Annotated in this window: 78 protein-coding genes, 2 pseudogenes and 1 other annotated feature (1 of these 81 cut by a window edge); of the genes and pseudogenes, 69 read left to right on the top strand and 11 right to left on the bottom strand. The window is 30.9% G+C overall.

From position 1 onward, the window contains the following. The 31 genes and pseudogenes from hisD to ACJDU8_RS12970 form a co-directional block, all read left to right on the top strand. Positions 1–256 carry the 3' portion of a histidinol dehydrogenase gene (hisD, locus tag ACJDU8_RS13120; RefSeq protein ID WP_406792600.1) on the top strand. It extends 1,052 nt beyond the left edge of the window, so the window shows 256 of its 1,308 coding nt (coding positions 1,053–1,308); its start codon lies off the left edge, out of view; the stop codon is at positions 254–256. Between the two features lie 17 nt (positions 257–273). Next, positions 274–1,329: a histidinol-phosphate transaminase gene (gene hisC, locus ACJDU8_RS13115; RefSeq protein ID WP_406792599.1), complete on the top strand. Its 1,056-nt coding sequence runs from the start codon at positions 274–276 to the stop codon at positions 1,327–1,329. Positions 1,330–1,352: 23 nt separating this feature from the next. Next, a complete protein-coding gene (gene hisB, locus ACJDU8_RS13110) occupies positions 1,353–1,937 on the top strand; it encodes an imidazoleglycerol-phosphate dehydratase HisB (protein WP_406792598.1) in 585 nt (194 codons plus the stop codon). Between the two features lie 19 nt (positions 1,938–1,956). Further along, a complete protein-coding gene (gene hisH / locus ACJDU8_RS13105; RefSeq protein ID WP_406792597.1) occupies positions 1,957–2,565 on the top strand; it encodes an imidazole glycerol phosphate synthase subunit HisH in 609 nt (202 codons plus the stop codon). A 27-nt stretch (positions 2,566–2,592) separates the two neighbouring features. Further along, positions 2,593–3,309, top strand: coding sequence for a 1-(5-phosphoribosyl)-5-[(5-phosphoribosylamino)methylideneamino]imidazole-4-carboxamide isomerase (gene hisA, locus ACJDU8_RS13100; RefSeq protein WP_406792596.1), 717 nt, complete (start codon positions 2,593–2,595; stop codon positions 3,307–3,309). Positions 3,310–3,312: 3 nt separating this feature from the next. After that, positions 3,313–4,074 (top strand): imidazole glycerol phosphate synthase subunit HisF, encoded by a 762-nt coding sequence (hisF, locus tag ACJDU8_RS13095; RefSeq protein WP_406792595.1) that lies wholly within the window; start codon positions 3,313–3,315, stop codon positions 4,072–4,074. 41 nt (positions 4,075–4,115) lie between these two features. Next, positions 4,116–4,439, top strand: coding sequence for a phosphoribosyl-AMP cyclohydrolase (gene hisI, locus ACJDU8_RS13090; protein ID WP_406792594.1), 324 nt, complete (start codon positions 4,116–4,118; stop codon positions 4,437–4,439). A 76-nt stretch (positions 4,440–4,515) separates the two neighbouring features. Beyond that, positions 4,516–4,848 carry a phosphoribosyl-ATP diphosphatase gene (gene hisE / locus ACJDU8_RS13085; RefSeq protein WP_406792593.1) on the top strand — a complete coding sequence of 111 codons (333 nt, stop codon included), beginning with the start codon at positions 4,516–4,518 and terminating at the stop codon, positions 4,846–4,848. A 190-nt stretch (positions 4,849–5,038) separates the two neighbouring features. Continuing rightward, positions 5,039–5,707 carry a phosphatase PAP2 family protein gene (locus tag ACJDU8_RS13080; RefSeq protein WP_406792592.1) on the top strand — a complete coding sequence of 223 codons (669 nt, stop codon included), beginning with the start codon at positions 5,039–5,041 and terminating at the stop codon, positions 5,705–5,707. Further along, entirely contained in the window at positions 5,653–6,348 is a 696-nt protein-coding gene (locus ACJDU8_RS13075) for a response regulator transcription factor (RefSeq protein WP_406792591.1), read from the top strand. The genes ACJDU8_RS13080 and ACJDU8_RS13075 overlap by 55 nt, the downstream gene beginning before the upstream one ends. Continuing rightward, a complete protein-coding gene (locus tag ACJDU8_RS13070) occupies positions 6,338–7,855 on the top strand; it encodes an ATP-binding protein (RefSeq protein ID WP_406792590.1) in 1,518 nt (505 codons plus the stop codon). Before ACJDU8_RS13075 ends, ACJDU8_RS13070 begins: the two co-directional genes overlap by 11 nt. A 119-nt stretch (positions 7,856–7,974) precedes the next feature. Then, complete coding sequence (locus ACJDU8_RS13065) at positions 7,975–8,568, top strand: hypothetical protein (RefSeq protein ID WP_406792589.1); 594 nt, start codon at positions 7,975–7,977, stop codon at positions 8,566–8,568. A 177-nt stretch (positions 8,569–8,745) separates the two neighbouring features. Then, entirely contained in the window at positions 8,746–9,519 is a 774-nt protein-coding gene (locus ACJDU8_RS13060) for a histidinol phosphate phosphatase (protein WP_406792588.1), read from the top strand. A gap of 145 nt (positions 9,520–9,664) precedes the next feature. Further along, positions 9,665–10,939, top strand: a complete 1,275-nt coding sequence (locus ACJDU8_RS13055; protein ID WP_406792587.1) for a replication-associated recombination protein A — start codon at positions 9,665–9,667, stop codon at positions 10,937–10,939. A 112-nt stretch (positions 10,940–11,051) separates the two neighbouring features. Continuing rightward, positions 11,052–11,498: an RrF2 family transcriptional regulator gene (locus ACJDU8_RS13050; protein WP_406792586.1), complete on the top strand. Its 447-nt coding sequence runs from the start codon at positions 11,052–11,054 to the stop codon at positions 11,496–11,498. Then, positions 11,499–12,707 (top strand): cysteine desulfurase NifS, encoded by a 1,209-nt coding sequence (gene nifS / locus ACJDU8_RS13045; RefSeq protein ID WP_406792585.1) that lies wholly within the window; start codon positions 11,499–11,501, stop codon positions 12,705–12,707. Continuing rightward, complete coding sequence (gene nifU, locus ACJDU8_RS13040; RefSeq protein WP_406792642.1) at positions 12,707–13,132, top strand: Fe-S cluster assembly scaffold protein NifU; 426 nt, start codon at positions 12,707–12,709, stop codon at positions 13,130–13,132. The genes nifS and nifU overlap by 1 nt, the downstream gene beginning before the upstream one ends. A 97-nt stretch (positions 13,133–13,229) precedes the next feature. Next, a complete protein-coding gene (locus ACJDU8_RS13035; protein WP_406792584.1) occupies positions 13,230–13,739 on the top strand; it encodes a PRC-barrel domain-containing protein in 510 nt (169 codons plus the stop codon). 18 nt (positions 13,740–13,757) lie between these two features. Beyond that, the gene (locus tag ACJDU8_RS13030; protein WP_406792583.1) at positions 13,758–14,783 is read left to right on the top strand and encodes an AI-2E family transporter; all 1,026 of its coding nucleotides are present in this window, start codon (positions 13,758–13,760) and stop codon (positions 14,781–14,783) included. Positions 14,784–14,934: 151 nt separating this feature from the next. After that, positions 14,935–15,115: a binding site (T-box leader), on the top strand. A gap of 90 nt (positions 15,116–15,205) precedes the next feature. After that, positions 15,206–17,845, top strand: coding sequence for an alanine--tRNA ligase (gene alaS, locus ACJDU8_RS13025; protein ID WP_406792582.1), 2,640 nt, complete (start codon positions 15,206–15,208; stop codon positions 17,843–17,845). Between the two features lie 63 nt (positions 17,846–17,908). Continuing rightward, a complete protein-coding gene (locus ACJDU8_RS13020; RefSeq protein ID WP_012101712.1) occupies positions 17,909–18,160 on the top strand; it encodes an IreB family regulatory phosphoprotein in 252 nt (83 codons plus the stop codon). 63 nt (positions 18,161–18,223) lie between these two features. Next, positions 18,224–18,637: a Holliday junction resolvase RuvX gene (gene ruvX, locus ACJDU8_RS13015; RefSeq protein ID WP_406792581.1), complete on the top strand. Its 414-nt coding sequence runs from the start codon at positions 18,224–18,226 to the stop codon at positions 18,635–18,637. A gap of 44 nt (positions 18,638–18,681) precedes the next feature. Further along, positions 18,682–18,936, top strand: coding sequence for a DUF1292 domain-containing protein (locus ACJDU8_RS13010; protein ID WP_406792580.1), 255 nt, complete (start codon positions 18,682–18,684; stop codon positions 18,934–18,936). A 163-nt stretch (positions 18,937–19,099) separates the two neighbouring features. Beyond that, positions 19,100–19,558: a Fur family transcriptional regulator gene (locus ACJDU8_RS13005; RefSeq protein ID WP_406792579.1), complete on the top strand. Its 459-nt coding sequence runs from the start codon at positions 19,100–19,102 to the stop codon at positions 19,556–19,558. A gap of 29 nt (positions 19,559–19,587) precedes the next feature. Next, on the top strand, positions 19,588–21,255 hold the full coding sequence (locus ACJDU8_RS13000) for a ribonuclease J (RefSeq protein WP_406792578.1): 1,668 nt from the start codon (positions 19,588–19,590) through the stop codon (positions 21,253–21,255). Positions 21,256–21,429: 174 nt separating this feature from the next. Then, complete coding sequence (gene typA, locus ACJDU8_RS12995) at positions 21,430–23,253, top strand: translational GTPase TypA (RefSeq protein ID WP_406792577.1); 1,824 nt, start codon at positions 21,430–21,432, stop codon at positions 23,251–23,253. Positions 23,254–23,265: 12 nt separating this feature from the next. After that, positions 23,266–24,291, top strand: coding sequence for an endolytic transglycosylase MltG (gene mltG / locus ACJDU8_RS12990; RefSeq protein WP_406792576.1), 1,026 nt, complete (start codon positions 23,266–23,268; stop codon positions 24,289–24,291). Between the two features lie 17 nt (positions 24,292–24,308). Beyond that, positions 24,309–24,956: an O-methyltransferase gene (locus ACJDU8_RS12985; protein WP_406792641.1), complete on the top strand. Its 648-nt coding sequence runs from the start codon at positions 24,309–24,311 to the stop codon at positions 24,954–24,956. A 1-nt stretch (position 24,957) separates the two neighbouring features. Further along, positions 24,958–26,181, top strand: a complete 1,224-nt coding sequence (locus ACJDU8_RS12980) for a peptidase U32 family protein (protein WP_406792575.1) — start codon at positions 24,958–24,960, stop codon at positions 26,179–26,181. Positions 26,182–26,258: 77 nt separating this feature from the next. Further along, positions 26,259–27,917, top strand: coding sequence for a penicillin-binding transpeptidase domain-containing protein (locus tag ACJDU8_RS12975; RefSeq protein ID WP_406792574.1), 1,659 nt, complete (start codon positions 26,259–26,261; stop codon positions 27,915–27,917). 108 nt (positions 27,918–28,025) lie between these two features. Continuing rightward, positions 28,026–28,454 (top strand): annotated as a pseudogene (locus ACJDU8_RS12970) (sigma-70 family RNA polymerase sigma factor); the annotation flags it as partial. A gap of 24 nt (positions 28,455–28,478) precedes the next feature. Here the strand turns inward: ACJDU8_RS12970 and ACJDU8_RS12965 are convergent. Continuing rightward, the gene (locus ACJDU8_RS12965; protein ID WP_406792573.1) at positions 28,479–29,999 is read right to left on the bottom strand and encodes a recombinase family protein; all 1,521 of its coding nucleotides are present in this window, start codon (positions 29,997–29,999) and stop codon (positions 28,479–28,481) included. Positions 30,000–30,184: 185 nt separating this feature from the next. Then, positions 30,185–30,364, bottom strand: coding sequence for a hypothetical protein (locus tag ACJDU8_RS12960; RefSeq protein WP_406792572.1), 180 nt, complete (start codon positions 30,362–30,364; stop codon positions 30,185–30,187). 428 nt (positions 30,365–30,792) lie between these two features. Between ACJDU8_RS12960 and ACJDU8_RS12955 the strand changes: the two genes are divergently transcribed. The 3 genes from ACJDU8_RS12955 to ACJDU8_RS12945 are packed head-to-tail and all read left to right on the top strand — an operon-like array spanning position 30,793 to position 34,455. Continuing rightward, a complete protein-coding gene (locus ACJDU8_RS12955; RefSeq protein ID WP_406792571.1) occupies positions 30,793–32,271 on the top strand; it encodes a spore germination protein in 1,479 nt (492 codons plus the stop codon). Beyond that, complete coding sequence (locus tag ACJDU8_RS12950) at positions 32,268–33,362, top strand: GerAB/ArcD/ProY family transporter (protein WP_406792570.1); 1,095 nt, start codon at positions 32,268–32,270, stop codon at positions 33,360–33,362. The genes ACJDU8_RS12955 and ACJDU8_RS12950 overlap by 4 nt, the downstream gene beginning before the upstream one ends. Then, positions 33,349–34,455 (top strand): Ger(x)C family spore germination protein, encoded by a 1,107-nt coding sequence (locus ACJDU8_RS12945; protein ID WP_406792569.1) that lies wholly within the window; start codon positions 33,349–33,351, stop codon positions 34,453–34,455. The genes ACJDU8_RS12950 and ACJDU8_RS12945 overlap by 14 nt, the downstream gene beginning before the upstream one ends. A 187-nt stretch (positions 34,456–34,642) precedes the next feature. Here ACJDU8_RS12945 and ACJDU8_RS12940 read toward each other — a convergent pair. After that, positions 34,643–34,846: pseudogene (locus ACJDU8_RS12940) on the bottom strand (integrase core domain-containing protein); the annotation flags it as partial. A gap of 383 nt (positions 34,847–35,229) precedes the next feature. Here ACJDU8_RS12940 and ACJDU8_RS12935 point away from each other — a divergent pair. After that, on the top strand, positions 35,230–35,853 hold the full coding sequence (locus ACJDU8_RS12935) for an ADP-ribosyltransferase (protein WP_406792568.1): 624 nt from the start codon (positions 35,230–35,232) through the stop codon (positions 35,851–35,853). A 182-nt stretch (positions 35,854–36,035) separates the two neighbouring features. Here the strand turns inward: ACJDU8_RS12935 and ACJDU8_RS12930 are convergent, their stop codons facing one another. Beyond that, positions 36,036–36,317: a helix-turn-helix transcriptional regulator gene (locus ACJDU8_RS12930; protein WP_406792567.1), complete on the bottom strand. Its 282-nt coding sequence runs from the start codon at positions 36,315–36,317 to the stop codon at positions 36,036–36,038. Between the two features lie 191 nt (positions 36,318–36,508). On the opposite strand from ACJDU8_RS12930, the gene ACJDU8_RS12925 reads away from it, so the two are divergent. Next, on the top strand, positions 36,509–36,664 hold the full coding sequence (locus ACJDU8_RS12925) for a hypothetical protein (RefSeq protein ID WP_406792566.1): 156 nt from the start codon (positions 36,509–36,511) through the stop codon (positions 36,662–36,664). Positions 36,665–36,689: 25 nt separating this feature from the next. On the opposite strand, the gene ACJDU8_RS12920 is transcribed toward ACJDU8_RS12925, so the two are convergent. Beyond that, complete coding sequence (locus ACJDU8_RS12920) at positions 36,690–37,328, bottom strand: helix-turn-helix domain-containing protein (RefSeq protein WP_406792565.1); 639 nt, start codon at positions 37,326–37,328, stop codon at positions 36,690–36,692. 181 nt (positions 37,329–37,509) lie between these two features. Here ACJDU8_RS12920 and ACJDU8_RS12915 point away from each other — a divergent pair, with 181 nt between their 5' ends. Continuing rightward, positions 37,510–37,737, top strand: coding sequence for a helix-turn-helix transcriptional regulator (locus ACJDU8_RS12915; protein ID WP_406792564.1), 228 nt, complete (start codon positions 37,510–37,512; stop codon positions 37,735–37,737). A 17-nt stretch (positions 37,738–37,754) separates the two neighbouring features. Here the strand turns inward: ACJDU8_RS12915 and ACJDU8_RS12910 are convergent, their stop codons facing one another. The 4 genes from ACJDU8_RS12910 to ACJDU8_RS12895 are packed head-to-tail and all read right to left on the bottom strand — an operon-like array spanning position 37,755 to position 39,034. Next, the gene (locus tag ACJDU8_RS12910; RefSeq protein ID WP_406792563.1) at positions 37,755–38,075 is read right to left on the bottom strand and encodes a hypothetical protein; all 321 of its coding nucleotides are present in this window, start codon (positions 38,073–38,075) and stop codon (positions 37,755–37,757) included. Positions 38,076–38,124: 49 nt separating this feature from the next. Next, positions 38,125–38,409, bottom strand: coding sequence for a hypothetical protein (locus ACJDU8_RS12905; protein WP_406792562.1), 285 nt, complete (start codon positions 38,407–38,409; stop codon positions 38,125–38,127). Positions 38,410–38,428: 19 nt separating this feature from the next. Continuing rightward, on the bottom strand, positions 38,429–38,722 hold the full coding sequence (locus ACJDU8_RS12900) for a helix-turn-helix domain-containing protein (RefSeq protein WP_406792561.1): 294 nt from the start codon (positions 38,720–38,722) through the stop codon (positions 38,429–38,431). Between the two features lie 9 nt (positions 38,723–38,731). Beyond that, positions 38,732–39,034, bottom strand: a complete 303-nt coding sequence (locus tag ACJDU8_RS12895) for a helix-turn-helix domain-containing protein (RefSeq protein WP_406792560.1) — start codon at positions 39,032–39,034, stop codon at positions 38,732–38,734. Positions 39,035–39,232: 198 nt separating this feature from the next. Between ACJDU8_RS12895 and ACJDU8_RS12890 the strand changes: the two genes are divergently transcribed. From ACJDU8_RS12890 to ACJDU8_RS12820, 15 genes are all read left to right on the top strand, one after another. Then, the gene (locus ACJDU8_RS12890; protein WP_406792559.1) at positions 39,233–39,469 is read left to right on the top strand and encodes a helix-turn-helix transcriptional regulator; all 237 of its coding nucleotides are present in this window, start codon (positions 39,233–39,235) and stop codon (positions 39,467–39,469) included. Between the two features lie 29 nt (positions 39,470–39,498). Next, positions 39,499–40,077: a helix-turn-helix domain-containing protein gene (locus tag ACJDU8_RS12885; protein ID WP_406792558.1), complete on the top strand. Its 579-nt coding sequence runs from the start codon at positions 39,499–39,501 to the stop codon at positions 40,075–40,077. Between the two features lie 45 nt (positions 40,078–40,122). Beyond that, positions 40,123–40,284, top strand: coding sequence for a hypothetical protein (locus ACJDU8_RS12880; RefSeq protein ID WP_406792557.1), 162 nt, complete (start codon positions 40,123–40,125; stop codon positions 40,282–40,284). A gap of 170 nt (positions 40,285–40,454) precedes the next feature. Continuing rightward, a complete protein-coding gene (locus ACJDU8_RS12875) occupies positions 40,455–40,697 on the top strand; it encodes a hypothetical protein (RefSeq protein ID WP_406792556.1) in 243 nt (80 codons plus the stop codon). After that, positions 40,698–40,928, top strand: a complete 231-nt coding sequence (locus ACJDU8_RS12870) for a hypothetical protein (RefSeq protein ID WP_406792555.1) — start codon at positions 40,698–40,700, stop codon at positions 40,926–40,928. Between the two features lie 3 nt (positions 40,929–40,931). Continuing rightward, positions 40,932–41,543, top strand: a complete 612-nt coding sequence (locus ACJDU8_RS12865; protein ID WP_406792554.1) for an HNH endonuclease signature motif containing protein — start codon at positions 40,932–40,934, stop codon at positions 41,541–41,543. Beyond that, on the top strand, positions 41,540–41,779 hold the full coding sequence (locus ACJDU8_RS12860; protein ID WP_406792553.1) for a hypothetical protein: 240 nt from the start codon (positions 41,540–41,542) through the stop codon (positions 41,777–41,779). Before ACJDU8_RS12865 ends, ACJDU8_RS12860 begins: the two co-directional genes overlap by 4 nt. A gap of 19 nt (positions 41,780–41,798) precedes the next feature. Further along, a complete protein-coding gene (locus ACJDU8_RS12855; protein WP_406792552.1) occupies positions 41,799–42,224 on the top strand; it encodes a hypothetical protein in 426 nt (141 codons plus the stop codon). After that, on the top strand, positions 42,221–42,760 hold the full coding sequence (locus ACJDU8_RS12850; protein ID WP_406792551.1) for a sigma-70 family RNA polymerase sigma factor: 540 nt from the start codon (positions 42,221–42,223) through the stop codon (positions 42,758–42,760). The genes ACJDU8_RS12855 and ACJDU8_RS12850 overlap by 4 nt, the downstream gene beginning before the upstream one ends. Then, a complete protein-coding gene (locus tag ACJDU8_RS12845) occupies positions 42,757–42,894 on the top strand; it encodes an aspartyl-phosphate phosphatase Spo0E family protein (protein WP_406792550.1) in 138 nt (45 codons plus the stop codon). Before ACJDU8_RS12850 ends, ACJDU8_RS12845 begins: the two co-directional genes overlap by 4 nt. Then, positions 42,891–43,145: a hypothetical protein gene (locus ACJDU8_RS12840; RefSeq protein ID WP_406792549.1), complete on the top strand. Its 255-nt coding sequence runs from the start codon at positions 42,891–42,893 to the stop codon at positions 43,143–43,145. Before ACJDU8_RS12845 ends, ACJDU8_RS12840 begins: the two co-directional genes overlap by 4 nt. Position 43,146: 1 nt before the next feature. Further along, the gene (locus tag ACJDU8_RS12835; protein ID WP_406792548.1) at positions 43,147–43,287 is read left to right on the top strand and encodes a hypothetical protein; all 141 of its coding nucleotides are present in this window, start codon (positions 43,147–43,149) and stop codon (positions 43,285–43,287) included. A gap of 3 nt (positions 43,288–43,290) precedes the next feature. Further along, positions 43,291–43,665, top strand: a complete 375-nt coding sequence (locus ACJDU8_RS12830) for a hypothetical protein (protein WP_406792547.1) — start codon at positions 43,291–43,293, stop codon at positions 43,663–43,665. 133 nt (positions 43,666–43,798) lie between these two features. Further along, a complete protein-coding gene (locus ACJDU8_RS12825) occupies positions 43,799–44,635 on the top strand; it encodes a hypothetical protein (protein ID WP_406792546.1) in 837 nt (278 codons plus the stop codon). 30 nt (positions 44,636–44,665) lie between these two features. Beyond that, positions 44,666–44,830, top strand: a complete 165-nt coding sequence (locus ACJDU8_RS12820; protein ID WP_406792545.1) for a hypothetical protein — start codon at positions 44,666–44,668, stop codon at positions 44,828–44,830. On the opposite strand, the gene ACJDU8_RS12815 is transcribed toward ACJDU8_RS12820, so the two are convergent. Further along, positions 44,820–45,431, bottom strand: coding sequence for an AbiTii domain-containing protein (locus ACJDU8_RS12815; protein WP_406792544.1), 612 nt, complete (start codon positions 45,429–45,431; stop codon positions 44,820–44,822). The genes ACJDU8_RS12820 and ACJDU8_RS12815 overlap by 11 nt on opposite strands. A 78-nt stretch (positions 45,432–45,509) precedes the next feature. Here ACJDU8_RS12815 and ACJDU8_RS12810 point away from each other — a divergent pair, with 78 nt between their 5' ends. From ACJDU8_RS12810 to ACJDU8_RS12760, 11 genes are all read left to right on the top strand, one after another. Beyond that, positions 45,510–45,761, top strand: coding sequence for a hypothetical protein (locus ACJDU8_RS12810; RefSeq protein ID WP_406792543.1), 252 nt, complete (start codon positions 45,510–45,512; stop codon positions 45,759–45,761). A 14-nt stretch (positions 45,762–45,775) separates the two neighbouring features. Next, entirely contained in the window at positions 45,776–47,164 is a 1,389-nt protein-coding gene (dnaB, locus tag ACJDU8_RS12805) for a replicative DNA helicase (RefSeq protein ID WP_406792542.1), read from the top strand. Then, entirely contained in the window at positions 47,157–47,357 is a 201-nt protein-coding gene (locus tag ACJDU8_RS12800; protein WP_406792541.1) for a hypothetical protein, read from the top strand. The genes dnaB and ACJDU8_RS12800 overlap by 8 nt, the downstream gene beginning before the upstream one ends. A gap of 15 nt (positions 47,358–47,372) precedes the next feature. Continuing rightward, positions 47,373–47,768, top strand: coding sequence for a single-stranded DNA-binding protein (locus tag ACJDU8_RS12795; RefSeq protein WP_406792540.1), 396 nt, complete (start codon positions 47,373–47,375; stop codon positions 47,766–47,768). Between the two features lie 14 nt (positions 47,769–47,782). After that, positions 47,783–48,028 (top strand): hypothetical protein, encoded by a 246-nt coding sequence (locus tag ACJDU8_RS12790; protein WP_406792539.1) that lies wholly within the window; start codon positions 47,783–47,785, stop codon positions 48,026–48,028. 3 nt (positions 48,029–48,031) lie between these two features. Further along, on the top strand, positions 48,032–48,361 hold the full coding sequence (locus tag ACJDU8_RS12785) for a MazG-like family protein (protein WP_406792538.1): 330 nt from the start codon (positions 48,032–48,034) through the stop codon (positions 48,359–48,361). Positions 48,362–48,419: 58 nt separating this feature from the next. Beyond that, entirely contained in the window at positions 48,420–49,325 is a 906-nt protein-coding gene (gene rocF, locus ACJDU8_RS12780; RefSeq protein WP_406792537.1) for an arginase, read from the top strand. Positions 49,326–49,471: 146 nt separating this feature from the next. After that, on the top strand, positions 49,472–49,990 hold the full coding sequence (locus ACJDU8_RS12775) for a hypothetical protein (protein WP_406792536.1): 519 nt from the start codon (positions 49,472–49,474) through the stop codon (positions 49,988–49,990). Between the two features lie 79 nt (positions 49,991–50,069). Further along, entirely contained in the window at positions 50,070–51,074 is a 1,005-nt protein-coding gene (locus ACJDU8_RS12770; RefSeq protein WP_406792535.1) for a DUF3231 family protein, read from the top strand. A gap of 364 nt (positions 51,075–51,438) precedes the next feature. Continuing rightward, positions 51,439–51,669: a hypothetical protein gene (locus ACJDU8_RS12765; RefSeq protein WP_406792534.1), complete on the top strand. Its 231-nt coding sequence runs from the start codon at positions 51,439–51,441 to the stop codon at positions 51,667–51,669. 166 nt (positions 51,670–51,835) lie between these two features. Next, positions 51,836–52,015 carry a hypothetical protein gene (locus ACJDU8_RS12760; RefSeq protein WP_406792533.1) on the top strand — a complete coding sequence of 60 codons (180 nt, stop codon included), beginning with the start codon at positions 51,836–51,838 and terminating at the stop codon, positions 52,013–52,015. Positions 52,016–52,543: 528 nt separating this feature from the next. On the opposite strand, the gene ACJDU8_RS12755 is transcribed toward ACJDU8_RS12760, so the two are convergent. Next, a complete protein-coding gene (locus tag ACJDU8_RS12755; RefSeq protein ID WP_406792532.1) occupies positions 52,544–52,852 on the bottom strand; it encodes a hypothetical protein in 309 nt (102 codons plus the stop codon). A 492-nt stretch (positions 52,853–53,344) separates the two neighbouring features. Between ACJDU8_RS12755 and ACJDU8_RS12750 the strand changes: the two genes are divergently transcribed. From ACJDU8_RS12750 to ACJDU8_RS12725, 6 genes are all read left to right on the top strand, one after another. After that, positions 53,345–53,467, top strand: a complete 123-nt coding sequence (locus tag ACJDU8_RS12750) for a hypothetical protein (protein WP_406792531.1) — start codon at positions 53,345–53,347, stop codon at positions 53,465–53,467. Between the two features lie 111 nt (positions 53,468–53,578). After that, complete coding sequence (locus ACJDU8_RS12745) at positions 53,579–53,791, top strand: hypothetical protein (RefSeq protein WP_406792530.1); 213 nt, start codon at positions 53,579–53,581, stop codon at positions 53,789–53,791. A 29-nt stretch (positions 53,792–53,820) separates the two neighbouring features. Continuing rightward, positions 53,821–54,666: a hypothetical protein gene (locus tag ACJDU8_RS12740; protein WP_406792529.1), complete on the top strand. Its 846-nt coding sequence runs from the start codon at positions 53,821–53,823 to the stop codon at positions 54,664–54,666. A 54-nt stretch (positions 54,667–54,720) separates the two neighbouring features. Next, positions 54,721–54,897 carry a phage terminase small subunit-related protein gene (locus ACJDU8_RS12735; protein ID WP_406792528.1) on the top strand — a complete coding sequence of 59 codons (177 nt, stop codon included), beginning with the start codon at positions 54,721–54,723 and terminating at the stop codon, positions 54,895–54,897. After that, positions 54,878–55,321 (top strand): hypothetical protein, encoded by a 444-nt coding sequence (locus tag ACJDU8_RS12730; RefSeq protein ID WP_406792527.1) that lies wholly within the window; start codon positions 54,878–54,880, stop codon positions 55,319–55,321. Before ACJDU8_RS12735 ends, ACJDU8_RS12730 begins: the two co-directional genes overlap by 20 nt. Positions 55,322–55,394: 73 nt before the next feature. Further along, positions 55,395–55,666 (top strand): hypothetical protein (locus ACJDU8_RS12725; protein WP_406792526.1); only part of this gene is annotated, 272 nt, incomplete at its 3' end.

The raw sequence follows: 55,666 nt of genomic DNA, 5'->3' as shown, positions 1-55,666 counted from the left end.
AGGTTCTATATTTTTGGGAGATTTTTCACCAGAACCCCTAGGAGATTATATGGCAGGTCCTAATCATGTATTGCCTACCAGTGGAACTGCAAGATTTTTTTCACCTTTATCTGTAGATGATTTTATAAAAAAAGCTAGTTTTACTCACTATTCACAGAAAGCACTCTCAAAAATAGGAGATAAAATTGTAAAATTAGCAGAGGGAGAAGGACTTACAGCACATGCAAATTCAATAATAGTAAGGACCCAATCCTAGAAGGAGAGATATTAATTATGATAGAAAGACTATTTAAACAAAATCTTCAAAATTTTGTACCCTATGTTGTACCTAAATTAGACTATGAAATAAAATTGGACGCTAATGAGAGTTTTTTGAAGTTAGACGACTATATGATGAAAAAGATATTAGACAAAATAAATAAGGTAGATTTTAACAGATATCCTGATGCTGGGGCAGAAAAAGTATGTGAAATGTATTCTAAATATATCGGTATCAATAAGGACAATATAATAGCAGGGAATGGTTCGGATGAACTTATACAAATTATAATAGCTGCCCTTGTAGATAAAAATGAAAGCGTAATGACTTTGAATCCTGATTTCTCCATGTACAAGAACTATGTGGAAATAGGGGGAGGTAAAGTTTTAGTTTTTGAATTAGATGAGGAATTTAATTTAGATGTGGATGGACTTATAGATAGAATAAACTGTGAGAGGATAAAAGTATTGTTTATATCAAGTCCCAATAATCCTACTGGAAAAGCTTTAAGTAGAAAGGATATTTTTAAAATATTGAATGGATGTAATTGTGCAGTAGTTATAGATGAAGCTTATGTTGAATTTCATGAAGAGAGTGTAGTTGACAGTATATATGAATATGAAAATCTTATAGTACTTAGAACTTGTTCAAAGGCCATGGCTTCGGCTGCCATGAGATTAGGATTTTTAATTAGTAATTCTTTTATGCTAAATGAAATAAAAAAGGCAAAACCTCCGTTTAATGTAAGTTCTACAACTCAGGCCATAGGTGAAGCTATACTTTCAGAAGTGGACTATATAAATAGTTCTGTGGAAAAAATAAAGACCGAAAGGACATTTTTAGTAAATAAATTAAACACCATTAAAGATATTAAATTATATCCTACCTGCGCAAATTTTATACTTATAAGATTCCAAGATGCAGAGTTTGTATATAAATATCTTCTTAAAAATAAAATAATTGTGAGAAGTTATAAACAGGGAAGGCTTAAAGATTTTTTAAGAATAACTGTGGGCAGCAGGGAAGAAAATGAAGCTGTTGTAGAAAATTTGTATAAAATATTAAAATAGATTTTATAAAAGAAGGTGTTTTTATGAGGATAGGAGAACTTTCCAGAAAAACTTATGAAACAGATATAAAGGTTAAAATCAATTTAGATGGAAAGGGAAAATATGATATAAATACAGAAATAGGATTTTTTAATCATATGCTTTGCATGATAGCAAAGCATGGAATTATGGACTTAGACGTGTATGCAAAAGGGGATCTGGATGTGGATTTTCATCATACTGTAGAAGATGTGGGAATTACACTTGGAAAATGCATAAAACAGGCACTAGGAGATAAAAAGGGCATAAAAAGATATGGAACTGCTTTTATACCTATGGATGAAAGTTTAGCTATGGTGTCAATAGACTTAAGCGGAAGACCTTATTTAGTATTTCAGGGCGATTTAAAGAATTCCAAAGTGGGAGAAATGGATACGGAACTAGTAGAAGAATTTTTTAGGGCACTGGCTTTTAACGCTGAAATGACTCTTCATGTAAAAGTTTTTTATGGTAAAAATACTCATCACATTATAGAGGGGATTTTTAAGTCCTTTGCTCATGCTTTAAGGGAAGCTGTATCCATAGATGAAAAAATAGAGGGAATAATGTCTACAAAGGGAATAATTTAATTGAGAGGAGGAAATAACTTTGATTTCTATTATAGATTACGGAATGGGAAATTTAAAAAGTGTAAAAAAGGCACTAAAATATATAGGTGTAGATGCAAAGATAACTGCAAATGAATATGACATAGAAAACAGCAAGGGGATTATACTACCGGGAGTAGGAGCTTTTCCAGAAGCTATGAAAAATTTAAAAAATAAAAAATTAGATGTGGTAATAAAGGACACAGCCGCAAAGGGTATACCTTTAATTGGCATATGTCTTGGAATGCAGCTTTTGTTTGATACAGGAGAAGAAATAGAAAAGTGTAGCGGACTGGGACTTATACCAGGTAATATAACTAAACTTTATGGAGATATAAAAATACCTCATATAGGATGGAATAGTCTAACTGTAAAAAAGGAGTGTTCTATTTTGGAGGGAATTCCTCAAAACAGTTATGTGTATTTTGTACATTCCTTTTATGCAGAATTAGAATGTGAGGAAAATTTAAATGCATACAGTTTCTATGGGGTAGATGTACCTGCAGTTGTGAATAAGGGAAATGTGTATGGAACTCAATTTCATCCTGAAAAAAGCGGAGATGTGGGAATTAAAATGTTAAAAAACTTTATAAAACTTATAGAAAAATAAAATGTACTATAAAGGAGGCAGTTTTATATGTTAATACTTCCGGCAATAGATTTAAAAGGTGGAAAATGTGTTAGGCTATATCAGGGAGATATGAATTCACAGGAGATTGTAGCTAAAGATCCTCTGGATACGGCGTTAAAGTTCAAAAGTGAAGGTGCAGAATATATACACATAGTAGATTTAGATGGAGCGTTAAAGGGTGCCGGTGAAAATTTAAGTATAATATCTAACATAGTGAAAAATGTAGATGTACCTATAGAGGTAGGCGGCGGCATAAGGAGTATAGAAATAATAGACAGCTTTATAAAGTTAGGTGTTAGTAGAGTGATACTTGGAACGGCAGCTTTAAATAATAGAAACCTAGTAATAGATGCGGTAAGAAATTATGGAGAAAAAATTGCCGTTGGAATAGATGCTAAAGACGGGATACCAGCTGTAGATGGCTGGACAACTCTTAGTGAGATAAATTACATAGATTTTGGTAAACAGATGGAGCAAATAGGGGTAAAAACTTTGATATTTACAGATATAAGCAGGGATGGAACTTTGAAAGGAACTAATGTAGAACAACTTTTAGAACTTAAAAATTCAGTTAAGTGCAATGTAATAGCCTCTGGCGGTATAAAAGACATAGAGGATATTAAAAAACTCAAGGCAGAGGATGTGTATGGTGCTATAGTTGGGAAAGCCATATATTCAAAAACACTTTCTTTAAAAGAAGCTATAGAAGTGGGGGGGAATTAGAGTATGCTTACTAAAAGGATAGTTCCATGTTTGGATGTAAATATGGGGAAGGTTGTAAAAGGAATAAATTTTATAAACTTAAAAGATGTGGGAGATCCGGTGGATATAGCACAGCATTACAATAAACAGGGGGCAGATGAGATAGTGTTTTTAGATATTACTGCTACCTATGAGAAAAGGAAAACATTAATTGATGTAGTAGAAAGAACTGCAGAAAAAGTATTTATTCCGCTTACTGTGGGAGGGGGAATATCAGGCATAGATGATTTTAAAAGTATACTTAGGGCAGGAGCAGATAAAATATCTGTAAATTCTGCAGCTATAAGAAACCCTAATTTAATATATGAGGCTGCGGATAAATTTGGTTCCCAGTGCGTGGTAGTTGCTATAGATGCAAAGAAAAGATCAGAGGGACAGGGCTGGGATATATTTATAGAAGGTGGAAGAAAAAATACGGGTATAGATGCAATAGAATGGGTTAAGAAAGTGGAAAGTCTGGGAGCAGGAGAAATACTTCTTACGAGTATGGATGCAGATGGTACAAAAAATGGATATGATATAGAGCTTACTAAAGCTGTAGTAGAATCAGTAAATATTCCTGTAATAGCCTCCGGAGGATGCGGCTCTTTAAAAGATTTTTATGATGTATTTGAAGATTCAGGTGCAGATGCAGCCCTAGCGGCCTCCTTGTTTCACTATGGAGAATTAAAAATAAAAGATGTAAAAGAATATCTTAAGGGAAAAGGCGTTGCAGTAAGATTATAATAGTTAATTTTTGTGAAAAATATATTAAAACAGGTGATAATATGGAAAAAGAGATTTTAAAAAAGATAGATTTTAAAAAGGGACTTATTCCTGCTGTAATTCAAGATTTTGAAAATGGAGAAGTACTTATGGTAGCATATATGAGTGAAGAGTCTTTAAATAAAACTATTGAAACAGGAAGAACTTGGTTTTGGAGCAGATCCAGAAATGAATTATGGAATAAAGGAGCCACTTCAGGCCATTACCAATATGTGAAGAGTATAAATTTGGATTGTGATTATGATACTCTTTTAATAAAGGTAGAGCAAATAGGTGCGGCCTGCCATACTGGAAATAGAAGCTGTTTCTATAGAAAACTAATATAAAGCACTGTGAAATGAATGACAAGTGTTTTTGACTTAGTATTATTTTGGGGTGCCTAAATTTGGAGGAGGTATTTTTATGGAATTACAGAATGTATTAGAAGAATTATACAGTGTTATAAAAGATAGAAAACAAAATCCTGTAGAAGGATCTTATACCAATTACTTGTTTAAAGAAGGACTAGATAAAATACTAAAAAAGGTTGGGGAAGAAAGTTCTGAGGTTATAATTGCCAGTAAAAATAATAATAAAGAAGAGCAAATTTGTGAACTATGTGATTTAATGTATCATATATTGGTATTGATGGCAAACCAAAGTATAACTTTAGAAGACTTAGAACAAGAATTAGAAAAGAGAAGACAAAAAATATGCAACAAAAAACAGGATAGAAAAGCCATAGAAAAAATATGAATATGATTTAACCTAAGAATCACTTGATATAAAATAGACTGTATCTAGTCACTTAATGGAAACAGTCTATATTTTATTATACATAAGTTAAGAAATATTTAAGAATTTAAGTAGTAAATACTTAAGGAATAATTTCTATAATAGGAATTAGGAACTTACATATGAATACTTAAATTTGAGAGATGGTGATGTGTTGAAAAATATAAAGTTAAATCTTATACCTTTAAGCCTTATGCTCGTAATACCCCTGATAAATATAATGTACGGCAAGTTGAATAACGCCATTAATGGGTGTTATAGCTTAGCCACTACTTTAGATAAAAATGTTCCGTTTATAAAGGAGTTTATAATTCCATACTGGATGTGGTATCCTTTTTTAATATCAGTTCTTATACACTTTTGCTTTGTATGTAGAAATATTTATTATAAGACTATGATCACTATACTTTTAGGAATGATATCATGCTATATAACCTATTTTTTCTTTCAAACTACAGTGACCAGGCCTTTTCTCCAAGGAAATGATATATTTATACACATTGTCAGACTAACCTATAAATTGGATAAGCCTTTTAATTGTTTTCCAAGCATACATGTTCTCACAAGTTATGCAGTTATGAGAGCTTCAATAGAAGCAATTGAGAAGAAGTCTAATAAATATATTATAAATATTATAGGTGCAGTTATAATATTATCTACCCAGTTCGTAAAACAACATGTAATTTTGGATTTGATTTTTGCTATAATATTAGCAGAGGTAATATACAGATTTGCTGCTGCTTTTATTTTAGAAAGAGGTGCAATATGGAAAAAGAAATTATATTGGTGGTTGACGATGAAAAAGAAATTAGAGATTTAATTAAAATATATTTGGCAAATGAAGGGTATGATGTATTAAAAGCTTCTGATGGTTTAGAGGCTTTGAGAATTTTAAATAATATTGATGTGGATTTGGTAATTTTAGATGTAATGATGCCTAAAATGGATGGAATTGAAACCTGTATTAAAATAAGGCAGGGCAAAAATATGCCCATAATAATGTTGTCAGCTAAAAGTGAAGATTTAGATAAGATTTTAGGACTTACCACAGGGGCAGACGACTATGTCACAAAACCTTTTAATCCACTGGAACTTGCAGCCAGAGTAAAGTCTCAGCTCAGAAGATACAAGAGATTAAATATGTCTAAAAGAATTAGAAAGGAAATAATTGAGGTAGAAGATTTAGTTATAAACACTGTAACCCATGAAGTAAAAGTTGGAGATAGGGATATAAAGCTTACTCCTAGAGAATTTAATATATTAAAATTACTGGCTTCAGACAGGGGAATGGTATTTAGTATAGAAAAAATATATGAATCTGTATGGAAAGAGGATTTTTTGGAATCAGATAATACTGTAATGGTTCATATAAGAAAAATAAGAGAAAAAATAGAAGAAAATCCACGGAAACCTCGATTTATAAAGACTGTTTGGGGGGTAGGATATAAAATTGAAAATTAGATTTAAAAATGCCCTAAAAACATCTTTTAAAAAAATATATAGGATTATATGGAATAAGCTGGATATTGGTATAAGGCTGGAACTTATATTAATATTTGCTCTATGTCTAATTGCAGCTTTTGCTATTGGAAAAGTTTCAGGGTTATTTCTTCAAAACAGAAATATGACTGCCAGAATAGATTATAGTAAGGGAATAGAAAGAATATCTTTAAGTATGAATTCAATAGCAGATGAAATAAAAAATAAAAATATGAGTATAAATGATAAGGCTAAAGTTCAAAAAATTATAAACGACTATGGATATTCAGATATGGAAAAGATAATTATTACAGATTTAGATGGAAAAGTATTATATAAATCAAATAATGCGGAAGAAACCCAAATAGATGTATATACAACCATAAAAAATTCCATAAAAAATTCTTTAGAGATGATGAAAAACATTCAAAATATACATAAAAACGCAGAAAATATCATAAGCCAAAATAAAGAATATATTAGTTTTTATCCTATAGACTTTAGTGATGGAAAAGCTTATCTGGTATTAACGGCTATACCGGAGTATGAAATAGTGTATGAAAAAAATTATAATCCTATTTCCGGTATTATCATATCTTTAGCAGCATTTCTTGTGATGTTTTATTTTGCTACTAATAAAAAGATGCGGTATATAGAAAATATATCTTCAGGACTCATTGAAATATCCAAAGGAAATTTACATCACAAGATAAGGATTGAGGGACATGATGAACTTACTTCTCTGGCTAAGCACATAAATTTTATGGCGGAGGAACTGAATAATAAGATAAAACACGAAAGAGAACAGGAAAGGATGAAAAATGAACTTATAACAAATGTTTCTCATGATTTAAGAACACCGCTTACTTCAATTAAAGGATATTTAGGACTGATTAAAGATAGAAAATATGAAGATGAATATCAATTAGAGCAATATATTAATATTGCATATAGTAAATCTGAAAAATTGGATATTTTAATAAATGATTTATTTGAGTACACCAAACTTAAAAATAATGCCGTAAGTCTGAATAAGAATAATATATCTCTAAATGGTTTATTGGAGCAGCTTATAGAAGAATTAGTTCCAATTTGTGAAGAGAATTCTGTAACTATTTCTAAAGATTTTCCTAAATATAAGTTTATTGTAAATGTAGACCCTGGTAAAACTGTAAGGATATTTGAAAATCTATTTATGAATGCTATAAGATATTGTGTGAAACCAGGTAATGTGAAAGTCTCATTAAAGAAACAGGGAGAATGTGTGGTAACTTCCATACAAAACAAATGTCATCCTATAAATGAAGAGGAAGTTAATAAATTGTTTGATAGATTTTATAGATTTGATAAATCAAGATCATCATATAGTGGAGGAAGTGGTTTAGGTCTATCTATTGCTAAAAGTATAGTAGAACTTCAAGGAGGAACAATAAAAGCTGATTATATGGAAGAAAATATAACTTTTAATGTAGTTTTTAAGCAGATATAGTAGTATAAATAGTGAACAATAAGCAGTTTTGACAATTAAATTACATTCAAATTTTGGAGATAATGAATTATAATATAAGTATGAGTTTTTATAAATATAAGTTTTTAGGAGGGATAAATATGGATAATTTTAACTTGCTATCTGATATGGTGGAAGCGTCTACAAAACCTATATTAGATTCAACAGGTTATTGGCAGACTAGTATATTAAACGTTTTAAAGGCAAAGAGGGAAGAGGCTAAAGACATTAACACCTATACTTTGGAATTAAAAGCTGACATTGTATACATAATGACCGTATGGAAAAAGCAAAGGGATATTATATATACGTGGGTAGAAAAATCAGAATTACCTCCAATGATGGAAATAAATGATATCCTTACAGATATTGAAAATAAATCTGAAACAGAGGTGGTAAATGGAAAGGTAGTTCTAAAAACAGGAGAACGCTTAAATGAGAATGCTTTAAATGTGGCAAAAAAATATAACTTTATAGAAAATATTAATAAAAGAGCAGAACTAATGGAAAGAGAATATTTTTACTGCCGTATAAGAGATAATATAATTTTAAATGTATATCAATTTTTATGGGAACATGGTGAATTGGCGGATGAAGTAGTGAGAGAATGCTCTATAGAAACTGTAGACAAGGTTTCAAATCTAATTTCAAGATGTGCAGATGAATGCATAAAAGTTAATGCGCTTAAAGATTAAAAAGGTATAAATTTAAATAAAATAAACATGGGGGAAAGGTTTAACATTAGGGAGTAAATTATATAATAATTTAGTTTATATTAATGTTATTGAGAGTTTTGGATGAAAGGAGATTATAATTTTTCTTACAATTCTCTTAACTTTCTCTTAATTTTAATTTAGAGGGGGGAAGTATAAGTGTTTGACACGCATATACATACAACTTTTTCTACAGACTCAAATATGAAAATAGAAGATGCAATAAAATGTATGGAAGAAAAAAATATATCGCTTATAGTGACAGAACATATGGATGTTAATTTTCCTAAGAAAGATTCATTTTGTTTTAATGTAGATGATTATTTTAATACATATTCTAAATATAGAAATAATAATTTGCTTTTAGGAATAGAGCTTGGAATGAAAGAAGATTGTATAGAAGAAAGTAGAAAATTAATAGAAAATAATTCTTTCGATTATGTTATAGGGTCAATACATTTAGTGGATAATTTAGATCTTTACTATCCTGACTACTATAAAGATAAAAGTAAAAAGGAAGCTTATTTAAAATATCTTCAAGTTATGTTAGAAAATTTAAAGGAATTTTACTTTATAGATAGCTTAGGTCATATTGACTATATAGCTAGATATGCTAAATTTGAAGACAGAGAACTATACTATAAAGATTTTTCTGATATAATAGATGACATACTAAAAGAGATTATAAAAGAAGGTAAGTGTCTGGAGTTAAATACCAGAAGGCTTTGTAATAATATTTCAGTAAAGAATATGATAGAAATATATAAAAGGTTTAATGAACTGGGTGGGAAATACATAACAGTTGGTTCTGATGCCCATCAGGTTGAAGCTATAGGAAATAATTTTATGGCGGCAAAAGAAATGGCACAATTGTGCAATTTAAAGATAGTATATTTTAAAAATAGGGTAATGGAATATGATAGAGGTTTTTAGCAAATATAATTTCCGGTCTATAAAAAATAAAAAAGTAAATAATATACATATAAGAAAAACATGTACTGTATAAATGCTATGTAATCTATAGTTGATTTATGTAGCATGTGTTTTATTTTTTTGAATATATTTAGGAGGTGAAAAAATGGAACCGCTGGCAGAAAGAATGCGACCTAAAACTATTGGTGATGTGGTTGGTCAGGAACATATACTGGGAAAAGATAAAATTTTAAGAAGTATGATAGAAAATAAAAGAATAATGAATATGATTTTTTACGGTCCACCTGGAGTGGGAAAAACTACGGTAGCCAATATAATATCTGGTAGTATTGATAAAAAATTATATAAATTGAATGCTACTAATGCCTCTGTAAAAGATATTTATAATATAGTTAGAAATTTAGACGGTTTTATGGGGTATAAAGGTGTGGTACTTTATTTAGATGAAATACAGAATTTTAATAGGAAACAACAACAGGCATTACTTGAATATATTGAAGATGGAAGATTGACTTTAATTGCAAGTACTGCTGAAAATCCTTATCATTGTGTATATAATGCTATATTAAGCAGGTCCATAGTATTTGAGTTTAAACCTGTAGAAAATGATAATATAATAAAAACTTTAAATAGAATAATAGATGTGATTAAGTGTGAAGATGGTATGGAAATAAATGCTGAAGAAGGAACACTTGAATATATAGCAACTATGTGTGGAGGAGATTTGAGGAGAGCTATTAATTTTTTAGAAGCAGTCATATATTCTACAAAGTTCATTAAAGGTAAGTATATAAGTTTGGAACTGTATAGGGTAAAACAATGTTTACAGGAAAAAGCGTTTAATTTTGATAAAAAAGGAGATTATTTTTACGATGCATTAAGTGCCCTTCAAAAGAGTATAAGAGGCAGCTCGCCAGATGCTTCCATATACTATGCCGCACTTTTAATAAAAGGAGGAAAGTTAAGTGACATTTGTAGAAGATTACTTGTAATAGCTTCCGAGGACATAGGTCTTGCCTATCCCCAGGCATCAAGTATTGTATATTCTTTAGTTAAAAGTGCACTTTATTTAGGACTTCCGGAGGCTAGAATTCCAATTTCTCAAGCTGTTATACTTTTGGCTACAGCTCCTAAATCTAACTCTTGTTATAAAGCTATAGACATGGCTTTAAGGGATATAGATAGCAAAGATATAGGTGATATACCCTCTCATTTAAAAAACAGCCATTATTATGAGAGCCAAGAGCTAGATAGAGGAGATGGATATAAATATCCCCATGACTACAAAAATAATTATGTATGGCAGCAGTATATGCCGGATAAATTGGAAAATACAAAATATTACATACCAGGCGAAAATAAGATGGAAAAATCTGCTGAAAATTACATGAATTTTATAAAACGTGTTGAAAATCAATAGGTAGGTTGTCTGGTATTTATTTTTATATATCTAATTACACTTATTGTTGACAAGTTTACTCTGATTTGATAATATGATGGAGAAGTACTGCGATTTAAAAGGAAGTGATTAATTGAAGCTGTCCACAAAGGGAAGGTATGGAGTAAAAGCCATGGTGGATTTGGCCATTCACTATGGAGATGAACCCCTATCTATAAAAACTATATCAGAGAGACAGAGTATATCTGAATATTATTTAGAGCAACTGTTCTCAGGTCTTAGAAAATCCAATTTGATTAGGAGTATAAGAGGATCCCAGGGCGGATACATTTTAAATAGAGATCCCAAAGATATAACTGTTTGGGATATAATGAAAGTTTTAGAAGGGCCTGTGGAAATATCGGATTGTGTAGATGAAAATAATGAAAGTTCTTGTAGTAATATAGATTGTTGTGCTACCAGGCTTTTGTGGAGTAGGATAAAAGATGGAATAGATGAAATTATGAAGTCTACGACTTTACAAGATATGGTGGATGACTACAATAATATGAAACAAAACAAATTGAAAGGGGATAAATAAATGGATAAAAAGGTGTATATGGATTATGCAGCAACTACTTATACCAAACCAGAAGTGTTACAAGAGATGATACCTTATTTTACAGAAAATTTTGGTAATCCATCTTCCTTGTATTCTATGTCTGATATTCCAAGAAAAGCTATAGATGAAGCCAGGGATAGAGTAGCCAAAGCTATAAATGCAGAAAAAAATGAAATATTTTTTACTGCCGGAGGTTCAGAAAGTGATAACTGGATATTAAAGGGAATAGCCTTTGCAAATAAGAATAAGGGAAATCATATAATAACTACCCGTATAGAACATCATGCTGTAATACACGCTTGTGAATTTTTAGAGAAGAATGGTTTTGAAGTTACTTATCTAGGTGTGGATGAGTATGGAATTATAAGTTTAGAGGAACTTGAAAAAGCTATTAAGGATACTACAATATTAGTATCAGTAATGTTTGGTAATAATGAAGTAGGTGCAATCCAGCCTATAAAGGAAATAGGTGAAATCTGCAAAAAAAGAAAAATATATTTTCATACAGATGCAGTTCAGGCTATAGGCCATGTTAATATTGATGTAAAGGAAATGAATATAGATGCCCTTTCAATGGCAGCGCATAAATTTTATGGACCTAAAGGAATAGGGGCAATGTATTTAAAAAAAGGAGTAAAAATTGAAAATTTAATACATGGTGGTGGACAGGAAAGAGGAAAGAGAGCTTCTACAGAGAATGTACCTGGAATAGTTGGAATGGGAAAAGCAATAGAACTGGCTGTCAGTGATTTAGATAATGAGGCTAAAAGATTAAGTTACTTAAGGGATAAACTTATAAATGGACTAATGAAGAAGATACCTTATACTAAGCTAAATGGCCCTGAAGGCAGCAAAAGGTTGCCAGGAAATGCGAATTTAAGTTTTATTGGAATAGAGGGAGAAACTATACTTTTGGATCTAAATGATGCGGGTATATTTGCATCTACTGGAAGTGCTTGTGCATCAGGTTCCTTAGATCCTTCCCATGTTCTTTTATCACTAGGGTTACCTCATGAAGTGGCACATGGATCTCTTAGACTCACATTAGGTTCAGGAACTACAGAGGAAGATGTAAATTATGCACTAAAGGTAATTCCAGAGATAGTAGCAAGGAGAAGGGACATGTCACCACTTTGGGAAGACTTTATAAAATCACAAAATAAAGGAGAGAAGGTAGAACAATTATGATGTACAGTGAAAAAGTTATGGATCACTTCAGAAATCCAAGGAATGTAGGGGAAATTTCAGATGCAAATGGAATTGGAGAAGTCGGAAATCCAAAGTGCGGAGATATAATGAAAATGTACATAAAAGTTGAAGATAACATCATAAAAGATGTAAAATTTAAAACTTTTGGATGTGGTTCTGCCATAGCATCTTCAAGTATGGCAACAGAAATTATAAAAGGAAAGACATTGGAAGAGGCATGGAATCTTACTAACAAGGCAGTAGCAGATGCACTAGATGGACTCCCACCGGTAAAAATGCACTGTTCGGTATTAGCGGAAGAAGCTATTCATAAAGCAATAAATGATTATAGGGAATCTCAAGGACTAGAACCCTGGAAAATGAAAACACATTCAGAAACTATTCATGAACATGTTCATGGGTAATATATATTTCAAATAAAAAATATAACTTTTTCAAGTTATATTTTTTATTTTTTTACATAAACTACAGCTATATATTTTAAAAATAAAGGTGATATTTTTGTACAGAACAAGAGATTTTATATTTATGGATGCAGTAAATCTTTCTGGAAATTTATTGGGTTTTGTAAGTGATATAATACTAAATTTTAATAATAAAATAGTTCAAGGCTTTGTTATAACTCCTAATAGTTTGTTTAAAAAAAATTTAAATGTATTTTTAGAAGATGTAGTAAGCTTTGCTTCTGTAATAGTTGTTACTGACACCAATAGAAAAAAGTTTTTACAATTTAGTGATATAAAAGGCATGAATGTAGTAGATAAAAAGGGACATTTGATTGGAATAGTAGAGGATATATTATTTCATAAGAATACTTTTTTAATAAAAGCCCTTATACTATCCACTGGATTTATAAGTAATTTTATAGACGGAAAAAAAATAGTGCTCATAGATAATTTGATTTTAGGAGAAAATAATTTACTATATAGAGGAGAAAGTGACAATTTAAAATTTTTTAATTCACCTCATAAATTATTTGATCTTGAAGAAGATGAAAATTATAAAATTTAAATTATGGAAGATGATAGGATGAGTATTGAAAAAAAGCGCAAAATTAAATATCTATTGGTTACTATTATTTGTATAATTATAGTGGTGGTTATTTTAAAGGTCTCTGTATTAAAAGAAATGCTATATTTAATGCTTATATCTTTCTTAATAGCATATACTTTAAAGCCTATTCAACAAATCATGGTGAATAAAGGAATGAGTAAAAAAATTAGTGCATTACTTTTAATAGGTATACTGATTTTATTAATTATAAGTATATTTGCAATTCTTATACCATCTCTGTTTAAAGAACGTTTAAGCCTAAATAATGCCATACGTAGTATTCAGAATTTAATAGATAATCTTTATGCAAAGTTAAAACCAATTCAGGGCAATAAAACCATATACATGGTAACTGATAATTTTAACAAAAAAATCGATAGAGAAGTAACTCTTATGTTTACTAAAATAGTAGATTTTTTAATGAATATAGGACAAAATATTTTGTCTATTATAGTTATTCCTATAATAACTTATTATTTTTTGTCTGAAGGTAAGTGCATAAATGAAAAAATACTTTCTGCTTTTCCTGTGAAAAGTAGAATTATAATTAAAGATATAAGTTGTCACGCAGATAAAATATTGGGAAGGTACATAGTAAGTCAACTTATGTTAAGCGGGCTTGTAGGAATAGTTACGTTTTTTATACTTATAATTCTAAATGTGGATTTTCCCATAATACTTTCCATATTTAATGCATTTTTTAATATAATTCCATATTTTGGTCCTGTATTTGGAGCTTTACCAGCTGTGGCTATAGCCTTGATAGAATCTCCGGGAAAAGCTTTATGGACAGCAGTATGTCTTTATATATTGCAGCAAATAGAGGGAAATATATTATGTCCTAAGGTTACGGGAGATAGTATAAGTATGCACCCCTTAGTGGTAATACTTCTTCTAATAATTGGAGGAAAAATAGCAGGATTCATTGGAATGGTTCTTGCGGTTCCTTTAGGAGTCATATTTAAGGTGATGTATGAAGATTTAAATTATTATTTATTTTAGATTTTCTGCAGTTTTGACGAAAGAAAATCATCCTTAACTCTTAATTCTTAACTTTTAACTCTTAACTAATAAATATTAACTCTTAATTTAATTATAAAGTCTAATATTGACATAAAAGTGTATTTAAATTATAATTTGTATCATAAATGAATATGGGGCAGTGAATAGAAGGAGTAGGTATATTCTTATATGAAAGAGAGGAAGTAGATGGTGTAAAGCTTCTCATATAAGATTTATTGAAGCTGTCTAGGAGCAGTATATGGTGTTTAAGAGATATAGATGTAGATATCTGTATAATTAGGGTGGTACCGCGAAAAACTTTCGTCCCTTCAATGGATGAAAGCTTTTTATTTTTTTAAGCTATTTTTAAGGAGAGTTTTTATTAAATAGAGAGATACATTGAGTGAAAAGGAGAGATATATATGGAAAAATTGGGATTAAATCAAATTAGAGAAATGTATTTAAGTTTTTTTGAAGGAAAAGCACATTTGAGATTACCAAGCTTTTCTTTAGTTCCCCAAAATGATAAAAGTTTACTTTTGATAAACGCTGGCATGGCTCCATTAAAACCATATTTTACAGGACTTAAGGTTCCTCCTAGAAAAAGGGTAGTTACCTGTCAAAAGTGTATAAGAACTGGAGATATTGAAAACGTTGGAAAAACCTCAAGGCATGGTACTTTCTTTGAGATGCTTGGAAATTTTTCTTTTGGAGATTATTTTAAAGAAGAAGCAATTTTTTGGGCTTGGGAATTTATTACGGAAGTTTTAAAGTTACCTAAAAATAGATTATATGTTACCATATACTTAGATGATGATGAAGCTTATGATATATGGACAAAAAATACAGATGTAGATGCTTCTAAGATTTTTAGGCTTGGGAAAGAAGATAACTTCTGGGAGCATGGAGTAGGTCCCTGCGGACCCTGTTCTGAGATTTATTATGACAGAGGAGAAGGAAAGATAAACACAGTAGAGGAATTTATAGAAGCAGCTGATAACGACAGGGTAGTTGAATTTTGGAATTTGGTTTTTACTCAGTTTGACAAAGATGAGCATGGTAATTATAATAAACTTTCAAATCCCAACATAGATACAGGCATGGGGCTTGAGAGAATGGCTACTATAATGCAGGAACAAAATAGTATATTTGAAGTGGATACTATAAATGCCATATTAAAAGAAGTAAGTAGTATATCAGGTGCAAAATATAATGAAGATAAAAATAATGATATATCTATTAGAGTAATAACAGACCATATAAGAAGTGTTACTTTTATGATAAGTGATGGAATATTGCCTTCAAATGAAGGACGGGGATATGTACTTAGAAGGCTTTTAAGAAGGGCTGCAAAACACGGAAAATCTCTTGGTATTAGTGAAGGATTTTTATATAAACTATCTAAGGTGGTTATAGATAATTCCTGTGAAAGTTATCCTGAATTGAGAGAAAAGGAAGAATACATAGAAAAGGTTATAAAGCTTGAGGAAGAAAGATTTGATGAAACTATAGACAGTGGAATGCAAATTTTAAATGAATTTATACATGAATTGGAAAGTAATGATAGCTCTATACTTGAAGGGGAAAAGGCATTTAAATTATATGATACTTATGGTTTTCCTATAGAGCTTACTGAAGAAATATTGCAAGAAAAGAATATGACAGTGGATTTGCAGGGATTTGATAAAAAAATGCAAAATCAAAGAGAAATGGCAAGGGCTGCCAGGTCAGAAACCAACTATATGGGAGCGGAGGATACTATATTAAACAAAATACCTCTATATATAAATACTGTATTTCAGGGTTATGACAGGCTGGAGTCTACATCAAAGGTTAAACTTATGGTAAAGGACGAAGAATTTGTATCCCTTTTGGGTGAGGGTGAGAAAGGGGTTATACTAGTTGAAAGTACGCCATTTTATGCGGAAATGGGTGGCCAGGTAGGAGACAGGGGCATTATATATAATAAAAACTTTAAAGGTGAGATTTTAGACTGTAAGAACAACGTGGCGGGAAAAACACTTCATTTCGTCAATATTATTTCAGGAAGTGTAAGTTTAGAAGATACTGTAGTGTTAAGTGTAGATAAAAATAGAAGAGATGATATAAGAAGAAATCACACGGCAACTCATCTTTTAGATGAAGCCTTAAGGAGAACTTTAGGAGAACATGTACATCAGTCTGGCTCCTATGTAGATGAATATAGGTTAAGATTTGACTTTAATCATTTCGAAGCTTTAAATGACATGCAATTGAGAGAAATTGAAGATTTGGTAAATGAGAATGTAAGGTCAGTAAATACAGTGAATACTAACATAATGTCATTGGAAGAAGCAAAAAAGAGTGGGGCAATAGCAATTTTTGACAGTAAATATACAGATGAGGTAAGGGTTGTTTCAATAGGAGATTTCAGCAGAGAACTTTGTGGAGGTACTCATGTGGGTAATTCTGGAGAAATAGGTATGTTTAAAATAGTTACAGAATCAGGAATAGCTGCTGGTGTAAGGAGAATAGAAGCTGTTACAGGAAGAAAGGCAATTGAATATTTATATTTAAAAAGTGATATGCTAAAGGAAATAGCAAATAAATTTAAGTGTTCTGAGAGAGAAATTGTTCATAAGTTAGATTTACAACTTAATGAATTAAGAGAAGTGAAAAAAGATCTTGAAGAATTAAAAATAAAATTAGCTGGCAGTGCAGAAGATAGTATTTTAAATAGCGTTAAGATTGTTAAAGGAATAAATCTGTTTACAGGAGTGTTAAAGGGTATAGATGGAAATGCACTTAGGGAATTGGCAGATAAAATCAGAAGTAAGTCACAAAATTCTGTAGTTTTGTTAGGAAGCAATATAGAAGGAAAAGTACAGTTAGTAGCTATGGCAACTAAAGATGCCACAGAAAAAGGGGTTCATTGTGGAAAAATCATAAAAGAAGTTGCAGCTATTACCGGAGGAGGTGGAGGTGGAAGGCCTGATATGGCTCAAGCTGGAGGAAAACTTCCAGATAAATTAGAAGAGGCAATAGGAAAATGCAGTGTGATTATGGAAAAAATAGTTAAGTAGTATACATTTTATAAAATATGATTTATAATATATTTAATTAGAATTGTTAGCGGGGTGATATATATGAGTAAGGATAATACCATTCAGTTTGATATTTCTGAAAGTAAGAAAGCTCTAACCAGAGAAATATTAACTGAAGTTTATGATTCGCTAATTAAAAAAGGATATAATCCGGTAAATCAATTAGTAGGATATTTGATTTCTGGTGATCCCACTTATATAACAAATTATAATGGAGCAAGGTCATTGGTTAGAAAGCTTGAGAGAGATGAAATACTTGAGGAAGTCTTAAAAGCATATTTAGGTATAAAATAAAAATGTCCTTTTTGGACATTTTTATTTTAAATATGACAATAATAAAAATAGGAGAGTAATAATTTGAGAATACTTGGATTAGATGTAGGGAATAAAACAATAGGGGTAGCTTTAAGTGATCCGCTGGGAATAACGGCACAAGGTATTACTACTATCAGGAGAAAAGGTGAAAAGAAAGATATTGAAGAGTTAAAGATTATATGTGATAAATATGATGTGGAAGTAATTGTTTGCGGATTGCCTAAGAATATGAATGGAACCTTAGGCCCCCAAAGTGAAAAGGTGTTAAAATTTTGTGAGATTATAGAGGAATTTATAAATTTACCTGTGAAAATGTGGGATGAAAGACTAACTACTGTAGCGGCTAATAGAGCTATGTTAGAAGGAGATTTATCCAGAGCAAAAAGAAAGAAAATAGTAGATAAAATGGCGGCTACCTATATATTACAGGGATATTTGGATAGAATTTCAAAATAGAAGTATTTTTCAAGATTAGTTTTGATAAGAGAGGTAATTTTAGTATGGAAAATGATATTAATAGTTTAATGCTGGAAGATGAAAGTGGAGAGAAGGCTAAATTTCAAGTAGTGACTAAATTTGATATAGAAGATAGAGAATACATTATTGTGATACCTGCAGAAGATGAGGATTGTAGTGATGCAATAGTGCTTAAAATAATTAAAGAGGAGAATGGAAATGAAGCGTTTGTCACAGTGGAAGATGATGAGGAATTTAATCAGGTTTCAGAAGTGTATGAAGCTTTATTTAAAGATTAAAATAAGTTATTAATATTAAAACTAAATGCTATGATAAGGGATTATAGCCTTTAGTTTTGATATTAACTGATTTTCAATTGACAACCATATTGTACTATATTAGACTTATACTGTGATAGTTTTAGGGAATATTTTAAAATTTAAGTTGAAACGGGGTATAGTAATGTCAAGGCTTTCTACTTCAGAAATAGAGAGATTAAAAAATAGTTTAAAAGAAAAAGGATATAAACTTACGCCACAGAGACGGGCTGTAGTGGATATTATAATAAAAAATGAAGGAAAACATCTTACCACAGAGCAAATATATGATCAGGTTAAGATTGAATGCCCTGAGATTGGTTTAGCCACAGTTTATAGGACTGTGCAGCTTTTAGAAGATATAGGAGTTATATGTAAATTAGATCTAAATGATGGATGCAATAGATATGAAATAGTCCATAGAGAAGAAAATCATCATCACCACCATCTAATATGTACTAAATGTTCTAGAATAATTGAAGTAACAGATGATCTTTTAGAATCCCTAGAAAGAAAAATAGAGGAGAAATATAATTTTAAAATCCTAAATCATAGTTTAAAATTTTATGGTATATGCAGCGAATGTACAAAAAAATCAAAATAAATATAAGTGGAGAAGGAGGGAAGATTTTTTTGCGTAAAGAAAAAGAAAAAGTAAAAATTATTCCATTAGGTGGACTAGGTGAGATCGGAAAAAATCTTACAGTAATAGAGTTTAAAAATGACGTAATAGTAATTGATTGTGGTTTAAAATTTCCTGATGAAGAAATGCTAGGTATAGATGTGGTTATACCTGATATTACCTATCTTAAAAAAAATATTGATAGGGTAAGAGGGATATTTTTAACCCATGGACATGAAGATCATATAGGGGCATTACCCTATGTTCTCAAGGAAATTAATGTTCCAGTGTACGGTACCAAATTAACTCTGGGTATTGTTCAAACCAAGCTAAAAGAGCACAATTTAATTGATACAGTAGATCTTAAGTGCGTAAAAGCAAGAGATGTAATTAAATTAGAGAGTATGTGGGTAGAATTTATAAGAACTAGCCACAGCATAGCTGATTCAATGGCTATTGCTGTGCACACTTCTGCTGGTATTATACTTCATACGGGAGATTTTAAGGTTGATTATACACCTATCGATGGAAGCGTAATTGATCTAGCTAGATTTGCAGAACTTAGTAAAAAAGGTGTAACTGTGATGCTGGCAGACAGCACTAATGTGGAGAGGCCAGGATATACTATGTCTGAAAGGACTGTTGGGCAAACTTTTCAAAAATTTTTTGCTTCTGCAAAAAGCAGGATAATAGTAGCAACTTTTGCTTCAAATATTCACAGAATACAGCAAGTAATTACTGCGGCAGAAAAATATGATAGAAAGGTAGCAGTTTCTGGAAGAAGCATGGAAAATATAGTAGAGGTAGCTACGGAACTAGGATATTTGGATATTAAAAAAAATACAATTATAAGTATAGATAATATAAATAAATATCATGGTAATAAAATAGCCATAATAACTACTGGAAGTCAGGGAGAACCTATGTCAGCTCTTTCAAGAATGGCAGCTTCTGAGCACAAAAAAGTAAATATTATTCCTGGAGATACTATTATAATTTCAGCCAATTCTATACCTGGGAATGAAAAATTAATTTCCAGAGTTATAAATCAGTTATTTAAAAAAGGAGCAGAGGTAATATATGAAGCTCTGGCGGATGTTCATGTATCCGGTCATGCCTGTCAGGAAGAATTAAAATTAATACACACTATTGTAAAACCTAAGTTTTTCATACCAGTGCATGGAGAATACAGACATTTAAAACAGCATGCAGATTTAGCTGCAAGTCTTGGGCTTTCTCCAAATAATGTAATTATAGCAGATAATGGTGATGTTATAGAAGTTTCCAGAGATTCTATAAGAAAAAGTGGTACAGTAGTATCTGGACAGGTATTTGTAGATGGACTTGGAGTGGGAGATGTAGGAAATATAGTTTTAAGAGATAGGAAACATCTGTCTCAAGATGGAATACTCACTGTAGTAATTACCATGGAGAAAGAAAGTGGAACTGTTATTGCAGGACCTGATATAATATCAAGGGGATTTGTTTATGTTAGAGAGTCTGAAGATTTAATGGAAGAGGCAAAGGAACTGGTAAGAAGTGCCCTGGATGAATGTGAGAAAAAACATATTACTGAATGGGCCAATATAAAATCTAATGTAAAAGAAGTGCTTAGATTATTCCTGTATGAAAAGACAAAACGAAAGCCAATGATATTACCTATAATTATGGAAATATAACATTAAGTCATGAATAATATTTGTGAAGTTGACATTTTAATACTATAATATTAAAATGAGTATTATAATTTTAATTGGATACAAAAAAGTATCCAATTTTTTCAGTGTGCGTAATATATTTTGATATAGTTATTCTCATATACCTATACCTAATTTCAAATTGGAGGAATAATAATGAATTTATTTACAAGAAATGACATAAGAAATGTGGCAATAATTGCCCATGTTGACCATGGCAAGACCACATTAGTGGATGCACTTTTAAAACAGAGTAATATATTTAGAGCAAATGAGAAAGTTGAGGAAAGGGTTATGGATTCCAATGCCCTTGAAAAAGAAAGAGGTATTACCATACTTTCAAAAAATACTTCGGTAGTACATAAAGGAGTTAAAATAAATATTGTAGACACTCCAGGTCATGCTGATTTTGGTGGAGAAGTTGAACGTGTGCTTGAAATGGTAGATAGTGTTTTATTAGTGGTGGATGCTTATGAGGGACCTATGCCCCAGACAAAATTTGTTTTAAAGAAAGCACTGGAACTAGAATTGGAACCTATAGTTGTAATAAATAAGATAGACAGACCGGATGCAAGGTCCTCTGAAGTTTTAGATGAAATATTTGATCTATTTGTAGAACTGGGTGCTACAGATTCACAGCTTGATTTTCAGGTAGTATACTGTTCTGCAAAAGCGGGTTTTGCAAAGTATGAAATAGAAGATGATTCTAGTACTATGGAGCCTCTATTTGACACCATAATAAAAAATGTTCCAGCACCGGAAGGATATATAGACATGCCACTTCAAATGCTTGTTACAACAATAGATCATAATGAATATGTAGGTAGGATAGGAGTAGGAAAAATAACCAGGGGAACTATAAAGAAAAATCAGCAAGTTGCACTGATAAGAAAAGGAAATAAAATAGAGAATGTAAAAGTATCTAACTTGTATATTTATAATGGACTTAAGAAGGAAGAAGTAAATGAAGCTAAACTTGGAGATATAGTTGCGGTTTCTGGTATCCAAAATATAAATATAGGCGAAACTATAGCTGATATATCAAATCCAGAAGCTATTGCTTTTGTTGATATAGATGAGCCTACATTGAGTATGAATTTTATGGTAAATGATTCTCCTTTTGCTGGGAGAGAAGGAAATTATGTAACTTCAAGACATTTGAGAGATAGACTTATGAAAGAATTAGAAACCAATGTATCCCTCAGAGTAGAAGAAACTGATTCACCGGATTGCTTCAAGGTAAGTGGCAGAGGCGAACTCCATCTTTCAATTTTAATAGAGACCATGAGGAGAGAAGGTTATGAATTTCAAGTTTCAAAGCCTACAGTTATATTTAAAGAAAAAGATGGGAAAAAATTGGAACCTATTGAGCATCTCACCATAGATGTACCAGAGGAATTTATGGGAGTAGTTATGGAAAAATTAGGACCAAGAAAAGCTAAAATGGTAAATATGACATCTGCAGTAAATGGATATGTTAGGCTAGAATTTAAAATACCTGCTAGAGGACTTATTGGATTTAGAAATGAATTTATGACTGACACTAAAGGAAATGGCATAATGAACCACTTGCTGGATGATTATGAAGAATATAAAGGGGACATACCTGAAAGAACTAGGGGATCACTGGTAGTATTTGAAGCAGGTACATCTATAACCTATGGACTTTATAATGCCCAGGAAAGGGGAATATTATTTATAGGACCAGGAGTGGATGTGTATGAAGGAATGATAGCTGGTGAATGTTCCAGGGCTGAAGACATAGAAGTAAATGTATGTAAGAAAAAGCATTTATCAAATACCAGATCTTCAGGTGCTGATGAGGCTTTGAAATTAGTACCGTTAAATGAAATGACTCTGGAAAAATCATTAGAATTTATAGCGTCAGATGAACTGGTAGAAGTCACTCCTAAAAGTATAAGAATGAGAAAGAGGATACTGAATTCAGAACAGAGAAGGAAAGCCATGAGAAAAAAGTAGGAAGGATTGTTAATGGTGAAAAAAAACTTGAAAAGTGTTTTTTTGCTCTGTAGTTTGGCTTTAATTATAATAATTGGTGGAATTTTATATTATGTGGTAGATAATATAAAATATCCACTTAAATCTAATGCAAAAAAAATAAGTATTAATGTAAAACAGGAAGAAAATTTATCACAGGTTATAGACACATTAAGTGAACAAGGACTGGTGAAAAATGCATCTGTGTTGAAATGGTACATAAATAAACATTTTGGAAATGTTAAAGTAAAGCAGGGATCATATTCTTTTTCAAGAAGCATAACTTTGGGTGAATTTGAAGCTTATTTAAAAGTAGGTATTAAAGACGATGAACCTGTAGAAGTTTTAATCCCTGAAGGCAGTGATACAGAACATATAGGCATGATTTTGCAAAAAAATGGGGTAATAAACAGTGCTGATTTTTTAGAAAGCTGTAAAAATTATAAGTTACCTGATTTTATAAAACAAGATGCTAAAAGGAGATATAATTTAGAGGGATATCTCTTTCCAGATACTTATAAGTTTTTAAAAGGAAGCAGCGGGGAAGATATAATTAAGATTATGCTGGATAGGTTCTGTGAAGTTATAGATGAAGTGGAAAAGGATACTGGCGTACAAATGAAAGGACAGGAGCTTGATAGAATAATAACCATGGCATCTATAGTAGAAAAGGAAGTAGAAAAGCCAGAAGAAAGAGGAAAGGCAGCTTCTGTATTTTATAATAGGTTGCAGAAAGGAATGAAACTTCAATCCTGTGCTACAGTACTATATGCCCTGGGAGTACACAAAGATAAATTATATTATAAAGATCTGCAAGTTGATTCTGTATATAATACATATAAAGTAAATGGACTTCCTGAAGGACCCATATCAAACCCTGGAAAAGGGTGCATTTTAGCAGCTATAAAACCAGAAAATACAAATTATCTTTATTTTGTTTCCAATAATGACGGAACACATTTTTTTACAGATGATAGTAAAAAGTTTTTACAAGTAAAGGAAGCTACCCAGGGAGATTAATTCTTTTGGAGGAAAAAATGAGTGGTGTTGTACATGAATATATAGAATATTATATAAAGTCGTTAATAGAAGAACATAGTGGTATTTTAAAAGAAATGGAGGACTATGCAAGTCAAAATTCTGTGCCAATAGTTCAAAAAGAGGTAGCTAGATTCTTAGAGCTTATGATAAATATAAAAAAACCTTTGAAGATCTTAGAACTAGGAACGGCTATTGGCTATTCCGCTATTTTGATGAGTATAAACTCCGGTAAGAAAAGTTTAATAACAACCATAGAAAGAGATAGAAATATGGTGAGAATTGCCAGGGATAATATAAAAAAGTACAAATTCATGAATTGTATTCAGGTTGTTGAAGGGGATTGCCTTGAAGTACTTAAAAATATGCAGGAGAAGTATGATTTTATATTTATGGATGCAGGAAAAGGACACTATAATCAATTTTTACCTTATTGTTTGAATTTGTTAGGTGAAGACGGCATAATAGTAGCAGATAATGTGCTTTTTAGAGGAATGGTAGCATGGGATGAATTAGTGGAAAGAAGAAAGATAACCATAGTTAAAAGGATGAGGAAATATTTAAATGATATATCTGATAATAATAAATTTGTTACGTCAATTATACCTATGGGAGATGGTATAGCTGTTACGGTAAGGAGGGACTGATATGAAGAAGCCGGAACTTTTAGCACCAGCCGGTAACCTGGAAAAACTACAAACGGCTGTAAATTTTGGGGCCGATGCAGTTTATCTTGGAGGAAACAGGTTAAATTTAAGAGCATTTGCAGATAATTTTACAGATGAGGAATTAAAACAGGGAATAGAGTATGCCCATAAAAGAAATAAAAAAGTGTTTATAACTGTAAATGTATTTCCTCACAATGAAGATTTAAAAGGGCTGGAAGATTATTTGAAAAAGTTATACGAATTAAAGGCAGATGGAATAATTGTGTCAGATCCAGGAGTAATAACCACTGCTAGAGAAGTTGTTCCAAATTTAGAATTACATTTAAGTACCCAGGCTAACTGTGTAAATTGGAAGTCTGCTAACTTCTGGCACAGCCAGGGAATGAGGAGAATAGTACTGGCTAGGGAGTTATCTATTAAAGAAATAAGAGATATAAGAGAGCATCTTCCGAAAAGCTGTGAAATAGAAGCTTTTGTTCATGGTTCTATGTGTATATCTTATTCAGGTAGGTGCGTGCTTTCCAATTACATGACGGGAAGAGATTCAAACAGAGGTCAGTGTGCCCAACCATGCAGGTATAAGTACTACTTGATGGAAGAAAAAAGACCGGGAGAGTATTTTCCAGTATTTGAAGATGACAAAGGAACTTACATATTGAATTCTAAAGATCTTTGTATGATAGAACATATTCCTGAATTAGTTGAAAGTGGAATAAATTCATTTAAAATAGAGGGAAGAATGAAAAGTTCTTATTATGTGGCTACGGTAGTAAAAGCTTACCGAAGGGCAATTGATGCCTATTTTGAAGATCCAAAAAACTATGTGTTTCAAAGTAAGTGGCTGGAAGATTTAATGAAAGCAAGTCATAGAGTGTATTTTACAGGCTTTTATTTTGGGGATACTCACAGTCAGATCCATGAAACCTCTTCTTATATAAGGGATTATGATATAGTAGGCATAGTGAAAGACTATGATGTTTATAAAGGTGTAGCAGTTATAGAGCAGAGGAATAAAGTCTTTGACGGAGATAAGGTGGAAATATTAAGGCCTGAAGGAGACAGCTTTTATGTGAATTTAGATGATATAAAAGATGAACAGGGAAAAAAAATAAAATCTGTTCCAGTTGCCCAAATGATATTTACGGCCAGAGTAAATGAAAAACTGGAAAAAGGAGATATGCTTATAAGAATGAAAAAGCTGTAAATATATTAGGATAATCATATCATGGTGAATAAAATACCTTATTTTGGACAAAAATTTAGTCTAGATGAGGTGTTTTTATGTTAAAAATAAATAGAAATGTAATTAAAAATAGACAGTCCATTTTATTCTTGATGTTTAGTATTGTATTTTTAATGTTATATTTTAAAATAATAAGTTTACAATATTTGAAGGAAGATAAGCTCAGTGTAATGGCAAATTCTCAATACTCCTACAACGAATCTCTGACAGATGCTAATTATATATTATATGATTCTAATGGAAAACAGCTTATGAATTATAATAAGGAATATTATGCTGTAATATCTCCAGATATATTTTTAAAGGATAATTCAGATGTGGATTCAGAAAGTATGCTAACTTTAATATATACTCTTAGAAATTATAATGCTGACTATGACTTAGCTAAAATCGGAATATCAAATAGTAGTCAAAAATTATACTATCAAATTGATGAAAGTACTTATAATAAATTAAAGAATATAGGTAATGTAAATGGTTTTTATACCTATGAATATTCTCCTTTAAATAGAAGTGGAGTATGGAGCATAGAGAATTTACTTTTAAACCCTAAGAGAACTGTAGATAATACAATGAAGTCCAAAGATTCCCTGGAAATGCAGATATATGAGAAGACTAAAGATAATGAAAAGCCTGAAATTGTATTTGCAAGAGATGCAAATGGCAAAATAATAAATGAAAAAACTAGTTTTCCAGAGAATAATGTAAATGTAAGATTAACTTTAGATAAAAATATACAAAATAGCATAAAAGAAATATTAAATAGTAGTGAAAATAAGAATTTTGGTCAAATTGGGGTTGTTTTAATGGAAGCAAGCACCGGAAAAATAAAAGCATTAGTACAAAAAGACGACACTAAGCCCAATGTAAATTTAGGAGTTGCTACTAATCATGGATTTTTTCCAGGCTCCATATTTAAGGTTATAGTAGAGGAGGCTGGACTTGATAAAAATATAATAAATCCAAATGATAAATTTACTAGTAAAGGATTGTATGAGGAAGAGCCTGAACACAGTATTTTAACACCAGGAGAAGCACTGGCAGTATCCTCTAATGATGTGTTTGCACAGATAGGAAATAAAGTTGGATTTAATAACTTTTATGATAATGCAAAATCCCAGGGATTATTTGAAAAAGTTTTAAATTTAGATGGAGAGAAAGAAGGATTATTTGAGGTAAAAAATCCTAATTCTAGTGATGGAACTGTAGCACTTGCAGCTATAGGGCAAAATGTTAGAATAACACCAATAGAAGCTATAAGTATACCTAATACGGTTATAAATGGTGGAACATATGTTAAGCCTTATATAGTAGATGCCTATGTGGATAATAAAAACAATGTTATAGAAAAGCTAAATACAACAAATAGTTCTGTAATAAAGAAATCTACGGCAGAAGAAATGAAAAATCAGATGATAGATGTAGTGAAAAGCGGTACTGGTAAATCTGCATATATAGAGGGTATGGAGATTGGAGGAAAGACAGGAAGTACCCAAAGAATAGAGCTAACGGGAAAAAATAAGAGCACAGAAGAACATTCAGATGGATGGTTTGTAGGATTTTTTCAGGTAAATGGAAAAAATTATTCCATGGCTGTGTTTGTCCAAGACATAGATAAAAATAGTGAAAGCGGAGGAAGTACAGCTGCTCCAATCTTTAAAAGTATAGTTTTAAAGGTAAAACAGTATCTAGAATAAGAATTTTAAAAAACCTTCTCAAAAAAATAAAATAAATTTTTTTATATATGCACTTTTTAAAAAAGCTCCTCATAGTATATTAATAAGCACTATTAGGAGGAGCAGCCAGTGTTTTTAACAAATTGCTTATTAGATATTCTTGGAAATGTAGTGTTTATGACGGCTTATATTACAAATAATAGTTCATTTCCGCAACCTTTAAATGATGAAGAAGAAGGGTATTATTTAAAGAAATTAAGAGAAGGAGATTTACTTGCTAAAAGTATTTTAGTAGAGAGAAATTTAAGGTTAGTAGCACATATTGTAAAAAAATATTCATATCCCGGTAAAGATGTGGATGATTTAATTTCTATTGGAACTGTGGGATTAATTAAAGCAATAGATTCTTTTGATTCATCTAAAGGTACCAGGCTGGCAACATATGCAGCAAAGTGTATAGAAAATGAGATATTAATGCTTATAAGAAATAATAAGAAAATTAAAAATGAAGTGTATTTGCAAGATCCAATAGGTGTTGATAAAGAAGGCAATGAATTACCTTCTTTATGTTAGACCTATATTTTAAAAACTGATACGAGGGTAGATAACAAGGGAAAAGTCATCATCCTTCTGATCTTTTCTCTTCAAATATATTGCTTTAACAAGTGTGTTTTTTAGCAATATATTTTTTTTATTTATATCTGATTTTTCATATACCTGGAGCACATTCTTAATCTTAAAAATTATTTCTTTATTATCTTGTTTTTTATTTTCATAAATAATGTTCTCTTTTAGTATAGATATACTTTTAGTTGTCTTTTCTATTCTATCAGCTATATTTTTAGAACGAGCAACAAAAGTGTCTATATCATAAATCCCTCTTTCAAGTAAGTCATAAAGCTTTGTCTTTTGTATTTTTAACTCATTTAGTTCAGATTCTAAATTTTTTATTTGTTTTGAATACATGTTAATGTTTTTATTTTCTTTTTTATTCACTTCTATATTTAATTCTAAATTTTCAAGAAGTACCTTCATACTTTCAAGTAACCTATTTTCAATATAAATAAATTTACTGCTTTTGTTGCTACAATTTTTTTTAGGACATATTATATGTGCAGCTCTATTCCCATATGGCCTATATACCATCTTAGAGCCGCATATACCGCATATTATTATGCCAGCCAGTGGATTCCTAGAGCCATTAGTAATTTGGTATGGTACATGATATCTCCTATTTATTATTTCCTGTGCGGTATAAAAAGTATTTTCATCTATTATTGATGGATGTTTGCCATCAACTACAACCCATTCGTCTCGAGGGCGCAATTTAGTATCTTTTACCTTGTTCGGATTCTTAGATTTTTTTATATCTTTTTTCTTCCATGTTACTTTACCTATATATACAGGGTTTTTTATTATGGATGCAATGGTGCTTGCACTCCACGAACTACCTGTATAAGATTTATAACCCATTTTATCGAGTTCAGAGGCTATACTACCGCATCCCATATGTTTGCTGACGTACATATCAAATATTAATTTAACTACTGGTGATTGCTCTGTATGTGGGGATAAAGAACGACTATGCTTTTCGTCTTTTATATTATATCCGTAAGGAGGCAGGGGAGACAAATAATTTCCTTCTTCAATGGAACGAATTCTGCCACTTTGAAGCCTGCGGTTTATCATTTTCAATTCTTTTCTACTCATAAATGCTTCAAACTCGGAGTATTCTTCATCAAAGTCATTGTTAAGATCATAAGTCTTTTGCAATGTTATTATCTTGGTATTATGGTCCTTAAAAGTCTGTAAAATTAATCCTTGCTCCTGCATGTTTCCACGCCCAAGTCTTTGAACATCCATACATAGAACAGCATCATACCTACCATTCTCTATTTCCTTAAGCATTTTAAGCATCTCAGGTCTGTGTATTAGACTTTCTCCAGATACAATTTCCTCGTGTACCTCAACAATATTCAAATCCTTTTCTTTTGCATATTTAAGAAGTGCTTTCCTGTGTTTCGCCAGTGTCTCACCTTGGCCTAAATCTCTTTCTAATTCTTCATCTGCTCTACTCTTACGTAAATATATGCATACATTCATTTTTAAGATGTCTCCTTTATGAATAACACTTTTCTAAAAATTATAATTTATCATAAAATTTATATTTAAATAAGTTTAAATTTTAAATAATTGTGATATAATATGTTTAAAAGAAGCCGTCACGGTTTAATGTTAAAATATGTTTTAAGATATCTAAAAATGCACTCTGTCGCAAAGGTGCATTTTTAGTTTTTTGAGTTTTTATCTTCAGCTGTTATAGATATTTCATTTTTAGTCAATTTTCCAATTGAAGACTTACCTTTGATTATTAATCTATCTTTTAAATATGTTCCTACAATCACCATGGCTGTTAAACATGATGATGTAATACATATTGATACTACTATAATCACAGTATCACTCATATTGCCACCTCCTCTGCTGTCAAATTAACCGCAACGACCTCTTTTGTAAGAGATAAAATTCCGGGAGGTGACTAACTAAAAACATCTTTATTCTCTTAATAAAGATTATACCATATTTTATCTATTTTTTATGAACATAAAAACCAAATTTAGATAAGTTCAAGTTTAATATAATTGTAATATAATATATTTGAAGCTGTCATGTTTTCAACGTTAAATATATGTTTCAGGATATCTAAAAATGCACTATTGGGGGTGCATTTTTAGTTTTCTGAGTTTTTGGAACCGATAAATTTTACACTGGTCTGTGTTTCAATATAGCAATATCCATATTACCCACTTTAAAGTATTATAATTTATTCTCTTGATAAATATTTTTAACAAAGCTTGGGAACTATAAATATTATTTAGATTATGAGGTGAAGTAAATGCCTAACAAAAAATGTAATATGAATGATAATATCAACAATATAAAAAACCTACTGGGAAAGCAAACTGAATTGGTAATAAGAAACTTACTTATTGGAAATAAAAATTCCTTAGGGGCTGCAATTATCTATGTAAATGGATTAACCGATAAAAATATGATAGACAGAGATATATTGAAGCCATTAATGATAAATGCTAATGAAGATTTTGCAAACATGGAAAATATAGAAGACTACATACACAAAAAGTACATTGCCGTTAGTGATACTTATATTGAAACAGATATAAACAAGGCTGTAGAAGGTATTAAGAGGGGAAAAACTGTATTATTGATTCAAGATTCCTGCAACTTTATAGTGATAAATACTGCTGGTGGAACTTATAGGTCTATAGCTGAGCCTGAAAATGACCCATCATTGAGAGGACCGAGGGAAGGCTTTATAGAAAACTTGGATACAAACGTAAGCATATTACGTAGAAGAATAAAAGATAAAAATTTATCTGAGGAAAGATTTGTACTGGGAAGAAGGTCCCAGACAGATCTAGTAATGATGTACATAGATGATGTGGTAGATAAACAGTTTTTACAAATAATAAAGGATAAAATAAATACTATAGATATAGATTCTGTTCCTGTAAATAGTTTTATTGAGCAGTGTATAGAAGAGCACCCCTATAGTATTTTTCCACAGACTATTGGCTCTGAAAGGCCGGATGTAATAGAGGCAGCTTTAATGGAAGGGAGAATAGCTTTTTTGTTATCAGGCACACCCTATGTTACAACATATCCTTCTATATTCATAGAGTTCTTTCAAACGATAGAAGATTATTATGGAAGGACCCTTCAAGCCTGGTTTACAAGAATATTAAGGTTTATAGCTACCTTTATAGTAATAACTTTTCCTGCAATTTATATAACCTTTGTTAAATTTAATCCTGAACTCATACCTGTTGAATATATTAAGTCACTTATATCATCTACACAAGGTATAGTATTAACGCCATTTATGTCTTTATTAATTATGCAAATAACTATAGAATTTTTACGCGAAGGGGGACTCAGGATACCTGGCAAAATAGGGCAGACTGTCAGTGTTGTAGGTGGTATTATAATTGGTGATGCTGCACTCAAGGCAAAAATTGTAAGTCCGACCACCTTACTTATTGCAGGAGTTACTACAGTTGCCTCTTTTGTAATATCTAATTACCAGATGGCTATCGCAATAAGGATTTTAACTTATCCTATGTTGATACTGGCAAATTGGCTTGGGGTACTGGGAATAGTCATAGGGTGGTTTTCCATATTAGCTTATCTTTGTTCTTTAGAGAATTTTGGAGTTCCTTACTTTGCCTTTCATAAAAGTGATATGAAAGATACATTTATAAGGGCACCTCTATGGAGAATGAATAAAAGACCTGATGCTATTCCACATAATGACCCTATAAGACAAAGTGATTTCAGGGATGGGAAAAAATGAATAAGACTCAGGATACCTTCTTAACCACAAGCCAATTTATATTTATACTAAAGTCAGCTATTGTAGGTATTGAGCTTATGCACTTACCTAACAGTATTATAAAATTTGCAAAGCAGGACAGCTGGATTAGCTGCATATTAGGAACAGTATATCCTCTATATATGGTTATTATAGCAAGTTATCTGTGTAAAAAGTTTCCTAAAGATAATATACTGAAATTGAGCAAAAAGTGCTTTGGAAACTTTTTGGGAAGTATTTTAAATATTATTTTTATATCTTTCTTCTTATTTGTGCTAACATCGTCATTTTCTGTATATGCCAATTTATTCAGGGTATATTCAACTTCTTTTTTAAAACCCTATCAGATCCTTTTTACTGCTTTAATTCCTATAGCTTACATTGCCTATAAGGGCATAAAACCACTAGGGAGGTTAACTGAAGTAGGTTTTTATTTAACTGTAGGGCTAGTTATTCTTCCTATAGCTATCTTTGCACACGGAAGTTTTCTGAATTTGATGCCTGTATTTGGCTCAGGATTATCTGGTATATTAAAAGGTTCAAAAGAAACTGCTTTTGCCCTTTCTGGTATGGAGATTATATTTCTTATTTATCCTTTTTTACAGGATAATAAAAAGTTATTAAAATGTGGTATAACAGCTACTATTATCGTAGCATTTATTTATGTATGGGCTGTTTTTGCAACTATTTATTACTTAGGTATTGAAACTTCTCCAAAGTATTTATGGCCTATCTTAACATTAGCTGATAGTATATATGTTGCTATTGTAAATAATTTTAGGTTTGTATTTATATCTTTATGGTCTCTGGTAGAATTTAAATGTCTAGCAACTTATTATTTTGCAGTTTCTTATGGCTTAAATCAATCAGTAAAAAAGATACCTGCAGAAACATTTGCTCTGCTTCTATATCCTGTAATTATTATTATAACTATGTTATATGGAAATCCAACAACCAGAGGAGACTATACATATAAACTAATTATTATTTATGTAATATTTAATTTAATATATGTGTCTGCAGTAGCAATTTTAATCCGTTTTAAAAAAGGAGATACCTATGAAAAAGTTTAAAGTTTTCTTAATAATTATTGTGGTATGTATCTTTATTATATGTTTCATAGGAGTAAAAGGATCACTAATCCAAAGTCTGGAGATACCTGTTGGTGTTGGTGTAGATATAGAGAGAGATTCTGTCAATACATCCTATAGACTACCTTTATTAGTATATTCATTTGAAGATAATAAGGTAACAAGTAATACATTTACTGGGGAAGGTGGAAACTTAGGTGAAACTAGGGAAACCAGGCAATTAAAAGAAGGTAAAAAAACTATGTTAGGCCTTAATAGAATATTTTTATTTAGTGCTAACTCTGCATCAGCTGGCATTAAAAGTTATTTAGATCTATGGCTTAATAATCCATATATAAATGACAGGGCATTATGTGCAGTATGTAAAGGAAAAGCTGAGGATATGTTTAAATACAAAGTTAAAGGATATTCAAATACGGCAGAATACATTGAAGGTATGATAAAAAACCTACAGGAATACAATTTTTTTCCCACTGAGTATTCACTTATGGACTTAATAGTAAGAGAGGATGCAGAAGGAAGAAATATATTATTACCTTATATAGAAATAAAGAATGCTGCCATAGAAACCACAGGTCTTGCTGTGTTTAAAGGTGATAAAATGGTAGGAAAAGCAGATATAAATGAAACACGAATAATTAATATTTTAAAAGAAAATAGAACTAAAGGTACACTGACATTACAAAATAACTCTAAGGAATATATAAATTCTTATACATACTCAAAAAGAAAGGTTAAGTGTTATAAAGAAAATGGAAAATATAAGTTCGTAATAGATTTGAATTTGAAAGGTAATATAATATCTAATCAGTTATACGGCAATTTAAATACAGACCCCAAAGTACTAAAGAAATTTGAAAAAGATATGAAAAGTTACGTAGACAAAATGTGTAATAAAACAATAAATGATATGAAATGTGAATACAAAACTGACATTCTGGATTTAGGAAGAACTGCTGCTGCAAAATATGGAAGAGGTACAGGTACTGATTGGAATAAGGCAGTATGTAGTTCGGACATTCAGGTTAATGTGAAATTTACGGTAGATACCGAAGGAAGAGGAGATTATCAGTAATAATTAGGATATTAAATCAGACTAAAATTACCGCTTTTATAAGTAGATTTATTTAATTTATTTTAATCCAATGTCATTTTATTTAAAATTTTTGATTTCATCCAGATAATTTTGTATTTGGAAACGGAAAAACGGATTACCCCCTCGTTTTGGACAGAATCTAATAAATTCTTCATTTCTCTGAAATTTAGGCCCTTATTTGAATATTTGTTAGGTTTTCTCCAAAATAAAGGTTATAAAATTCATGTGGAGCCATAAATCTTAAACTTGAATGTAATCTCCTATTATTGTAGAATTCCATAAATTCATTTACTATTTTGTATGCTTTCGCATAGCTTTGAAATTCACTAATTTCTAAACACTCATCTTCAAGTATTCTGTGAAATGATTCTACATGTGCGTTTTTTTATAGTTCTGTTAACTGCAATATTTCTCTTTATTTTAGCTTTAAGTATTCTCTGGTTTTTAAGTATTCTAAGCTCTTTGCAAAGCTGATAAACCTTCTTGTGATTAATCACGAAATTATAATATATTCCAAATGAATAGTTTTTTATCACCTTCAGGAGGATTTTAGGAATATATGTAGAAATACCTAGTTTGAAAGTTTATTAAAGGAAGTAAAGAACATGAATATCATACTGCAGGTTGTAGATATTTGGCTAGAAAACAGATACCCATAAGTTTGGAAGATGCTCAATCACAGGGATATGAACCTTGTAGTGTTTGTAATACGCCACAATAAACTTATTTATAGAATTAGGAGTTGAAGTTATATTGTTTAATAAAAAAGTATTTCGACAATTTAAAAATGAGGAAGAAGTTTATGAATGGATAACAGATAACTTTGAAGAGTGGACAAGATATATTGAAATACATGAAAATAGGTCCGATAAAAGTGATATAGCAAATTTATTATATTATTATACAGGCAATAAAAATATTCTATATAAGAGAATCTTGTGGGGATGTACTGAGGATTTTGAAAAAGGAGAAATTGAAAAACATCTTAAAGAAATATCAATTATAACAAAAGAAATTTGTAAATTTGAACTACAAGAAAATATTATTGTATATAGGTATACGTACAAAAATATGTTAAAAAAAGGATTTGAATCTTTAAAAATAGAAACAGGAAAATCATTTACCGACAAAGCATTTATGAGTACCACATTAGTACCTGGCTCGCTTAAAGGATTTTCCAAAAGTCGCAAATGTGACTGTATATTAAAATTATATCTACCTAAGGGAACAAAAGGGGTTTATGTGAGTGTTGGCAAAAATGCATTAAATGAACAAGAGTTTTTATTACCACCAAATTCAACATTTAAATTAATTAGGGGATACTATAGTTTTAAATATCATATGACTCTTTATAAATGCGAATTATTATGCCAATAATTGTGTAAAGCAAATTAGCAAAGTGAATAAATAATATAATTCACTTTGTTTTTATTTTATATTACTTATTGCAAAGTACTATGGTAGTCGCCTGAATCTCTAATTCTATATCTTTCTTTCAGTATTTTACATACCATATTACCTATAGAGCTATCCTCATATTCCACTTCTTCTAGAAGTATTTATGGATTTTTGGGGGTATAATAACGTTGATTCTTGTATTCTCTTCTTTTACAACAGTCTTGGCATTTATCAGGAAACACTCCTTTGTTTTTGCAACCACAAATCAAATCCTTCATGCACACATTTAAATGTGGTGCTATTTTTTCCAAAGCTTTAAAACTTGGGCGTTTACTGCCATTTTCCAATTGATTTACATAAGATCTAGAATATCCGGCTACTTTTGCTAATTCACTAGTTGTTATACCTATCTTCTTTCTATATTCTCTTATCAAAAATCCCATAAGCTCCTCCTAAAAAGTTTAAAATTCGACACTACTCTATCTTATAATAAAAACAAACTCGAAAAAAGGCGGAAAAAACTTGCAACATTACGTAAATCGCACAAATAGTATACACGAATGGGTTTATAATTGAACTATGTAAAAAGTATGTGAATATACTGTGAAAAATATATGAAAATGGGGGGTGTACATTGAAATCTAGTTTAAGCTTAGAAAAATGTTATGAGGAATACGAGGAATGTAAATCTGAACTTTCGGAGGAATTCAAAAAATTATTGATAGACTTAAGTAGGGACGAAATTATTTATATTGTAAAAACAAGTTTAAAATATATAAAAACTAATTAGAATATAAAAAAAGAAGATACAATTGCTACTCTGTATCTTCTTCTAGTTCTTTGAAAATTTTACTTAATATTTTTAAGGCTTTGCCAGATGTCAAATCTTCTTTTGTTTTAATTTCTCCGATATCTATTAACATATTAAGAAACCTTTCAGCTAATATTTCGGAATCATCTTTATTAGCTTTGTCTTCTATATATCCAAGTTCAATAAGTATCCCTTCTGTGGATTTACCTAAGGCTTTAGCAATTTTTATAACGGTATCCAGCGTAGGCTCTATAGGTTTCCCTGTTCTGGTATCTACACTTTTTTCAAGTTGACTTATATAAGTATGACTTACACCGCACTTTTCACTAAAATCTCTTAAAGATAAATTATTAATAGTTCTATATTCTTTAATTATTGAACCTAATGTTTTTATAGGATTTATCTCATAAGAAGATGGTACTGTTGTTTCTTGGGATTCTTTTTCCTCTGTTCTACATAATAAATAATCAGTTGAAACTTTGAAAAAGTCAGCGAGCATAGTTAATGTGGAATTATTTGCCTCTATTATATCCTTTTCATATTTTGAAATAGTTGGTTTTGATAAGTTTACTATTTTCCCAAGTTCTTCTTGAGTAAGTTCTTTTTCTTCTCTGAGTTGCTTTAATCTTTTACCAAAACTCATAATAATACCTCCATATTTATATTAATTATACAGTATCATTTCATAAAACGAAACAAAGTTTCAAGAAAAGATATTTTTTAAAAATATTTTCCGTGAATCTATTGACTATTTCTATAATTGAAACTATAATTAAAGCATAAAGTGTCAATAATTGAAATATACAATAAGGGGGGGATAGCATTTGACTGATATAGTTAAAGAATTAAGGACAAATAAGAAATTAACATGTGAGCAAATGGCGAATTTAATAGGCGTTTCAAAAGCAACTTATTCGAAAAAAGAAAATGGCTTAATTAAATTTTCATTAAAAGAATCTAAAATTATTGCAGATGAATTCAATAAATCAATAGAGGACATTTTTTTTAACTCAATAGTTTCTAAAATTGAAACTAAAAAAGAAGTTGTGTGATGGATGCAAGGCTCCATCTACTTAACACCTTTAAGATAAGCTATGTCAGTCATGTTCTTACCAGCAACAGCTTCAACCATAGTTAAATCTTTTGATATGGTATCAACATCTTTCTTTATTGATTGTATATCACCGGAAATATTAGCTAAATTGTGCTTCATATTTTCCTGATCGGCTTTTATAACATCTACTTTATGTTCAAGAGCTTTAAGTATTTGAGTATTTTCAGATGTTTGGGATTGAAGACCATCAAATTTTGATTCGAGTTTATCAAGGCGTTCATTGGTTTTATTCTGAGAGTCAAGTATCTGCTGTAATAGTTTTTCGGTAGAAGGCATTTATATCACATCCTTTTAAAGTTATTTTAAATATGAAAAGCAAATATAGCTAATTTTCAGACGCAGGAAATTTACTCAGGTTTTCAAGGAAATCATAGGCTTTTTCACCTTTAGTTACTGCAGCTTTGATTGATTTAACATCACCAGATAATTCCGCAACAGCATGAGTTAAGTTATCTATTTCGGCTTTATGTACTTGTGAATTATGCTCAAGAGCTTTGAGTATTTGGGTGTTCTCCTGAACTTGAGATTGAAGTCCATCAAGTTGAGATTTTATTGGAGATATTTCTTCTTGTAGTAACTGCTTGATAGCAGATAGAATTTCTTTATCCATGAAATCATATCCTTTCAATTTATTTTAGGGTTTTTATGAACTCATTAAGTTTTTCGAGCTGTTCAGGAGTAAGGCTTTTAGCTCCATCTACTAAGTCTTTAAGTCCTGGGGTCAAGGGTGAAGGTTCAGTACCTTTATTAAATAAGTCGTCTATGGTTATATTTAATGCTTGACAAATTTTTTCAAGCATATCGAAAGAAGGTGTTTTAACACCACGTAGATAAGGTCGAGTTGTTCCCACAGCTTCGGCAAGAGCAGTAATTGTTAAATTTTTAAGCATTCTTATATCTCTAATACGTGAACCTATATTCATCTAATCACCTTACTTAAGAGTTTTTATGAACTCATTAAGTTTTTGAAGTTGCTCAGGAGTAAGATTTTTGTTCTCATCTATAAATTTTTTAAAGTGCTCAGGGATTATATCAGATGAATCTGTTTTAAAGAACTCTGCTAAGGTTATATTTAAAGCTCCACATAATTTTTCAAGCAACTCAAATGATGGAGATTTTGCGTTGTTTTCTAAACGACTTAAATATTCTCTTGTAACTCCAATATCTTTAGCTAGTTGAGTTGCAGTTAATTTATTTGATAATCTTAATGATTTAATTCTTTCACCAAATTGCATATAATCACCTACTTAAATGTAATCTATTAGTTTACATTATATATTATTAAAATTTAAACTTCAAGAAATTTAAAGATATATAGAGATAGTGAAAGAAAACAACATATTTTTTTATATTTACAGTGAACTATAAGTTCACATTATGCTTGATAATAGTGAACTACGAGTATAACATGTAAAATGTAAGGAGGCGATAAAGTGTTCAGAATTAAAGAGGCTCGAAAAAATGCGGGGCTTACCCAACAACAGTTAGCAGACAGAGTTAATACAACCAGAGAATATATATCTGCTATAGAAAACGAGCATAAATTACCATCAATGACTCTTCTGATGAAAATAGCAATAGTTCTAAATACAACAGTGAAAAATCTTTATAAGGATGACACAAAAACAGTCCTCAAGAATAAAGTAAATAGATTTCATGCAACAACTTAAATATATCAAAACTTAAGGTAGATATAAATATGGCAAAATCTACATTTGCAAGAATATCTATCTTAAATTCTACAGCGAAAGGGGGTGACGGGATGATAGGAACTGCAATAAAAGAAACTAGGGAGGAAAAAGGAATAACCCAGGAAGAATTGGGGCAGACAAGCTTTTTATCAAGCAAAACAATAAGTGCTATAGAAACAGGAAGAAGAAATTTAACAAAAGAAAGTCTCAAAGCTATTTGTATGGAACTAGATGATCCACGGGTATATTTTGAGGCAGCTAATGAAGTTACCGGAGATGTTTTCGCATTACATTGGTTAGATGGTGAGGCCGCAGATTTACACAGAGCTTCTGTTAAAGATAAGGTAATAGAGGAATTGGATGAGGCAATAAAAGCAATAAATTTAACAAGAGTTTATAAAAATCCAATTTATTGTAATACAGAGGATAAAAAGGCTATAGAAGAAAGCATAAAGGAGACAATAGATGTTTATGTTGCAAGTGCTATTTATATAGCAGTAATGTGCAAAGAATACAGTGTAAATATCAAGGAAATGTTTAAGGACCAGAAAGAAAAAATGATTAACCGAGGATATGTTAAAAGATAGAATAAAAATAATCTTTAGTAAATAAACTTAATCGAGGTGATTAAATTGGAGGAAAGAGAAGTTCAATATGACAAGAAATACAAAATTGGCAATACCACAATATATATTGTATTTCCCAAAATCACCAGTGAAGAAAACGAGAAACGTAAGGCTAAAGTAATTCAAATGGCTTCGGTTATGGCACAGGACATAATTAAGGAGATTTAAACGCTTAGTAATTCGAACTTAATGATGCAAAATGGTTAACAAAGGCTTTTTAGCCTTTTGTAAAAAACTGTTTTAACGGAAAATACAAATACTTTCTCAATATATTCTATGATGGAGATTAAAAATTATTACTACTAAAAATAAAAAAAGAGAGGAGGAGAGTGAAGTAAATGAAAAAATATAAGATAAATGTTTGTGAAGAAGTGGCATTTAAGCATGAGATTATATTTGAAAGTGATGCCCCTGACATAGATAAAATCTTAGATAAGGCAGAAAAAGAAAGATGTTTAGACGGTGTCATTTTTACCTTAAAAGAGCAGGGGTGTAGTATCAAGCATGTCGTTAAGGATAAGGATGGAAGTTATGGAGAAGTAGAAATTGATGAATATGAGGAGATGGAGGAGGTGAAATGAGTGAAGAATACACTCGGTGATTTAAACAATCATTTATTTGCAGAACTTGAGAGACTTAGTGATGAGGATTTAAAAGGAGAAAATTTGAAAGAAGAAATTACTAAAGCAGAAGCAATAAATGCAGTGGCTACACAAATTATATCTAATGCTTCACTGGTTCTTAAGGCAAAAATGATGGTAGACAATAGAATTAATGCCGATGCTGATTTGCCTAAAATGCTGGAGGGGTAGAACATGGGTAGACCACAAGGAAATAAAGTTCTTCATATATGGAGTGAAGAGGAAAAAGAATATCTTAAACAAATAACTCCTGGACATCATTATAAAGAAATTCAAGAACTCATGAATAAAAAGTTTAATTTAGATTTTACAATGGATCAGATAAAAAACGCAATAAGTAGATATAAATTAAACACTGGATTTACAGGACAATTCAAAAAAGGGCATATTCCAGCAAATAAAGGTAAGACAGGAATGTGTGCTGAAGGATGTAAAAAGACCTGGTTTAAGAAAGGTAGCACTCCCATAAATCATAAGCCATTAGGAAGCGAAAGAGTAAACATATATGGATACACAGAAGTTAAAATAGCAGAACCTAACAAGTGGAGACTTAAGCATCAGATAATATGGGAAAAATATAACGGACCTATCCCCAAAGGACATGTTGTCATCTTTGGTAATGGAGACAGAGGTGATTTTGAACTGGATAATTTAATCCTAGTATCTAAGAAGCAATTGTTAATATTAAACAGAAATAAGTTGATACAAAAAGATGCTGATTTAACAAGAACTGCAATTATTATAGCAGATATACACCAAAAAATAAGTGAAAGGAGAAATAAGTGAAATATGTCTTATTACAAACTGAAGTTGGAAAACAGATAAAGATAATCGATAATAGCACCTACACCGGAAAGAAAAAGGTTGAAAAACTATGCATGGAAGGATTTAAGTGCATTGGATATTTAGAAAGTGAACAACCGCCTCAGAGACTTCTACGAGGATTCAATAAAAATTTAAATGACAAATTGGAAGAAAAGTATAAGAAGCTTTGGGATATTCAAGAGATTTTAAAAAGTTAAAAAGGAGGGAAATAAATAAATGTTTAACCAGAGATACAAAGCTTATTTAAAAGCTACAGGAATAGATCCAAGTAAAGTAAGAGGATATCAGTATATGATTTGGATAGATGGCATGTGGGCTAGATTCATGGAAGAGAAAGGAATTGAAGATAATCTTAACTTGAATAAAAGGTATGGCTCTGAATTTGATAATTGGCTGGAGAAGAAATTTAAAAACATAGACAACAGAATGAGCTATATAGATAAAAAGGGGAATGAGATATTTGTAAGTGCTGGTTTAGGAATGAAAGAATATGGTTCAGTCAGAAGAAGTGAAGCAGGTGGACTACATAGGGTAAAGTCTCCAATGATGCCGATGGTTTCATCTAAAGAAGAGGTACAAAAGAACTTGAATTTATGGGCTAGAAAAAATGGATTGAAGGCAGCTGAGGAGGGAGAAAAATGATTAATGCTGAAGAACATATTCCCATGGTCCACAAATTAGTAAGTGAGCAATATAGACACTTTAAATCAAAACACAGCTATGATGATATGTTTCAGACAGGATGCTTGGGACTTGTAAAAGCTACTAGAGATTTTGATGAATCTAGAGGGATGAAATTTTCTACTTATGCCTATATAAAAATAAAAGGCGAATTGCTAAATTCCATAAGAAGTGATAAATGGTGCCTAGGTAAAAATGAAGAGGACAGGCTTAAAACAAAAGCACCGTATTCATTGGATGCTTTCGTAAATGCGGCAGATGGAAATGGCACAACATTTATGGAACTTATGATTGATAAAGAAGAAATTCTGGAGGATTTAGATTTAAGAACAGCTTTAAATAATCTCCCTAAAAATCTAAAAACAGTTATAAGACTAAAATATTTTTATGGGTTTAGCCAACAGGAGATTGGCAGGATATTAAACACAAACCAATCATATGTTTCTAGATTGGAAAGTAAAGCAATTAATGTGCTCAGGGAGAAGGTGGAGGCATGACCATAGAATCTCTTAAAGAGAAAATGTACAGCTATATTGATTTATATGGTCGACTTGACAAAAGGACCTTAGAAGTTAGTCAAGAACTAGACAAGCTTATAGTTGAGGAGATGAAAGGAGGAAAGAAGAAATGAGTGGGTATTTACAATGTTTGATAGACCAGTATAAAAGGAAGTTTGGTAATGCTAGAATCTCAGTGGAAAAGGATGTATACATGGGTATGGTTAATGACTTAATTGCTTTAAGAAGACATATTCAGGATATGGACGACAAAGCAACTCCAGAAGAAGATATTCCAAAGAAACATATTGCATTTGATTTTGTTGGAACGGTGCCAGGGCTTATGGAGTATTTAAAGAATTTAAGGGCAAATGAAGGTGAGTAGCATGGATGCATTTACAACAAAGAAACTTAGAGAATGCCAGCTAGATAACAATGGAGAGCTTTATGATCCGGTATCTGGAGAAACTTTCAAGGATATTGATGGACTAACGGATGAGGAAGTAAAAATATTTATGGAGGGATAGTATATGTTTAGATTAAGAGAAGGCTTGAAATATAAGAAGTATAATTGCTATTTAAATGTCAGCTTATATCCTGAATCTACTAATAAAAATATAGCTTTATTATTAGTGGACATGGAAGATGATTCAATAGTATCAAAAATAACTGTAAATCCAGAAGAAGATTTTCCGCAAACTCATGCTTGCATAAAAGATTACTCGGAAAATGAAGGAATGTTAGAGTTCGTTGAAGACAACAATATTGTCATAATTGATGATAGTTCAACATTCATATTAATGTGTTCTGGGCAAGTGGCATCATGTTTAAGAGTTGCAGATGATATATACCAGGAATATTTAAAAGTTTTAGAAATGTACAAGAATGAAATGTCACAAATATAAAAAGAGAGCTCTTATGAAAAGAGCCAATTGAACTAAATTGTATCACTCCTATTCTACACTGGAATGGGAGAAAAAGCAAGAATTTATAAATAGAGAAGTCATTAAGTTGGCTTCCTTGGAAGGATGTAGCCATATGGATAGCACAGATAAAATGAAATATACGATAAATGGTTTTAGTCAAAGTAAGTTAATTGAATATGGATTGGACTCGGTAGATGCATTAATTCTAAGGTATTTTATAGATTTTAAAGATAGTGGGGACATGGTAATAGAAATAGTCAACAACAAGCCATATTATTGGGTTAAATATGACAAATTAATACAAGCTATTCCAATAATAAATATGAAGAGTAAGGATGCACTAAGAAGAAGATTAAAGAAATTAGAGAATTGTAAGGTATTAGAACATTATCATAAAAATCAAGGTGGAAGTTATTCATTTTATGGAATTGGTGAAAATTATAAATTTCTAGTAAGGAATATTGATCCTTCAATTGAAGATTCAGAAGATACGCCTGAAAAATTAGAGGATACCACTGAAAAGTCGGAGGGTACGACCGAAAAGTCGGAGGGGTACGACTCAAAAGTCGGAGGGGCTACGACTGAAAAGTCGGAGCAAAATATTAATCTATTAAAAGATAATTCTATTAAAGATAATATATATACGAAAAATTTTTTGCAGTGGTATTCTTTATATCCTAATCCTTGGAATAAAGAACAAACATTCAAGAACTTTAATAAGCTCTTAAAGGCAGAGAGTTTTGAAAATCTGATGGCAGCTACTAAAAACTATATAGCTTATCTACGGCAGCAGGGGAACGTAGACAAGCAGTATATTACTCGGAGCACAAACTTTATAGGTCAAAAGAAAGAGTACCTTGGATACTTGGAAATGGATATACAAGAATTGAAGTCTAATACATCACAGATTAAATCTTCATTAGAAACTATAGAAAACTGGGGTAATTAGATAAAGGAGCAAGAAAAGAAGGTGAGAAAGATGGAAAGTAAAAGTAAAAAAGCTGTTCCTAAAGTACAAGTTCAGGAGCAGCTTGAGATTGAAAAGCAGACTAATATGAATGAAAGGTTTGTAGATAATTTCAAAAAGGAATATGAAAGACTAAACACAATGCCAAGAGATATGAGTAAAATAGTTATTTATTAGCAAGAACAATAGCAACTATCACACCGATAATGCCAACAATAACTCCAATTTTATTATCACGAGTCCATCTATTAGTAATTTCTGTAGATGAGGTTATCTTTATATCATATTTGATTTTAATTTTACTTAGATTATCTATTAGTCTAGCTCTTATAGAAGATAACACATCTTGTATGCAGGATGGGGAAAATCTAAAGCACAAAGCATTAATGTTTAAGTTTTTATTTACAAAATCCATCAAATCTGGATCGGATATTGTTATAAATTGTTCATTTTTAGATAAATTCTCTAATTCAGCTACACCATGGCGTAATCTATATTCATTAATGAAATTAAATTTAGGATTTTGAACATTTATTAATCTAGCATATATATCAAGATAATTGCCAACTACAATTCGATATTTAGGTACTTTAATCTCACTTGTAAGGTATGGGTTTGTATTAAAATAGCCTTCGTATTCAAGATGAATCCATTTTTCAAAATCCAAATCTTTTAATTCTAGGGCTAGTTTTAAAGCCAATGGCAGTAGTTCACTTAGAGGAGAAATATGAACTTTGGTACTTAATTTGTTATATGTAGAAGAGATTCTAGTATTCAATATGTATCACCTCACTTTTAAGGTGATAATTCTACAAAGTAATGTAAAAACCTTTAGAAAAATATGTAAGGGGGAGTAATGTTGTTAGATAAGCAGATATTTAAAGAGGGAATGAAAGAGTTGGCGTTAGCATTTACATTAGACTTAAAAGCAGAACAGATGGATGTTTGGTACAAATACTGCCAAGACTTAAGAGAATCCGAATTTAAGAAAAAAATTAATAACTGCATAAAGTTCTGCAGACATAAACCTTATATTGCAGATTTACTGGATATAAAAGAAAGGGATACTTTCGAGCCTGCTAATGCAGGAGCTTATGAATATGTATAGTGAGGTGATAAGATATGGATTCTATACAACAAATGTTGCCGTGCAATATACAAGCTGAACAGGAGCTTCTAGGAGCAATACTCAATAATCCTAATAGTATCCTGAACGCAATAGGTATTGTAAATGCTAGTGATTTTTATAAAGAACCACATAAATTCATATTTAGTGCTATGGAAAAAATGTTTAAAAGCAGTATAAGAATAGACATAGTTACTTTAGCTGAAGAACTTAAAGCCGTTCTCCCTAAAGTTGGTGGAATAACTTATATATCTGAATTGTCTGGAAGTATAGTAAATTTCAATGTTAAAGAATACTCCAAAATTATTAAAGAGAAATCTAATAAACGAAAAATAATCAAACTATGTGAATTGCTTAGAAAAAAATCATTTCAGGATATTGAAACTTCACAGAGCCTAATTGATGAACTGGAAGAACAATTATTTAAAATTAGTCTTAATAAAGAAAATAGACTTGAGCCTTTCAATAAAGTTTTGGAATCTACCATAACAAATATAGAGGATGTATGTAAAAACAAAAACATTAATAGTGGTGTTACTGGCATTGACACGGGGTTTAAAGATTTGAATAGAAGAACTGGGGGATTGCAAAAGCAGGACTTAATTATATTGGCGGCAAGACCTTCAATGGGTAAGACTACGTTAGCAGTTAACATTGCCACAAATGTATCTAAAGGTGATACTGTAGCAATATTTAGCTTGGAGATGTCAAAGGAGCAGATAACTAGAAAAATATTGGCGAGTATGGCACATATAGACCTTTCAAAAATAAATACTGGCAACCTGGATTTTAAGGATTGGGGAAACATTGGAAAAACTACAGGACCGTTATCTAATAATAAATTGTTTATAGATGATTCAAGTAGTTTAAGTGTCACTGAAATAAAGGCTAAATGTAAAAGAATAAAGATGCAGTATGGGTTGAGCTTAGTTGTAGTAGATTACTTGCAGCTTATAACGTCTAAGGGAGAAAATAGGACACAAGAAATAAGCAATATAAGTAGAGCTTTAAAACGGCTTGCTAAGGAATTAGATGTACCCTTAATAGCATTATCACAGTTAAGCAGAGCTGTGGAAGCTAGGGAAGACCATAGACCTAGACTTTCAGACTTAAGGGAATCTGGAAGCCTAGAGCAGGATGCAGATATAGTTATGTTCTTGTATAGGGATGAATATTACCATAAGGAAACGGAAGAAAAGAATATAGCCGAAGTTATATTCGCTAAAAATAGGAATGGTAAGGTAGGTACTGTTAAGCTTGCATGGTTAGGCCAGTATCAAAAATTTGGACAACTGGAGTATGTCCCTGATGGTGGTTTTAATCCAGATATATTTCAAGAGAAGAAAAGGCCTGATGCAAAGCAGGAGGTAATGAAAATTGGATAATGGGGGATGGATTGAGAATATAGTAAGTCTTTATTTTAAAGATGGAAATACTAAGCAGATTGCAAAAATTGCTAAGCAGGAACATAAAGAGGATGTACTTAAAAAGATAGCTCAGGCATGGGAGGAAAAAGCTAAAAAAGCTCCTGTGATGGAAAGTAGAGGATGGAAATTTCAGCAGGCAAAGCTGATGTGAAAGGGTGTGATTGTTTTGAATAAAGTAGTTTTGATAGGCCGCCTGACTAAAGACCCTGATTTGAGATTTACCCCGGGTAAAGGAACTCCGGTTGCTAGAATAACGGTTGCAGTAGATAGGAGATTCTCAAAAGATGGACAAAAGGAAGCTGATTTCATACCAGTCATTATTTGGGGGAAACAGGCAGAGTCTACAGCCAATTATATGGCTAAAGGTAGATTGATAGGTATTTCAGGAAGAATTCAAACTAGGAGCTATGAGGCCAAAGACAGCACTAGAAAATATGTTACAGAAGTTATTGCTGATGAAGTACAGTTCCTTGAATGGGGTAAAAAGTCGGAGCAGCAAAAAGATAATTTGGATTTACCTGATGAGGTTACTCCGGTAGATGATGGGGATATTCCATTTTGAAGGGAGGATTTAATGTGAGTAGATGTAAGGTGAGAACATTAAAGGGATTGTTGAATGAAGCTATTTTCTTGTTAGATTTTATTTCCAAGGAAAATAGACATTTAAAGATGGAAAACAAAAATTTGCATAGACGGGTAAATGAACTTATAGAGAGCTGTGAGAACTTTGCGGAAGTAGAGGGAAATCTTCTTAAAAAGATAGAGAAATTGAGCAGAAAACCTACAGGCATAAAGCAAAGGGTTTTAAGGCTTTTGGGTTAGAGGGTGAACATATTGAAACTAAAACTAATGGTACTTAGGAAGTTGATAGATAAGAAAGGCAATAAAATAGACAATCGTACAATGAGTTGGGATGGTTGGAAGGAAAAACTTTTAGAAGAGGTAGATGAGTTATGCAAAGCTCTTTCTTCAGGAAATAAAAAAGACATCATGGAAGAGGTTTTGGATGTTATTCAGGTAGGTATTGGAATCTTGGCTAAGCTTTTTAGAGAGGGAATGGTAATAGAGCAGGGAATACACGGACATAATAAAAAACTTGTAGATAGAGGCTGTGAAGCTTGTGCAGAGATTAGGTTTAATGTGAGCAGGAGATAGTATGGAAACAATTGAATAATATTCTATAGCTCAGAAAATCGAAAGGAGTGAATGTACTTTGCATAATGGAATATCAGTACTAGGAGTTAAAATGGATTTGGGAAGGATAAATAGAGGAGCTTATTTTGCACCACAAGTTATTCGTAATTTGGGATTGTTAAAAATGCTTAATTTTTATATAGAAAATTTAAAAGATATAGGTGATTTATCCGCAAAAATTTCAGGTGAGTTAGACATAGACAATAATTTTAAGTTTGATATAAGAGATTTAGTTCCCGACTTTGAGAAGATAAGCTCGGTAGTTTCTAATATGATTTCTGACAATTATTTTCCACTGATACTTGGTGGTGATCATAGTATATCTATTGGTACAATATCAGGAATAGCTAAACATTACGAAAATCTTGGAGTCATCTGGTATGATGCACATGCAGATGTAAATACGCCAGAAACAACAGTAACTGGAAGTATTTATGGAATGCCATTAGCAATTAATTTAGGTTTAGGATATCCAGAACTTGTTACAATTGATGGATATTCTCCTAAGGTTAAATTTGAAAACATTGTATTCATTGGAACAAGAGAATTAGATGAGGGGGAAAAAAATCTTTTAACTAGTAACGATTTAACTGTTTTTACTGTGAATGATGTTAAAAAGTTAGGTATATATAAAGTAATAGAAAGAGCCATAAATAAGTTACATTCAAAGTGTGATGGCATACATTTAAGTTTTGATTTAGATTCTTTAAATCCGGATGATGCCCCGGGAGTAAGAACACTATGTCCAATTGGTTTATCATATGAAGAGAGTATTTTAGCATTAAGGATCTTAAATCGATCGAAGGTAGTTACTTCTGCAGAATTTGTGGAGCTAAATCCTTTTTTAGATGTTAATTATAAATCTACTAAAGTTGTGATTGAGTTAATAAAAGCTTTACTTGTGAATGACAATTCTAAAATATAGGCTATATTGAGAATAAACGGGATTATATGAAGACATTAACTATGGCAGATAGCCAAGTAAGAAATTGACGATTCCACAGTAAAATACAAAATATGAGACAAATAAAGATTTAGCTTAAATAGAATTTAAGGGGAGGAATCGAAATAATGAATGAAGTAAAGTCTATTGAAATGGAAGAAAAACTTCGGAACTACTTTAACAAAGATAAAAGAATTAGAGTGCTGAGTACGAAATTGGATATCCTAAGAAAGCAGATAAATGAAATAGAGTATAAGCTTAAAAATGCTGTAGTAAACCTCCCTGAAGAATCAAGAGCTATAACTTATGAAGAAAGAATCCAGACAAGTCCTACAGGTGAAAGTTATGCCGAGAGGACTTTGCTACGTATAACGGATAAATTAATTAAGGAGCAATCATGGAAGAGGGAACAGGTTGCAGATATAGAAGAAGTTCTTAGAAATATGGAAGCAGACAATGCTGTCATTGAGGTTAATATTAAAGATTTAAGGATTGAGGACCAGGAATTTTTGAAGTATAAGTATAAATACAAGAAAACAGATTTGCAGGTTGGAGTAAAATTTAATATGTCTCCAGGGGGAGTTACAAAGAGAAGGCATAGGTTGATTCAGAATATAGTTAACTGGGATGTGTGGGTTAGTGCATAGAATGAAATAATTTAGTATTTAATAAAAATAGTTGGGAATATTAATGTTAATAGTTATTTTTGTATTGGAGGTTATATAAATGGGGAACACCACAAAAACGCCATTAGTTGCATCAGAAATATCAGGTATTTGGAACTCTTATATGGCTGGGAATCTAGTTGGACACATAGTTAGATATTTTTCCAACAGAGTTGATGATGATGAAATTCGTGATATTTTACAGTATGCTCTAAATTTATTTAATCAGCGTATTGAAGTATTAACTAATTTATTTAATCAAGAGAAACTACCTTTACCAGAAGGTATTACAGACAGCGATATTGATGTAAATGCTCCACGTTTATTTTCTGACACTCTCTACTTGCAGTATATAGCATATGAGGCAAAATCAGCAGTGCGTAGCTATAGTGTGATTTTAGGTCATGTGACACGTTCTGATATTAGAGATTATTTCTCAAAATGCATTCAAGAAAGTACTGACGTCTATAACAGGGCGGCAGAACTAGGTTTATCAAAGGATATTTTTATTAAAGCACCTCGGATAGAAGTACCTAAAAAAGTTGAATATATAAAAAGTAAAAGTTTTATTTTAGATAGTTTTGGAAAGAAGAGATCTTTACTTGCAGATGAAATAACGGACATTGTTTCTATCACCAATGATACCATGATAAGAAAAGCTTTACTAGTTGGTTTTAATCAAGTGTGTAAAGACAAAAAAGTTTGTAATTATATATCAAGAGTTACAAATCTTGCAACTAAACAAAATGATGGTTTCAATTCATTCTTAATAGATGAAGGTATTCCAATTGGAAGTTCTTCAGATTCATATGTAACTGACTCAACAATTTCACCATTTTCAGATAAACTTATGTTAAGTAAAATTTCTATAATGTACAGGTTAAAGATAGGTAGTATAGGGCTAGCATTGGCAAATATAATGAGAAGTGACTTGAAGACTACATATAGAAAATACTTAGATGAAGCTATGGAGTATTCTAAAGATGGTGTAAATATCATGATTGATAATGAATGGTTTGAACAGCCTCCACAGGCAATGAACCATGAAAATTTGGTAGGAGTTTGATATGGAAAATGTAGTAAATATAAATATTAGTATAGTATATTCAGATTACTAAAAACTAAATGATTTTTAAAACACTGTATTATTCAAAACTGAATTTTGCAGTGTTTTTATGCTTGTAAAACAGAAATATTGGAATTATTCAGGAATTATTTAGGAATCAAAATGGAATTAGATTGGAATTAAAATATTGCCAAAATGTAGTATGATAGTTATAGTGAGAACATCAGGGACTACGCTGGTAGTAGCTCATAACTAATCTTCCCAATATACCTGCGGCTCCGAGGTTAAATGGAGCCTTGCTTTTACTTAAAAGAAATAGTACTATGTATTAGGATAATATTAAAGAGAATGTATAGGGGAAAATATGGACATTTCTTTTAAAGAAGCATGTAATATTATAAACAGTAATAAAATAGAGAGGATACTTTGCATAGAAGATTCTAAGGAAGAAGATTGTGGGCATGATGTTGGGGTAAAGTCTACTGCTCTGATGGTCACAATAACGGAAGATGGAGTTTTGGAGATTAGTTTTAGTGACAAAGAATTGATTTTTGATTTTAGTAACGGTATGAAATATAGAATTGTTCTTTCTTAATTATATAGGTTTGGCTATAGTCTCTAAATATAGCTGCCAATACGGGAAACCGTAAATAAAAATTAATACTATATATTGTGTATGGCATCTAGTTAAAAGCTAGGTGTTCTTTTATTTATGCAATAAAATTTATACATGGCTAAGTCAGGATAAAGGAGAAGATAAAATGGTAAAAGAAGATTTTAAATTAGATGCTACTGTAGAAGCTAAGTTATGCGATGGTACCACTAAGCAAGGAGTTTTAAAAGGAATATATGAGGATTCTGCTGGAAAAGCACAAGTAACTGTGCAATATGAACAACCAGTTGAGAGTACATTTGATTTAGAGAATGTCACTTTAAAGTAATTATTTAATAATAAGCCATGTATAAATTTATATGTATTTCACATTATTTACAAATAATTAATCAATATGTCATTAAGTTGTAATAAACACTGTATATAATTATAAATATCTTTATTAGATAAACCTTAGTATTAAATAAATAGTTTGTAATGGATACCCCAAATGTAAATTTTAAATAGTGTCTGTGGTTGCAGGGCACTCTAAACTTAAATGCAACTGCCAAAAGTTGATATATTAAATTAGACTCCTTAAAAAATAATGTTGCTAAAAGTAAGTACCCGTCATTTAGGGTGCTTATTTTTATTTAAAAATAGTTATCAACAGAATATTGTGTATAATGTGGACAGTTTGTGCATATAATAAGTATTCTAATAGTAACCCAATAAAAACAAAACAACGATTTTTCTGTTATGGAGACTGTGAAAAATAAGCACTAATATAAACTAGTGCTTATTTTTGTTCAAAATTTTATAGTATATAAACTAAATGTATTTTTAGAGAGTGTACAATACTTTTTTGATACTAATATCAATCGTCGTAATCATCATAGGGGATTAGGGCTAGAGCAAATGTCATAGGCATATGCATTCTACGTCTACGTCTGCGTCTACGCCTGCGTCTACGTCTACGTCTACGTATTCTGGGATCTCCTTGCCTATATCCAGGCTCAAAGTCATCATCGAAGTCGTTATCATCTGCATCTGCGTCTATATATTGATCCTCTATTGATTGATCATAAGGTATTGAATGATATGGACAATGCATGCAAGCTTCAGGATGATAGAAATTTTCATATTTTTCTTTATCGGTGTTGTTATTAGAATCACTAATACTCATTAAATGCCTCCGTAAATTTATTTACAATGCATACTATGAGAGAAATAGTAAATTTGTGAATACAATCCAAAAAATGTATTTAAATATTGAGGTATTGAGGTTAGGCATATATATAAATAAGTGAATTAAACTCCAGATAATCACTTGTTAAGGGTATATCTGTTTAACGTATCTCCTTTTTACGTTAATAAATACTTAGTTTTCAGATATACTCTTTTGTATAAAGGAAAATAGATGAAGGGTAGGAAGATAACTAAAATAAAAAGTAAGTGCCTATTATCTAGGGTGGTTATTTTATATTAACATATATTTAAAATGTAAATATTATTTAACATTCAATACATATTATGGTGACAATTAGCATGTACAATAAAAGTGTCCTAAGTTATTAAAACTTAGAGAAAAAAATAAATGCTTGTCATCTAGGGCATTTATTTTTTATTTAAGGATATGTATTGTGAATAATGCGAATAAAATAAGAGGATGACATGTATGAAGATAAGAGGAATTATAGAAGAAAAGCCTAATCAAGATAAAAAATTAAATAAAGACAAACCAAGGAGAGGCGAATACCTCTCCTTTTCTGATATAGAGAAACTTATGCGGCATGACTGATACAGGAGGGTCAAGGGTGCTGTTAGAAGGGTGAAGTAAATTTGAGATTAAATACTACTTATAGAAGGAATTTATTCTTAAATGTAGAAAATATACTCTGAGGTGAATGTCATGAAAATGGGTATAAGAAAGCCAAGCCTTAAGAGAAGTTTGAAGGCTAGGACAACAGGGAGGGCTAAAAGGGCACTCAAAAGAAGTATTAATCCGTTATACAGTAAGAAAGGTATGGGATGGATTAATAACCCGAAAAAGGCTGCTTATAATAAAGTTTATAGAAAGACAAGTATTGGTGTATTTGATTTATTAAAAAAGTTACTTAAATGAGAATTAAGTCAGATAATGATGAACGATAGATGAAGGATATTGGCTTCTTTTGTAGAAATTTTAAACAAAAGGAGATGAGTTATATATTATATTTTATTAAGCAAAATATATCTTGGATTAAAGATATATGTACAATAATATTAACACTTACAGCGACTGTTATTTCATTTTTAACTTACATAAAGGCAAAAAAAACTTTACTACAACCAATGAAATCAGAAGTAATACATATACAAACAAATACTTTCATAGAGATACTAAAATATATAACTCAGTATTTAAATGAAAATGAAATCAAAATGTATTTAGATATAATATCTATTAATTTATATTCATTATTAATAGATTGTGGCTATGTATTTGCAAATAATGAAGAATTAAAAAAACATATAGAAGATATAAAATATGGGGATATCATTATTCGTAATAATGATGGTATTATTGAAGAATTAGAAATTGTATCTTCATTTGAAGAAAAGTCTCAAGATACTAGCAATACCAAAGAAAATTTAAAAAAGAAATATCAAGATTTGAAAAAAGGAGAAGTTAAAATTAATTTATTAGGTTATACAAAACAGTATTTAGATATAATAGATAAATTAAGGGAGTATGCTAGCAATCCACTATTACCTAGTATAATTGTAAATTTGTTAAATAATCTAACTCAAGAAATCTATATTAACTTCACTAAACATATAAAAGAGACTATAGAAAATTTTGCAATTGAATTTTCTAAGCTAGATAACTATAAAAAAATTAATATTGATGGTATTTATAATAAATTTAATAGGAGAAGAATTAGTCATGAAAATACTCTAAAAGCCCTTAAAAAGGAAATTAGAAAATATTTAAGAATTGATGAGGAATGGCAATAGTGATTATCTAAAAATCCAAAACAAAACGAATAGGCAGGTGGTGACAGTGTAGACATGCCAAGGCAGAGAAGTCCGAACAGAGACAAAGCTTTTGATATTTACAAAGAGAATGGTGGAAATATTGATTTAGTAGAGATTGCAGAGATGTTGGATCTTTCACCTGGAACCATAAGAGGGTGGGAGAATAAAGATAAATGGGATGATAAATTGGATGGAACGTTCCAAACGTGATAAACAGTCAAAAGGTATTCAAAATCAACGGATAAGAAGTGGTAATCATAATCCTAAGAATCAATTTGCAAAACGGAACAAGGAAGCTGAATTTCATGGCTTTTTTTCTAAGATTTTTCCTCCAGAAACAATGGAGGTGGTGCAAGATATTATGATAAAGGATACTTTAGATATGCTCTGGGAAAATATAATAATCCAGTATACGGCCATAGCAAGGTCACAGAGGATTATGGATGTTACTGAAAAATCAGAAATGATTAAGGAGCTTAAAAAATCTAAGGTCAAAACGAAAGATAGAAGTACAGAGAAAACTTCTACCAATGAATCAGAGGAAGAATATGAATATGAGTTCCAAATAAACATAAAACATACAGATGGAGATTTAAGCATCAATTTAATGAATAAATATAAAGAAAAATTATAGGACTCACCTATTAGGGAGGTACTATTCCGTGAATGGAGTGGTGCCTTTTTTATTTTATCTGGGAGGTATGGACATGAATAAAAAAGAATTCGATAGGATATCGGAGGCTGAAAAATGGTTGCGCAAGTATAAGAGTATAAAAGCCGGAATTGAGAGCTTAAAAGAGGAATATAAGGGCTTGGGTGATGATGGTTGTAGAATAGAACATACAGACGATAAATTAAATTTATTGAATAATAGAATAAAAATTATGGAAACAAAAGTAGAACAGGCTGATAGAGCTTTAAATTCACTTAGTAAGGTTGAAAGAGAAGTTATAACATATAAGTGTATAGAAGGTATGTG

This window comes from Candidatus Clostridium eludens (genome assembly GCF_045310515.1).
GTDB classification, from domain to species: domain Bacteria; phylum Bacillota; class Clostridia; order Clostridiales; family Clostridiaceae; genus Clostridium_B; species Clostridium_B eludens.
The sequence above is the reverse complement of the archived record's forward strand: the minus strand, read 5'-3'. Positions and strand labels throughout refer to the sequence as shown.

Bases quoted from the DNA above. Each gene is read 5' to 3' on its own strand.
- hisC (WP_406792599.1), top strand. From the start codon at position 274: ATGATAGAAAGACTATTTAAACAAAATCTTCAAAATTTTGTACCCTAT.
- hisB (WP_406792598.1), top strand. From the start codon at position 1,353: ATGAGGATAGGAGAACTTTCCAGAAAAACTTATGAAACAGATATAAAG.
- hisA (WP_406792596.1), top strand. From the start codon at position 2,593: ATGTTAATACTTCCGGCAATAGATTTAAAAGGTGGAAAATGTGTTAGG.
- hisF (WP_406792595.1), top strand. From the start codon at position 3,313: ATGCTTACTAAAAGGATAGTTCCATGTTTGGATGTAAATATGGGGAAG.
- hisI (WP_406792594.1), top strand. From the start codon at position 4,116: ATGGAAAAAGAGATTTTAAAAAAGATAGATTTTAAAAAGGGACTTATT.
- hisE (WP_406792593.1), top strand. From the start codon at position 4,516: ATGGAATTACAGAATGTATTAGAAGAATTATACAGTGTTATAAAAGAT.
- ACJDU8_RS13075 (WP_406792591.1), top strand. From the start codon at position 5,653: ATGGAAAAAGAAATTATATTGGTGGTTGACGATGAAAAAGAAATTAGA.
- ACJDU8_RS13065 (WP_406792589.1), top strand. From the start codon at position 7,975: ATGGATAATTTTAACTTGCTATCTGATATGGTGGAAGCGTCTACAAAA.
- ACJDU8_RS13055 (WP_406792587.1), top strand. From the start codon at position 9,665: ATGGAACCGCTGGCAGAAAGAATGCGACCTAAAACTATTGGTGATGTG.
- nifS (WP_406792585.1), top strand. From the start codon at position 11,499: ATGGATAAAAAGGTGTATATGGATTATGCAGCAACTACTTATACCAAA.
- nifU (WP_406792642.1), top strand. From the start codon at position 12,707: ATGTACAGTGAAAAAGTTATGGATCACTTCAGAAATCCAAGGAATGTA.
- ACJDU8_RS13030 (WP_406792583.1), top strand. From the start codon at position 13,758: ATGAGTATTGAAAAAAAGCGCAAAATTAAATATCTATTGGTTACTATT.
- alaS (WP_406792582.1), top strand. From the start codon at position 15,206: ATGGAAAAATTGGGATTAAATCAAATTAGAGAAATGTATTTAAGTTTT.
- ACJDU8_RS13020 (WP_012101712.1), top strand. From the start codon at position 17,909: ATGAGTAAGGATAATACCATTCAGTTTGATATTTCTGAAAGTAAGAAA.
- ACJDU8_RS13010 (WP_406792580.1), top strand. From the start codon at position 18,682: ATGGAAAATGATATTAATAGTTTAATGCTGGAAGATGAAAGTGGAGAG.
- ACJDU8_RS13005 (WP_406792579.1), top strand. From the start codon at position 19,100: ATGTCAAGGCTTTCTACTTCAGAAATAGAGAGATTAAAAAATAGTTTA.
- typA (WP_406792577.1), top strand. From the start codon at position 21,430: ATGAATTTATTTACAAGAAATGACATAAGAAATGTGGCAATAATTGCC.
- mltG (WP_406792576.1), top strand. From the start codon at position 23,266: ATGGTGAAAAAAAACTTGAAAAGTGTTTTTTTGCTCTGTAGTTTGGCT.
- ACJDU8_RS12985 (WP_406792641.1), top strand. From the start codon at position 24,309: ATGAGTGGTGTTGTACATGAATATATAGAATATTATATAAAGTCGTTA.
- ACJDU8_RS12980 (WP_406792575.1), top strand. From the start codon at position 24,958: ATGAAGAAGCCGGAACTTTTAGCACCAGCCGGTAACCTGGAAAAACTA.
- ACJDU8_RS12975 (WP_406792574.1), top strand. From the start codon at position 26,259: ATGTTAAAAATAAATAGAAATGTAATTAAAAATAGACAGTCCATTTTA.
- ACJDU8_RS12965 (WP_406792573.1), bottom strand. From the start codon at position 29,999: ATGAATGTATGCATATATTTACGTAAGAGTAGAGCAGATGAAGAATTA.
- ACJDU8_RS12960 (WP_406792572.1), bottom strand. From the start codon at position 30,364: ATGAGTGATACTGTGATTATAGTAGTATCAATATGTATTACATCATCA.
- ACJDU8_RS12955 (WP_406792571.1), top strand. From the start codon at position 30,793: ATGCCTAACAAAAAATGTAATATGAATGATAATATCAACAATATAAAA.
- ACJDU8_RS12950 (WP_406792570.1), top strand. From the start codon at position 32,268: ATGAATAAGACTCAGGATACCTTCTTAACCACAAGCCAATTTATATTT.
- ACJDU8_RS12945 (WP_406792569.1), top strand. From the start codon at position 33,349: ATGAAAAAGTTTAAAGTTTTCTTAATAATTATTGTGGTATGTATCTTT.
- ACJDU8_RS12930 (WP_406792567.1), bottom strand. From the start codon at position 36,317: ATGGGATTTTTGATAAGAGAATATAGAAAGAAGATAGGTATAACAACT.
- ACJDU8_RS12920 (WP_406792565.1), bottom strand. From the start codon at position 37,328: ATGAGTTTTGGTAAAAGATTAAAGCAACTCAGAGAAGAAAAAGAACTT.
- ACJDU8_RS12910 (WP_406792563.1), bottom strand. From the start codon at position 38,075: ATGCCTTCTACCGAAAAACTATTACAGCAGATACTTGACTCTCAGAAT.
- ACJDU8_RS12905 (WP_406792562.1), bottom strand. From the start codon at position 38,409: ATGGATAAAGAAATTCTATCTGCTATCAAGCAGTTACTACAAGAAGAA.
- ACJDU8_RS12900 (WP_406792561.1), bottom strand. From the start codon at position 38,722: ATGAATATAGGTTCACGTATTAGAGATATAAGAATGCTTAAAAATTTA.
- ACJDU8_RS12895 (WP_406792560.1), bottom strand. From the start codon at position 39,034: ATGCAATTTGGTGAAAGAATTAAATCATTAAGATTATCAAATAAATTA.
- ACJDU8_RS12885 (WP_406792558.1), top strand. From the start codon at position 39,499: ATGGCAAAATCTACATTTGCAAGAATATCTATCTTAAATTCTACAGCG.
- ACJDU8_RS12875 (WP_406792556.1), top strand. From the start codon at position 40,455: ATGAAAAAATATAAGATAAATGTTTGTGAAGAAGTGGCATTTAAGCAT.
- ACJDU8_RS12865 (WP_406792554.1), top strand. From the start codon at position 40,932: ATGGGTAGACCACAAGGAAATAAAGTTCTTCATATATGGAGTGAAGAG.
- ACJDU8_RS12855 (WP_406792552.1), top strand. From the start codon at position 41,799: ATGTTTAACCAGAGATACAAAGCTTATTTAAAAGCTACAGGAATAGAT.
- ACJDU8_RS12850 (WP_406792551.1), top strand. From the start codon at position 42,221: ATGATTAATGCTGAAGAACATATTCCCATGGTCCACAAATTAGTAAGT.
- ACJDU8_RS12845 (WP_406792550.1), top strand. From the start codon at position 42,757: ATGACCATAGAATCTCTTAAAGAGAAAATGTACAGCTATATTGATTTA.
- ACJDU8_RS12840 (WP_406792549.1), top strand. From the start codon at position 42,891: ATGAGTGGGTATTTACAATGTTTGATAGACCAGTATAAAAGGAAGTTT.
- ACJDU8_RS12835 (WP_406792548.1), top strand. From the start codon at position 43,147: ATGGATGCATTTACAACAAAGAAACTTAGAGAATGCCAGCTAGATAAC.
- ACJDU8_RS12830 (WP_406792547.1), top strand. From the start codon at position 43,291: ATGTTTAGATTAAGAGAAGGCTTGAAATATAAGAAGTATAATTGCTAT.
- ACJDU8_RS12825 (WP_406792546.1), top strand. From the start codon at position 43,799: ATGGATAGCACAGATAAAATGAAATATACGATAAATGGTTTTAGTCAA.
- ACJDU8_RS12820 (WP_406792545.1), top strand. From the start codon at position 44,666: ATGGAAAGTAAAAGTAAAAAAGCTGTTCCTAAAGTACAAGTTCAGGAG.
- ACJDU8_RS12810 (WP_406792543.1), top strand. From the start codon at position 45,510: ATGTTGTTAGATAAGCAGATATTTAAAGAGGGAATGAAAGAGTTGGCG.
- dnaB (WP_406792542.1), top strand. From the start codon at position 45,776: ATGGATTCTATACAACAAATGTTGCCGTGCAATATACAAGCTGAACAG.
- ACJDU8_RS12775 (WP_406792536.1), top strand. From the start codon at position 49,472: ATGAATGAAGTAAAGTCTATTGAAATGGAAGAAAAACTTCGGAACTAC.
- ACJDU8_RS12770 (WP_406792535.1), top strand. From the start codon at position 50,070: ATGGGGAACACCACAAAAACGCCATTAGTTGCATCAGAAATATCAGGT.
- ACJDU8_RS12765 (WP_406792534.1), top strand. From the start codon at position 51,439: ATGGACATTTCTTTTAAAGAAGCATGTAATATTATAAACAGTAATAAA.
- ACJDU8_RS12760 (WP_406792533.1), top strand. From the start codon at position 51,836: ATGGTAAAAGAAGATTTTAAATTAGATGCTACTGTAGAAGCTAAGTTA.
- ACJDU8_RS12755 (WP_406792532.1), bottom strand. From the start codon at position 52,852: ATGAGTATTAGTGATTCTAATAACAACACCGATAAAGAAAAATATGAA.
- ACJDU8_RS12750 (WP_406792531.1), top strand. From the start codon at position 53,345: ATGAAGATAAGAGGAATTATAGAAGAAAAGCCTAATCAAGATAAAAAA.
- ACJDU8_RS12745 (WP_406792530.1), top strand. From the start codon at position 53,579: ATGAAAATGGGTATAAGAAAGCCAAGCCTTAAGAGAAGTTTGAAGGCT.
- ACJDU8_RS12740 (WP_406792529.1), top strand. From the start codon at position 53,821: ATGAAGGATATTGGCTTCTTTTGTAGAAATTTTAAACAAAAGGAGATG.
- ACJDU8_RS12735 (WP_406792528.1), top strand. From the start codon at position 54,721: ATGCCAAGGCAGAGAAGTCCGAACAGAGACAAAGCTTTTGATATTTAC.
- ACJDU8_RS12730 (WP_406792527.1), top strand. From the start codon at position 54,878: ATGGAACGTTCCAAACGTGATAAACAGTCAAAAGGTATTCAAAATCAA.